Origin of the sequence: Streptomyces griseicoloratus, from assembly GCF_014534645.1 — a bacterium.
Classification (GTDB): Bacteria; Actinomycetota; Actinomycetes; order Streptomycetales; family Streptomycetaceae; genus Streptomyces; species Streptomyces griseicoloratus.
In genome coordinates this window covers 57,055-111,936 of sequence record NZ_JACVQF010000182.1, presented here as the reverse complement: position 1 = coordinate 111,936, position 54,882 = coordinate 57,055, and the positions used below count along the sequence as shown (strand labels likewise).

At 73.5% G+C, this 54,882-nt stretch carries 54 protein-coding genes and 1 pseudogene (2 of these 55 cut by a window edge); 33 read left to right on the top strand and 22 right to left on the bottom strand.

The features are described from left to right. The 6 genes and pseudogenes from H0H10_RS11075 to H0H10_RS11050 all read left to right on the top strand — a co-directional run. Positions 1 to 664, top strand: the 3' portion of a protein-coding gene (locus tag H0H10_RS11075; protein ID WP_306420941.1) for an amino acid ABC transporter ATP-binding protein. Its footprint begins 98 nt before the window's first position; only the last 664 of its 762 coding nucleotides appear in the window; its start codon lies beyond the left edge, outside the window; the stop codon is at positions 662 to 664. Positions 665 to 704: 40 nt separating this feature from the next. Next, positions 705 to 1,631 (top strand): LLM class flavin-dependent oxidoreductase, encoded by a 927-nt coding sequence (locus H0H10_RS11070; protein WP_188180710.1) that lies wholly within the window; start codon positions 705 to 707, stop codon positions 1,629 to 1,631. Positions 1,632 to 1,710: 79 nt separating this feature from the next. Continuing rightward, positions 1,711 to 2,496 carry a DUF1684 domain-containing protein gene (locus tag H0H10_RS11065; RefSeq protein WP_188180709.1) on the top strand — a complete coding sequence of 262 codons (786 nt, stop codon included), beginning with the start codon at positions 1,711 to 1,713 and terminating at the stop codon, positions 2,494 to 2,496. Positions 2,497 to 2,710: 214 nt separating this feature from the next. Further along, on the top strand, positions 2,711 to 3,619 hold the full coding sequence (locus H0H10_RS11060; RefSeq protein ID WP_188180708.1) for a S1 family peptidase: 909 nt from the start codon (positions 2,711 to 2,713) through the stop codon (positions 3,617 to 3,619). Between the two features lie 286 nt (positions 3,620 to 3,905). Further along, positions 3,906 to 4,120 (top strand): annotated as a pseudogene (locus H0H10_RS41210) (SPFH domain-containing protein); the annotation flags it as partial. Between the two features lie 278 nt (positions 4,121 to 4,398). Next, positions 4,399 to 5,481: a S1 family peptidase gene (locus H0H10_RS11050; protein ID WP_188180707.1), complete on the top strand. Its 1,083-nt coding sequence runs from the start codon at positions 4,399 to 4,401 to the stop codon at positions 5,479 to 5,481. Between the two features lie 92 nt (positions 5,482 to 5,573). Here H0H10_RS11050 and H0H10_RS11045 read toward each other — a convergent pair whose 3' ends face one another. Further along, complete coding sequence (locus tag H0H10_RS11045) at positions 5,574 to 6,632, bottom strand: ABC-2 transporter permease (RefSeq protein WP_188180706.1); 1,059 nt, start codon at positions 6,630 to 6,632, stop codon at positions 5,574 to 5,576. Positions 6,633 to 6,786: 154 nt separating this feature from the next. On the opposite strand from H0H10_RS11045, the gene H0H10_RS11040 reads away from it, so the two are divergent. Both H0H10_RS11040 and H0H10_RS11035 read left to right on the top strand, forming a co-directional pair. Then, a complete protein-coding gene (locus tag H0H10_RS11040) occupies positions 6,787 to 10,341 on the top strand; it encodes a DNA polymerase III subunit alpha (protein WP_188180705.1) in 3,555 nt (1,184 codons plus the stop codon). Beyond that, on the top strand, positions 10,338 to 11,306 hold the full coding sequence (locus H0H10_RS11035) for a DNA polymerase Y family protein (protein ID WP_188180704.1): 969 nt from the start codon (positions 10,338 to 10,340) through the stop codon (positions 11,304 to 11,306). Before H0H10_RS11040 ends, H0H10_RS11035 begins: the two co-directional genes overlap by 4 nt. Positions 11,307 to 11,318: 12 nt before the next feature. On the opposite strand, the gene H0H10_RS11030 is transcribed toward H0H10_RS11035, so the two are convergent. Next, a complete protein-coding gene (locus tag H0H10_RS11030; protein WP_188180703.1) occupies positions 11,319 to 11,693 on the bottom strand; it encodes a cupin domain-containing protein in 375 nt (124 codons plus the stop codon). An 89-nt stretch (positions 11,694 to 11,782) separates the two neighbouring features. Between H0H10_RS11030 and H0H10_RS11025 the strand changes: the two genes are divergently transcribed. Next, positions 11,783 to 12,226 carry a MarR family winged helix-turn-helix transcriptional regulator gene (locus H0H10_RS11025; protein WP_188180702.1) on the top strand — a complete coding sequence of 148 codons (444 nt, stop codon included), beginning with the start codon at positions 11,783 to 11,785 and terminating at the stop codon, positions 12,224 to 12,226. A gap of 50 nt (positions 12,227 to 12,276) precedes the next feature. On the opposite strand, the gene H0H10_RS11020 is transcribed toward H0H10_RS11025, so the two are convergent. Further along, the gene (locus tag H0H10_RS11020; RefSeq protein WP_188180701.1) at positions 12,277 to 13,329 is read right to left on the bottom strand and encodes a lytic polysaccharide monooxygenase auxiliary activity family 9 protein; all 1,053 of its coding nucleotides are present in this window, start codon (positions 13,327 to 13,329) and stop codon (positions 12,277 to 12,279) included. 170 nt (positions 13,330 to 13,499) lie between these two features. Here H0H10_RS11020 and H0H10_RS11015 point away from each other — a divergent pair, with 170 nt between their 5' ends. After that, the gene (locus H0H10_RS11015; protein WP_188180700.1) at positions 13,500 to 13,961 is read left to right on the top strand and encodes a GNAT family N-acetyltransferase; all 462 of its coding nucleotides are present in this window, start codon (positions 13,500 to 13,502) and stop codon (positions 13,959 to 13,961) included. 12 nt (positions 13,962 to 13,973) lie between these two features. On the opposite strand, the gene H0H10_RS40515 is transcribed toward H0H10_RS11015, so the two are convergent. Beyond that, the gene (locus H0H10_RS40515; protein WP_262506248.1) at positions 13,974 to 14,108 is read right to left on the bottom strand and encodes a hypothetical protein; all 135 of its coding nucleotides are present in this window, start codon (positions 14,106 to 14,108) and stop codon (positions 13,974 to 13,976) included. A 138-nt stretch (positions 14,109 to 14,246) separates the two neighbouring features. On the opposite strand from H0H10_RS40515, the gene H0H10_RS11010 reads away from it, so the two are divergent. After that, entirely contained in the window at positions 14,247 to 14,894 is a 648-nt protein-coding gene (locus H0H10_RS11010) for a class I SAM-dependent methyltransferase (protein ID WP_188180699.1), read from the top strand. Here the strand turns inward: H0H10_RS11010 and H0H10_RS11005 are convergent. After that, positions 14,875 to 15,375, bottom strand: a complete 501-nt coding sequence (locus tag H0H10_RS11005; RefSeq protein ID WP_188180698.1) for a ribonuclease FAU-1 family protein — start codon at positions 15,373 to 15,375, stop codon at positions 14,875 to 14,877. The two genes, H0H10_RS11010 and H0H10_RS11005, sit on opposite strands and share 20 nt — an antisense overlap. Further along, a complete protein-coding gene (locus tag H0H10_RS11000) occupies positions 15,356 to 16,285 on the bottom strand; it encodes a GNAT family N-acetyltransferase (RefSeq protein ID WP_188180697.1) in 930 nt (309 codons plus the stop codon). Before H0H10_RS11000 ends, H0H10_RS11005 begins: the two co-directional genes overlap by 20 nt. A gap of 71 nt (positions 16,286 to 16,356) precedes the next feature. Between H0H10_RS11000 and H0H10_RS10995 the strand changes: the two genes are divergently transcribed. After that, a complete protein-coding gene (locus H0H10_RS10995; RefSeq protein WP_188180696.1) occupies positions 16,357 to 16,725 on the top strand; it encodes a GntR family transcriptional regulator in 369 nt (122 codons plus the stop codon). A gap of 79 nt (positions 16,726 to 16,804) precedes the next feature. Here the strand turns inward: H0H10_RS10995 and H0H10_RS10990 are convergent, their stop codons facing one another. From H0H10_RS10990 to H0H10_RS10970, 5 genes are all read right to left on the bottom strand, one after another. Beyond that, the gene (locus H0H10_RS10990; protein WP_188180695.1) at positions 16,805 to 17,572 is read right to left on the bottom strand and encodes a DUF72 domain-containing protein; all 768 of its coding nucleotides are present in this window, start codon (positions 17,570 to 17,572) and stop codon (positions 16,805 to 16,807) included. Positions 17,573 to 17,588: 16 nt separating this feature from the next. Further along, positions 17,589 to 18,683, bottom strand: a complete 1,095-nt coding sequence (locus H0H10_RS10985; RefSeq protein WP_188180694.1) for a DUF5925 domain-containing protein — start codon at positions 18,681 to 18,683, stop codon at positions 17,589 to 17,591. 773 nt (positions 18,684 to 19,456) lie between these two features. Further along, a complete protein-coding gene (locus H0H10_RS10980; protein WP_188180693.1) occupies positions 19,457 to 20,272 on the bottom strand; it encodes a polysaccharide deacetylase family protein in 816 nt (271 codons plus the stop codon). Then, positions 20,265 to 21,263: a glycosyltransferase family 2 protein gene (locus tag H0H10_RS10975; RefSeq protein ID WP_188180692.1), complete on the bottom strand. Its 999-nt coding sequence runs from the start codon at positions 21,261 to 21,263 to the stop codon at positions 20,265 to 20,267. The genes H0H10_RS10980 and H0H10_RS10975 overlap by 8 nt, the downstream gene beginning before the upstream one ends. After that, on the bottom strand, positions 21,260 to 22,087 hold the full coding sequence (locus tag H0H10_RS10970) for a glycosyltransferase family 2 protein (protein ID WP_188180691.1): 828 nt from the start codon (positions 22,085 to 22,087) through the stop codon (positions 21,260 to 21,262). The genes H0H10_RS10975 and H0H10_RS10970 overlap by 4 nt, the downstream gene beginning before the upstream one ends. 646 nt (positions 22,088 to 22,733) lie before the next feature. Between H0H10_RS10970 and H0H10_RS10965 the strand changes: the two genes are divergently transcribed. Continuing rightward, positions 22,734 to 23,540 (top strand): SGNH/GDSL hydrolase family protein, encoded by an 807-nt coding sequence (locus tag H0H10_RS10965; protein WP_188180690.1) that lies wholly within the window; start codon positions 22,734 to 22,736, stop codon positions 23,538 to 23,540. 10 nt (positions 23,541 to 23,550) lie between these two features. On the opposite strand, the gene H0H10_RS10960 is transcribed toward H0H10_RS10965, so the two are convergent. Beyond that, positions 23,551 to 25,209, bottom strand: coding sequence for a serine/threonine-protein kinase (locus H0H10_RS10960; RefSeq protein ID WP_188180689.1), 1,659 nt, complete (start codon positions 25,207 to 25,209; stop codon positions 23,551 to 23,553). Positions 25,210 to 25,384: 175 nt separating this feature from the next. On the opposite strand from H0H10_RS10960, the gene sigK reads away from it, so the two are divergent. The 3 genes from sigK to H0H10_RS10945 all read left to right on the top strand — a co-directional run bounded on the left by sigK (position 25,385) and on the right by H0H10_RS10945 (position 27,115). Then, a complete protein-coding gene (gene sigK, locus H0H10_RS10955; RefSeq protein ID WP_188180688.1) occupies positions 25,385 to 25,927 on the top strand; it encodes an ECF RNA polymerase sigma factor SigK in 543 nt (180 codons plus the stop codon). Then, positions 25,924 to 26,733, top strand: a complete 810-nt coding sequence (locus H0H10_RS10950) for an anti-sigma factor (protein WP_188180687.1) — start codon at positions 25,924 to 25,926, stop codon at positions 26,731 to 26,733. Before sigK ends, H0H10_RS10950 begins: the two co-directional genes overlap by 4 nt. 115 nt (positions 26,734 to 26,848) lie before the next feature. Continuing rightward, positions 26,849 to 27,115 carry a hypothetical protein gene (locus H0H10_RS10945; protein WP_188180686.1) on the top strand — a complete coding sequence of 89 codons (267 nt, stop codon included), beginning with the start codon at positions 26,849 to 26,851 and terminating at the stop codon, positions 27,113 to 27,115. Positions 27,116 to 27,368: 253 nt separating this feature from the next. Here the strand turns inward: H0H10_RS10945 and H0H10_RS10940 are convergent, their stop codons facing one another. From H0H10_RS10940 to hmgA, 3 genes are read right to left on the bottom strand one after another with little or no spacing between them, the layout of a single operon-like run. Further along, positions 27,369 to 28,526 carry a type ISP restriction/modification enzyme gene (locus tag H0H10_RS10940; RefSeq protein WP_188180685.1) on the bottom strand — a complete coding sequence of 386 codons (1,158 nt, stop codon included), beginning with the start codon at positions 28,524 to 28,526 and terminating at the stop codon, positions 27,369 to 27,371. Between the two features lie 22 nt (positions 28,527 to 28,548). After that, the gene (locus H0H10_RS10935) at positions 28,549 to 29,298 is read right to left on the bottom strand and encodes a GntR family transcriptional regulator (RefSeq protein WP_188180684.1); all 750 of its coding nucleotides are present in this window, start codon (positions 29,296 to 29,298) and stop codon (positions 28,549 to 28,551) included. A gap of 27 nt (positions 29,299 to 29,325) precedes the next feature. After that, positions 29,326 to 30,642: a homogentisate 1,2-dioxygenase gene (gene hmgA / locus H0H10_RS10930; RefSeq protein ID WP_188180683.1), complete on the bottom strand. Its 1,317-nt coding sequence runs from the start codon at positions 30,640 to 30,642 to the stop codon at positions 29,326 to 29,328. Between the two features lie 156 nt (positions 30,643 to 30,798). On the opposite strand from hmgA, the gene H0H10_RS10925 reads away from it, so the two are divergent. From H0H10_RS10925 to H0H10_RS10880, 10 genes are all read left to right on the top strand, one after another. Then, entirely contained in the window at positions 30,799 to 31,416 is a 618-nt protein-coding gene (locus tag H0H10_RS10925) for a hypothetical protein (RefSeq protein WP_223179694.1), read from the top strand. A 194-nt stretch (positions 31,417 to 31,610) separates the two neighbouring features. Next, complete coding sequence (locus tag H0H10_RS10920; protein ID WP_188180682.1) at positions 31,611 to 32,228, top strand: TetR/AcrR family transcriptional regulator; 618 nt, start codon at positions 31,611 to 31,613, stop codon at positions 32,226 to 32,228. A 111-nt stretch (positions 32,229 to 32,339) separates the two neighbouring features. Further along, a complete protein-coding gene (locus H0H10_RS10915; RefSeq protein ID WP_188180681.1) occupies positions 32,340 to 34,571 on the top strand; it encodes a molybdopterin oxidoreductase family protein in 2,232 nt (743 codons plus the stop codon). A gap of 134 nt (positions 34,572 to 34,705) precedes the next feature. Beyond that, complete coding sequence (locus H0H10_RS10910) at positions 34,706 to 36,127, top strand: CitMHS family transporter (protein WP_188180680.1); 1,422 nt, start codon at positions 34,706 to 34,708, stop codon at positions 36,125 to 36,127. Between the two features lie 21 nt (positions 36,128 to 36,148). After that, entirely contained in the window at positions 36,149 to 37,381 is a 1,233-nt protein-coding gene (locus H0H10_RS10905) for an MFS transporter (protein WP_188180679.1), read from the top strand. A gap of 65 nt (positions 37,382 to 37,446) precedes the next feature. After that, a complete protein-coding gene (locus tag H0H10_RS10900; RefSeq protein WP_188180678.1) occupies positions 37,447 to 37,638 on the top strand; it encodes a hypothetical protein in 192 nt (63 codons plus the stop codon). Between the two features lie 113 nt (positions 37,639 to 37,751). Then, entirely contained in the window at positions 37,752 to 38,438 is a 687-nt protein-coding gene (locus H0H10_RS10895; protein WP_188180677.1) for a hyaluronoglucosaminidase, read from the top strand. A 10-nt stretch (positions 38,439 to 38,448) separates the two neighbouring features. After that, entirely contained in the window at positions 38,449 to 38,616 is a 168-nt protein-coding gene (locus H0H10_RS10890; protein ID WP_188180676.1) for a hypothetical protein, read from the top strand. A gap of 137 nt (positions 38,617 to 38,753) precedes the next feature. After that, complete coding sequence (locus tag H0H10_RS10885) at positions 38,754 to 40,142, top strand: aldehyde dehydrogenase family protein (protein WP_188180675.1); 1,389 nt, start codon at positions 38,754 to 38,756, stop codon at positions 40,140 to 40,142. A 16-nt stretch (positions 40,143 to 40,158) separates the two neighbouring features. Then, a complete protein-coding gene (locus H0H10_RS10880) occupies positions 40,159 to 41,244 on the top strand; it encodes a Zn-dependent alcohol dehydrogenase (RefSeq protein ID WP_188180674.1) in 1,086 nt (361 codons plus the stop codon). A 15-nt stretch (positions 41,245 to 41,259) separates the two neighbouring features. Here H0H10_RS10880 and H0H10_RS10875 read toward each other — a convergent pair whose 3' ends face one another. The 3 genes from H0H10_RS10875 to H0H10_RS10865 form a co-directional block, all read right to left on the bottom strand. Continuing rightward, positions 41,260 to 42,198: a DMT family transporter gene (locus H0H10_RS10875; RefSeq protein WP_188180758.1), complete on the bottom strand. Its 939-nt coding sequence runs from the start codon at positions 42,196 to 42,198 to the stop codon at positions 41,260 to 41,262. Positions 42,199 to 42,263: 65 nt separating this feature from the next. Then, the gene (locus tag H0H10_RS10870; RefSeq protein WP_188180673.1) at positions 42,264 to 42,980 is read right to left on the bottom strand and encodes an ArsR/SmtB family transcription factor; all 717 of its coding nucleotides are present in this window, start codon (positions 42,978 to 42,980) and stop codon (positions 42,264 to 42,266) included. Positions 42,981 to 43,074: 94 nt separating this feature from the next. Continuing rightward, complete coding sequence (locus H0H10_RS10865) at positions 43,075 to 43,722, bottom strand: TetR/AcrR family transcriptional regulator (RefSeq protein WP_188180672.1); 648 nt, start codon at positions 43,720 to 43,722, stop codon at positions 43,075 to 43,077. An 89-nt stretch (positions 43,723 to 43,811) separates the two neighbouring features. On the opposite strand from H0H10_RS10865, the gene H0H10_RS10860 reads away from it, so the two are divergent. The 3 genes from H0H10_RS10860 to H0H10_RS10850 all read left to right on the top strand — a co-directional run bounded on the left by H0H10_RS10860 (position 43,812) and on the right by H0H10_RS10850 (position 46,094). Beyond that, entirely contained in the window at positions 43,812 to 44,963 is a 1,152-nt protein-coding gene (locus tag H0H10_RS10860) for an acyl-CoA dehydrogenase family protein (protein WP_188180671.1), read from the top strand. 109 nt (positions 44,964 to 45,072) lie between these two features. Beyond that, on the top strand, positions 45,073 to 45,363 hold the full coding sequence (locus H0H10_RS10855) for a YiaA/YiaB family inner membrane protein (protein WP_188180670.1): 291 nt from the start codon (positions 45,073 to 45,075) through the stop codon (positions 45,361 to 45,363). Positions 45,364 to 45,449: 86 nt separating this feature from the next. Then, complete coding sequence (locus H0H10_RS10850) at positions 45,450 to 46,094, top strand: TetR/AcrR family transcriptional regulator (RefSeq protein WP_188180669.1); 645 nt, start codon at positions 45,450 to 45,452, stop codon at positions 46,092 to 46,094. 33 nt (positions 46,095 to 46,127) lie between these two features. Here the strand turns inward: H0H10_RS10850 and H0H10_RS10845 are convergent, their stop codons facing one another. Further along, positions 46,128 to 46,589, bottom strand: coding sequence for a MaoC family dehydratase (locus H0H10_RS10845; protein ID WP_188180668.1), 462 nt, complete (start codon positions 46,587 to 46,589; stop codon positions 46,128 to 46,130). A gap of 117 nt (positions 46,590 to 46,706) precedes the next feature. Between H0H10_RS10845 and soxR the strand changes: the two genes are divergently transcribed. Beyond that, complete coding sequence (soxR, locus tag H0H10_RS10840) at positions 46,707 to 47,222, top strand: redox-sensitive transcriptional activator SoxR (RefSeq protein WP_188180667.1); 516 nt, start codon at positions 46,707 to 46,709, stop codon at positions 47,220 to 47,222. A 238-nt stretch (positions 47,223 to 47,460) separates the two neighbouring features. On the opposite strand, the gene H0H10_RS10835 is transcribed toward soxR, so the two are convergent. Beyond that, a complete protein-coding gene (locus tag H0H10_RS10835; protein WP_188180666.1) occupies positions 47,461 to 48,222 on the bottom strand; it encodes a 3-keto-5-aminohexanoate cleavage protein in 762 nt (253 codons plus the stop codon). 103 nt (positions 48,223 to 48,325) lie between these two features. After that, a complete protein-coding gene (locus H0H10_RS10830) occupies positions 48,326 to 48,928 on the bottom strand; it encodes a hypothetical protein (RefSeq protein WP_188180665.1) in 603 nt (200 codons plus the stop codon). A 218-nt stretch (positions 48,929 to 49,146) separates the two neighbouring features. On the opposite strand from H0H10_RS10830, the gene H0H10_RS10825 reads away from it, so the two are divergent. Beyond that, on the top strand, positions 49,147 to 51,957 hold the full coding sequence (locus tag H0H10_RS10825) for a penicillin acylase family protein (RefSeq protein WP_188180664.1): 2,811 nt from the start codon (positions 49,147 to 49,149) through the stop codon (positions 51,955 to 51,957). 16 nt (positions 51,958 to 51,973) lie between these two features. Here H0H10_RS10825 and H0H10_RS10820 read toward each other — a convergent pair whose 3' ends face one another. Further along, on the bottom strand, positions 51,974 to 53,215 hold the full coding sequence (locus H0H10_RS10820; protein WP_188180663.1) for an exo-beta-N-acetylmuramidase NamZ family protein: 1,242 nt from the start codon (positions 53,213 to 53,215) through the stop codon (positions 51,974 to 51,976). A 202-nt stretch (positions 53,216 to 53,417) separates the two neighbouring features. On the opposite strand from H0H10_RS10820, the gene H0H10_RS10815 reads away from it, so the two are divergent. Both H0H10_RS10815 and H0H10_RS10810 read left to right on the top strand, forming a co-directional pair. After that, positions 53,418 to 54,185: an SDR family oxidoreductase gene (locus H0H10_RS10815; RefSeq protein ID WP_188180662.1), complete on the top strand. Its 768-nt coding sequence runs from the start codon at positions 53,418 to 53,420 to the stop codon at positions 54,183 to 54,185. Beyond that, positions 54,182 to 54,882 carry the start of a class I adenylate-forming enzyme family protein gene (locus tag H0H10_RS10810; RefSeq protein ID WP_188180661.1) on the top strand. The gene runs 964 nt beyond the window's last position, so 701 of the gene's 1,665 nt are visible here — the first part of the coding sequence; its start codon is at positions 54,182 to 54,184; the stop codon falls past the right edge of the window. Before H0H10_RS10815 ends, H0H10_RS10810 begins: the two co-directional genes overlap by 4 nt.

The following is a 54,882-nucleotide window of genomic DNA, read 5'->3' as shown; positions in this document are numbered from 1 at the left end:
CGTGATCCTCGGCCCCTCCGGCTCCGGCAAGTCGACGCTGCTGCGCACCGTCAACCACCTGGAGAAGGTCGACCGGGGCACGATCAGCGTGGACGGCGAGCTGATCGGCTACCGGCGGTCCGGCGACCGGCTGCGCGAACTGCCCGAGCGCGAGGTGCTCAGGCAGCGCACGCGGATCGGCTTCGTCTTCCAGAACTTCCATCTCTTCCCGCACCTGACCGTGCTGGAGAACATCACCGAGGCACCGGTCTCCGTGCTCGGACGTCCCCGCCGCGCGGCCGCCGAGGCGGCGCGCCGGCTGCTGGAGAGGGTGGGCCTCGCCGACAAGGCAGGCGCCTACCCCGGGCAGTTGTCCGGCGGGCAGCGGCAACGGGTCGCCATCGCGCGGGCACTCGCGCTGGAGCCGAGGGTGCTGCTCTTCGACGAGCCGACCTCCGCGCTCGACCCCGAACTGGTCGGCGAGGTCCTGGACGTCATCAGGGACCTGGCCCGGCAGGGCACCACCATGATCGTCGTCACGCACGAGATCGGCTTCGCCCGCGAGGTCGCCGACACGGTGGTGTTCATGGACGACGGGCGGATCGTCGAGCAGGGGCCGCCCGGTGACGTACTGGACCGCCCGCAGCACGAGCGCACCCGGGCGTTCCTCTCCAAGGTCCTGTGACCCGAGGACCTCCGAAGCTGTCGGAAAGGGCTTCTCCGCAATGACCTCACCGAACGGACGGCGGCTGCACCTGGCCGCCGCCCTCGACCACTCCCCGGACCACGGGGGCGTCCCCTGCCTGGAGCCGGCGCGGCTCGCCGAACGCGGCGCACTCGACTTCGTGACCCTCGGCGACGACGCCGCCCGTCCCGGCACCGAGGCGCTCGCCGTACTGTCCCGGGTGGCGCCCGCCACGCACCGCGTCGGTCTGGTGCCCACCGTCCCCACCGCCTGCACCGGGCCCTTGGGCGAGCCCTTCGACGTCCAGGCGGCCGTGGCGGATCTCGACCGGGTCAGCCGCGGCCGGGCCGGCTGGCGGATCGGGGCGTCCACCACCGAGGGCGCGGCCGCCGACGCGGCGGCGCGGCTGTGGGGCGGCCGGGAGGGCGCCTCGATCGTGCCAGGCCCTGCGCAGGGCCGTCCGGTACGCGTGCTCGACGCCACCGAACCGCCCGCCCGGCCGGCCGGCGCCCGGTACGCCGACGTCGTGCTGGTGCGGACCGCGAGTCCCGCCGAGGCCGCCGCGGTGCGGGCCGGACTGCGGGCGTCCGCGGCGGAGTACGGCCGCGACCCGGACGGGCTTCGGGTGCTGGTGAGCCTCGGCATCGACCTCGGGGACGGCGAGTACGCGGCCGACCCGGGCCACGGCGGGGGCGGCCCCCGGGCCACTCGGCGCGGCCCGCTGTACCGCGGCGGCCCGGTCGGCCTCGCGGACCTGATCGCCGCCTGGCACCGGGAGGGCGCCGTCGACGGCTTCCACCTGGTGCCGGCCGAGCCGCGACGCGACCTGGAGCGGCTCGTCAACGGGACCGTGTCCCTGCTCCAGCACCGGGGCCTGTTCCGCACCTTCTACCCGGGCAGCACGCTCCGGGACCACCTGGGCCTGCGCCGCCCCGCCGACCGGCACCCCGTGACGGGGCGAGCGTGATGAACGCGGCCCGGGAGACCCCTCCGGCACCTTCGGGCCCGCCCCGGTGCCGCCGAACCGATCCGGAAAGGCCGATCCCATGACGGCAGACGCATCCGAAGACTGGAAGCGCCGGCACGAACGGCGTGTCGCGACGGTGGCGGCGCCCTACGGGCCGCTCGCGCTGACGGGCACGCACTGGCTGGAGGACCATCCGGACGGCCGGCTCCCGGGCGTCCCGGGGCGCTGGGCGGCCGACGGTGACGCCGTGGTCCTGACGGGCGCCGCGGCGGACGGACTGACCGTGGACGGACGGCCCTTCGCCGGTCAGGCGCGGCTCACGGCCGATCAGGGGCCGGTGAGCGGAGCGCGGGTGGCGTACGGCGAGCGGCGCCTGGTCGTCCTGGTCCGCGAGGGCGTCTGGGGCGTGCGCGACTACGACCCGGCGGCCCCGGCCCGGCGGGCGTTCCGCGGCATCACGGCCACGCCGTACGACCCGCGCTGGTCGGTGCCGGGACGCTTCACGCCGTACGACACCGGGCAGCGCAATGTGCGCGTGCCGAACGCCGACGGCCGCGAGCGCGGTCTCGGCCTCGGCGGGGAGCTGGCGTTCACCCTGGCCGGGCGTGAGCTGACGCTCCAGGTGACCGTCGAGGAGAACGGTTCGCTGTGGGCCGTCTTCGCCGACTCCACCAGCGGCAGCACCAGTTACCGCTTCCGGTTCCTGCGCCCGGCCGCGCCGGACGCCGAGGGGCGTACGACGGTCGACTTCAACCGTGCGCTGTTGCCGCCGTGCGCGTTCGCCGACCACTTCCTCTGCCCGTTCCCCCCGCCGGGGAACACACTGGACACCGCGATCGAGGCGGGGGAGCGCCAACTGCTCTGAGCCGGGCCGGAAGGAGCCCGCACGGATCGTTCATGTGCCCGACGGCCGAAAGGCACTCTTGCGCCGACCGGCCGTTCGGCCGAATACTCCCCCACAGCGCTTGTCAGGGGCACGGCGGATTCCGGAATCCGGAGGTCCGTGGTCTCTGGCTGCGCCTCACGGGCCCGGCAACCCCACGACTGGGCCCCCGACTTCCCCTGTGGAGGAACGACAAGTGAGGATCAAGCGCACCACCCCCCGCAGCGGTATCACGAGACGGACCCGGCTGATCGCCGTGACCACCGGACTCATGGCCGCCGCCGCGATCGCGGTCCCCAGCGCGAACGCGTCCGACACCCCCAGCACCTTCAGCGCCGCCGAGCTCAGGAGCGCCAGCGGCTCGGTGCTGGAGGCCGATGTCCCGGGCACCGCCTGGGCCGTCGACAGCAAGACCGGCCGGGTGCTCGTCACCGTCGACAGCACGGTCTCCCAGGCCGAGATAGCGAAGATCAAGAAGCAGGCCGGCGACAACGCCGGCGCGCTCACGATCAAGCGCACCCCCGGCACGTTCAGCAAGCTGATCCAGGGCGGCGACGCCATCTACGCGAGCAGCTGGCGCTGCTCCCTCGGCTTCAACGTCCGTGCGAGCAACGGCACCGAATACTTCCTGACCGCCGGTCACTGCACCGACGGCGCGGGCACCTGGTACTCCAACTCCGGGCGTACCACCGTCCTCGGCTCCACCGCCGGCTCCAGCTTCCCGGGCAACGACTACGGCATCGTGCGGTACACCAACACGTCCGTGAGCAAGCCCGGCACCGCGAACGGCGTGGACATCACCCGCGCGGCCACCCCGAGCGTGGGCACCACCGTCATACGCGACGGCTCGACGACCGGCACCCACAGCGGCCGGGTCACCGCTCTCAACGCCACGGTCAACTACGGCGGCGGCGACATCGTCTCCGGGCTGATCCAGACCACGGTCTGCGCCGAGCCCGGCGACTCCGGCGGCCCGCTCTACGGCAGCAACGGCACCGCGTACGGTCTGACCTCCGGCGGCAGCGGCAACTGCTCCTCCGGCGGCACGACCTTCTTCCAGCCCGTCACGGAGGCCCTGAGCGCCTACGGCGTCAGCGTCTACTAGGCCGTCCTCCGAGCAAGACCCAGCGGACGCAGCCAGCGGCACGACGAGCCCCCGCACGCAACTGCCGTGCGGGGGCTCTCCCTTGCCCGCATGCCGGAGTTACCGTCTGAAGAGCGCACAAAGAGCACCCGATGCGCCCACTTCGGACCCTGGGGGCCGTGATGGCCGAGGAGCTGGTGGTGGCGGGAGCGACGCTCGCGTCCGTCGGAGCGGTGTACGTGATGGCGGCGGCGCGGGTCGTCAAACAGTACGAGCGGGGCGTGGTGGTCCGGCTCGGCAGGCTCCGATCGACCGGGTGGAGATCAAGGACGTGTCGCTGCCCGAGACCATGAAGCGGTCGATGGCCCGGCAGGCCGAGGCCGACCGGGACGGCGGGCCCGGGTCATCAACGCCGACGCCGAGCTGCAGGCGTCGAAGAAGCCGGCCGAGGCGGCCAAGGAGATGTCCGAGCGGCCGGCCGCGCTGCAACTGCGGCTGCTGCAGACGGTGGTGGCGGTCGCCGGAGCCGGATTCCGGGGCCCAAGAGGCGAATTCAAGACAGGAGTAGACCTCACCGTCCGGTGACGGGTTACTCGCTCGTAGTGTTTGCAGTGCGAACCGGCCTGGGCGGGCGGGGACGGTGAAGACCGTGTGGGTGCCCTGGAGTTGTCGTGCGCACGTCTTGAAGTCGACCTTGTGTGCACCCTGTGGGGTTCGGAAGAGTGAACGCTCGTCAACCAGCCTTCCGGCTCGTGAGGTCCCCACAACCTCCGGGCCGACCCCCCACAGGAGGACGTGAGTTGAAGCACCGACGCATACCCAAGCGGCGGGCAGCCGCGGCAGGTGCGGGAATCGCCGCACTGGTCGTCGCGGGAGTCACCTTCCAGAGTGCGAACGCCAGCGAGCCCCCGAAGGCCTCCGAGCCCGAGACCCTGTCGGTCGCGGCGGCCGGAAAGCTCGCTTCCACGCTGCTCGGCGACCTCGGCGCCGACGCGGCGGGCACGTACTACGACGCCAAGGCCAAGAGCCTCGTGGTCAACGTGCTCGACCGGGCCGCCGCGCGGACCGTCGAAGAGGCCGGCGCCGAGGCGAGAATCGTCGAGAACTCGCTCGCCGAGCTGAAGAGCGCCCGCACCACCCTCAAGCAGGACGCGACCATCCCGGGCACGTCCTGGGTGACCGACCCGACCACCAACAAGGTCGTCGTCACCGCCGACCGCACGGTCTCGAAGGCCGAGTGGGCCAAGCTGACGAAGGTGGTCGACGGGCTCGGCGCCAAGGCCGAACTCAAGCGCACCGAGGGGGAGTACAAGCCCTTCGTCGCGGGCGGCGACGCCATCACCGGAAACGGCGGGCGCTGCTCGCTCGGCTTCAACGTGACCAAGGGCGGCGAGCCGTACTTCCTGACCGCCGGGCACTGCACCGAGGGGATCACGACCTGGTCGGACTCCTCGGGCAACGTGATCGGCGAGAACGAGGCGTCCAGTTTCCCGGGCGACGACTACGGCCTGGTCAAGTACACCGCCGACGTGGACCACCCGAGCGAGGTGAACCTCTACGACGGCTCCGCGCAGGCCATCTCGGGCGCCGCGGAGGCCACCGTCGGCATGGAGGTCACCCGCAGCGGCTCCACGACCCAGGTGCACTCCGGCACGGTCACCGGCCTCGACGCCACGGTGAACTACGGCAACGGCGACATCGTCAACGGCCTGATCCAGACCGACGTCTGCGCCGAGCCCGGCGACAGCGGCGGTTCGCTCTTCTCGGGCGACAAGGCGGTCGGCCTCACCTCCGGCGGCAGCGGCGACTGCACCTCGGGCGGGGAGACCTTCTTCCAGCCGGTGACGGAGGCCCTGTCGGCGACCGGCACGCAGATCGGCTGAGGACACGCCTTCGGTGAAGTCCTGAGCAGATGCCTTCAGTGAAGTCCCGCCCCGCGCGCGAGGGGCGGGACTTCCGCGTGTGTGCGAAGGGGTCAGGTGACCTGGGTGGGCAGCTCCGCCTCGCGCCGCTTGCGGCGCAGTGCCGCCGCCAGCATCGTGATCACGACCCCGGCGAGCGCCCACGCCGACAGCACCAGCAGGGCGCCTGTGGCGGCGTTGCCCTCGAAGTACGCGATCGAGCGTGCCGCCCAGGTGCCCGCGCCCGGCGGCAGCGCCGGCCCGATCGCCTTCCAGAACGGCGGCAGCATCGGCAGCGGGAAGGCACCGCCCGCGCTCGGGTTGCCCGCGATCACCACCAGCAGGATCGCCAGCCCGATGCCGACGATCCCGAAGACGCCCTGGAGCGCGAGCGTGGCGGCGCCGACGGCGAAGGTGACCAGGGCGCCGAGCCCCCACAGGGCCGCCACGCTGCCGGGCAGGGCGCCCAGAACGGGGCCGGTGATCACCGCGCCGCCCAGGCCGCCGACGGCCGAGACCAGCGCCATCACGATCAGCCGGATCGCCGCGCGGCGCGGGTTCGCGGGCCGGGCGCCGGTGCTGATCGCCAGGATCGAGGCGCACAGATAGCCGCCGACGCACCACCCCACGACCAGGTAGAAGGACGACAGCCCGTCGAAGTCCTGCGGGGAGGCCGGGGCCACGTCGACGGTCCGCACCGTGCGCTCCTCGGCCTTCTCCAGCTCGGTGACGATGCGCTCCAGGGTGGTGGCGAGGACGGTGCCGCCGCCGGAGGCGACGAGCAGCGTGTCCCTGTTGCCGGCCGGGTCCGTGATCAGGGCGCCGTCGATCTTCCGGTCCATGATCTGCTTCCGGGCACGCTCCTCGCCGGCCACCGGGCGCGGGTCCAGGGGCGAACCGGGCAGCCGCTCCAGCCGGGCCACCGCCTGCCCGGCCGCAGCCGGGGGTGCGACGACGCCGAAGGGCACGTCCTTCGGTTCCGGGTCGTGCAGCGCCCCCACGTAGGAGGCGATGAACAGCAACTGGAGGGCGATCACACCGAGCACGAGCAGCGTGGCCCGAGGGGTGACGGCGTCCTTCACCTCGCCGGGGAAGGAGCCGTGCCGGGCGTCGGCACCGGTGGTCTGTGACATGTCCCCACAGTCCGGGTCTCCGGGCGTTTGCGCAGGTGGGGCGGGGCCGAACGGATGTCGCACACGCATTCGAAAATTGGTCTATGGTGGGGGTGAGGTAGTTGGGAACAGACGTTCGATAGGGCGTCGGAGCTCACCAGTGCGGGAGGTGCGTGTGCCGGGTTTCACGCATCTGCACACCGTCTCCGGGTTCTCCCTGCGGTACGGGGCCTCCCACCCGGAGCGGCTGGCCGAGCGTGCCGCCGAACGGGGCATGGACGCCCTCGCCCTCACCGACCGCGACACCCTCGCGGGTGCGGTCCGCTTCGCCAAGGCCTGCGCGCGGGCGGGCATCCGTCCGCTGTTCGGCGCGGAGCTGGCGGTGGCGGCACCCGCGCCCGAGACCGACCGCACGGAGACCTCCGTACGCCGGGACCGGCGCCGCGCCCCCGTGCGCGGAGGCGCCTTCGTCGACGAGTCGGCCCCCCGGGTGACCTTCCTCGCCCGGGACGGTGCCCGCGGCTGGGCCGACCTGTGCCGGCTCGTGTCCGCCGCCCACACCGCGCCGGACACCCCCCTGCTCTCCTGGGCCGACAACCACGCCGGCGGCCTGACCGTCCTGCTCGGCCCCGCCTCCGACGTCGGCCGCGCCCTCGCCGCCGGCCGCCCCGACCGCGCGGCGAAGCTCCTCGCCCCCTGGCGGGAGGTGTACGGCGACGCCCTGCGCCTGGAGGCCGTCTGGCACGGCCGCAAGGGCACCGGCCCCGGCTCCCTGCGCCTGGCCGCCCGTACCGTCGGCTTCGCCGCCGAGCAGGGCGTCCGCCCCGTGCTGAGCAACGCCGTCCGGTACGCCGACCCCGGTCTGGGCCCGGTCGCCGACGTGCTGGACGCGGCCCGCCGCCTGGTGCCGATCGACGCGACCAAGGAGCTGGACTCCGGCGAGGCCTGGCTCAAGGACGCCGGTGCCATGCGGCACGCCGCCGAGCGGGTGGTGGAGGCCGCGGGCCTGAGGCGCGAGGCCGCCCACCGTCTGCTGGAGCAGACCCGGGAGACGGCCGCCGCATGCCTGGTCGACCCCGAGGACGACCTCGGCATGGGCGCCGTCCACTTCCCCGAGCCGCACCTCGTCGGCGCCGGCCGCCGCACCGCCCAGCGCGCGCTCGCCTCCCGGGCGGCGGCGGGGATGGTGCTGCGCGGCTACGACCGGCGGCGCGACCGCCGGCAGTACTGGGAGCGGATGCACCACGAGCTGGACATCATCGCCCACCACGGCTTCGCCTCCTACTTCCTCACCGTCGCCCAGGTGGTGGACGACGTACGGGACATGGGCATCCGGGTCGCGGCGCGCGGCTCCGGCGCGGGCTCGCTGGTCAACCACCTCCTCGGCATCGCGCACGCCGACCCGGTCGAGCACGGGCTGCTGATGGAGCGCTTCCTGTCCAAGGAACGGGTCGTGCTGCCCGACATCGACATCGACGTGGAGTCCGCGCGCCGCCTGGAGGTCTACCGCGCGATCATCGACCGGTTCGGCACCGAACGGGTCGCCACGGTCGCGATGCCGGAGACGTACCGGGTGCGCCACGCCATCCGCGACGTCGGCGCCGCGCTGTCCATGGACCCGGCCGAGATCGACCGCGTCGCCAAGTCCTTCCCGCACATCCGCGCCCGCGACGCCCGCGCGGCGCTGGAGGAGCTGCCCGAGCTGAGGGGGCTGGCGGGGGAGAAGGAGAAGTACGGGAAGCTCTGGGAACTGGTCGAGGCCCTGGACGCCCTCCCGCGCGGCGTCGCCATGCACCCCTGCGGTGTCCTCCTGTCCGACGCCTCCCTGCTCTCCCGTACGCCGGTCATGCCGACCAGCGGCGAGGGCCTGCCCATGGCCCAGTTCGACAAGGACGACGTCGAGGACCTCGGGCTGCTCAAGCTGGACGTGCTGGGCGTGCGGATGCAGTCGGCGATGGCGCACGCGGTCGCCGAGGTGGAGCGGGCGACGGGGGAACGGGTCGACGTGGACGCGGTGCCGGACGGCGATCCGGCGACGTACCGGCTCATCCGCTCCACCGAGACGCTGGGCTGCTTCCAGATCGAGTCGCCGGGACAGCGGGACCTGGTCGGGCGGCTCCAGCCGGCCACGTTCCACGATCTCGTCGTCGACATCTCGCTCTTCCGGCCCGGTCCGGTCGCCGCCGACATGGTGCGGCCCTTCATCGAGGCGCGGCACGGGCGGGCGCCGGTGAGCTACCCGCACCCGGACCTGGAGGAGCCGCTGAAGGGCACGTACGGGGTCGTGGTCTTCCACGAGCAGATCATCGACATCGTGGACATCATGACCGGCTGCGGACGCGGTGAGGCCGACCGGGTGCGGCGCGGGCTGTCCGACCCGGAGTCGCAGGGCCGGATCAGGGTCTGGTTCGCGCAGCACGCGGCGGCGAGGGGATACGACGCAGAAACGATTCAGCGCACCTGGGAGATCGTCGAGGCGTTCGGCTCCTACGGCTTCTGCAAGGCCCACGCCGTCGCCTTCGCCGTCCCCACCTACCAGTCGGCCTGGCTGAAGGCCCATCACCCGGCCGCCTTCTACGCCGGGTTGCTCACGCACGACCCCGGCATGTACCCGAAGCGGCTGCTGCTGGCGGACGCGCGGCGGCGCGGGGTGCCGATCCTGCCGCTGGACGTGAACAAGTCGGGGGTCGCACACAGGATCGAACTGGTGTCTGAAAAGCGGAGGGCTTCCGTGTGGGGCCTCCGCCTGGCCCTCTCCGACGTGCACGGCATCAGCGAGGCCGAGGCCGCACGGATCGCCGAGGGGCAGCCGTACGCCTCCCTGCTCGACTTCTGGGAACGGGCCAGGCCCAGCCGTCCGCTGGCCGGACGGCTCGCCCAGGTCGGCGCGCTGGACGCGTTCGGCGCCAACCGCCGCGACCTGCAACTCCATCTGACCGAACTGCACCGCGGCGCCCGGGGCGGACGCGGGGACCAGCTCCCCCTCGCCGGCGGACGGAAGACGGCGTCCGCCGGGCTGCCCGACCTCACCTCGGCGGAGAAGCTCAGCGCCGAACTGGGCGTGCTGTCCATGGACGCCTCGCGCAACCTGATGGACGACCACCGCACCTTCCTGAACGAGCTGGGCGTGATGCCGGCCAGGCGGCTGCGCGACGCGCGGCACGGGGAGACGGTGCTGGTCGCCGGCGCCAAGGCGGCCACCCAGACCCCGCCCATCCGGTCCGGCAGGCGCGTCATCTTCTCCACGCTGGACGACGGCACCGGCCTGGTCGACCTCGCCTTCTTCGACGACTCCCACGACGCCTGCGCCCACACCGTCTTCCACTCCTGGCTGCTGCTGGTGCGCGGTGTGGTGCAGCGCCGCGGCCCGCGCAGCCTCAGCGTGGTGGGCTCCGCCGCCTGGAACCTCGCCGACCTGCTGGAGGTGCGCCGGGAGGAGGGGCTGGAGGGAGTCGCGGCCCGGCTGGCCGGCGCCCCCGGCGCCGCTGCGGCGGCTGCGACCACGGCCGGTGACGGCGACGGCGGCGGCCCGGCGTCGCGCGGACGGTCCGCCGGTACGGACGGGCGGCCCGCGCCGGACGGCGCCACGGACCGGGAGCCGGGGGAGCGGCGGAAGATCCGCATGCCCACGGGGTACGAGATGCACCCCTGGGCCGATCTGCGTCCCGCGGGCGAAGGGTCCGCGGTGGGACGGAAGTTGTGGCACCAGAGTCCGGGGAGTGCGGGATGACCATCCTCTGCGTACGTTTCCAGCTGCCGCCGATGTACGAGGCGGCCCTGCCCCAGCTGCTCGGGTTGCTGGAGGAGTTCACCCCGGTCGTCGAGGCGCTGCCGCCGGACGGCGCGCTGGCCGATCTGCGGGGCGCCGAGCGGTACTTCGGGCGCAGTGCCGTGGAACTGGCGTCGGTGATCCGCGTCCGGGCCCTCGCCCTGCACGGCGTCGACTGCGTGATCGGCGCCGGACCCGGCCCGATGCTGGCCCGCATGGCGCTGCGGGACGCCCGGCCCGGGGTGACCTGCGCGGTGCCCGAGGACGCGCCCGGGGAGTTCCTCGCCGGCAAGCCCGTCGCCGCGCTCCCCGGCGTGGGTCCCGCGACCGCCCGCACCCTGTGCGAGTACGGACTGGACACCCTCGGCCGGGTCGCCGCCGCACCGCTGTCCACGCTCCAGCGGCTGGTCGGCGCGAAGACCGGCCGCGACCTGCACGAGAAGGCGCAGGGCATCGACCGCGGCCGGGTCGTCCCGAACGGCGTCTCCCGCTCGCTCGCGACCGAACGCCCCTTCACCCGCGACGAACTGGACCCCGACCGGCACCGCCGCGCCCTGCTCTCGGCCGCCGGGGAACTGGGCGCCCGGCTGCGCGCCGTGGACAAGGTCTGCCGCACCCTCACCCTCACCGTGCGCTACGCCGACCGCTCCGCCACCACCCGCAGCCGCACCCTGGAGGAGCCGACGGCGCACTCCGCGTCGCTGACGAGGACCGCGTACGCCATGTACGAGGCGCTCGGCCTGCAGCGCGCCCGGGTCCGCTCGCTGACCCTGCGCGCCGAGGGCCTAGCCCCCGCCGAGCAGGCCTCCCACCAGCTCACCTTCGATCCGGTGGACGAGAAGGTCCGCCGGATCGAGGAGGTCGCCGACCGCGCGCGGGCGAAGTTCGGACCGAGGGCGGTGATGCCGGGGTCGCTGGCGGCGTGACGCCCCCGCGGGTCAGTTGGCCCACGGGGGCGCGAACCGGGCGCCGTCGGCGAACTCGGCCTCCAGGCCGACGGAGGTGGTGACCCAGGAGGTCGCGGTCCGGTCGGTGGGGTTCTCGACGGCGAGGGTCGATCCGGAGTTGATGATCACGGTGTCGCCCGCGGTGACGCGCTCGGTGCGGCCGTCCAGGGTGATCAGCAGTTCGCCGGTGAGCAGGTGGAAGATCTCCTCCCGGTTCACGGTGTGCGCGGGCGCCCTGGTCCCCGCCGGGATCTCGCCCCGCCAGGCGCAGAGCTCCTTGCTGCCGGTGCGGGGTGTGGCGTACGAGACGAAGCGGGCGCCGTGGATCTCGTGGGTGACGGCCTCGGACGAGCGGACGACGGGCATGACGGACTCCTTATTGGTCAAGTTGTTTGACTATATGAGCTCATGGTCAAGCAGCTTGACCAGTCCGTCAAGGGTGTTTCAATGCAGGCGTGCAGAACTCCGAGGCCCTGACCCTGACCGCCGCCCTGCTCGCCGCCGCGGGCGAGCTGACCCAGCGCATCAACGAGGGCGTCGAAGCCCGCGGTTTCGAGGGACGGCCCGCCTACGGGTTCGCCTTCACCCGGCTCGCCCCGGACGGCGCGACGGTCACCGACCTCGCCGTGCACCTGGGGGTGACCAAACAGGCGGCGAGCCAGCTCGTCGACGAGCTGGCCCGCAAGGGATACGTCGAGCGGCGGCCCCATCCGGACGACGCGCGTGCGCGGCTCGTCGTGCTGACCGAGCGGGGGTGGGCCTGCACGCGGGCGGCGGAGGAGGCCGCGGCGGAGGCCGTGCGGGCCTGGGCCGACCTGATCGGCGAGGGCGAAGTGCGCATGCTGGGCGACCGCTTGCTGCGGATCGCGCCCAACGGCCCTGTCAGGCCCGCCTGGTGAGCCGGGGTCTGTCCGGCCCGAGCCGCCGGACAGACCCCGGAGCGGGTGGTTCAGCGACCGTGCCGGCCGCCGCTCACCGCCCGTCGGCGGACCGACGCGAACAGCACCGCCGCGCCGAGCGCCAGGGCGGTGGCGCCCCCGACCGCGAGGTACGTCGTGCTGCTGTCGCCGCCGGTCTCGGCGAGGTTCCCGGTGCCGGCGCCGGCGGCCTTGACCTGGTTCGGCTCACCGGCCGCGGCGGCGGCCTCCGTCGCCTCGCCCCGGCCTGCCCCGTCCGCAGGGGCGGTGGCATCCGCCGGGTCGGTCGGGTCCGTCGTCGTGGCGGCGTCCTGGTCGCCGTGCCCGTGGTGCTCGATCGTCGACTTGTCGGCCGCCGCCGCGATCTGCTCCTCGGACGGGGCCGAGGCCGTGGGCGCCGGGGCGGCGCCGCCCGCCGGCTCCTCGCCGCCGCCGGAACCGCCGCTGCCGCCGCCGAAGGAGACGTCCGAGCAGGAGTAGAACGCCTCCGGGCTGTCCGAGCGCTGCCAGACCGCGTACAGCAGGTGCTTGCCGGACCGCTCGGGCAGGGTGCCGGAGAAGGTGTAGAACCCGCCCGACGCGACCGGGTCGGTGACCGTCGCCACCGGGGCGGACAGGTCCAGGTCGCCCCAGCCCAGAGGCTTCGCCGGGTCGTAGCCGGGCTTGGTGATGTACACCTTGAACGTGCCCTTGTGCGGGGCGGTCACGCGGTACTTGAAGGTGTACGAGCCGCTGCTCACGCTCGTCGCCGGCCAGTCGGCGCGGGCCAGGTCCATCCCCTTGAACTGCGGGTCGTTGGCGCTGCACAGCTTGCCGTCCGGGATCAGCTCCTGATGCTTGCCGGCGGCGTTGCCGATGCGGATGCCGTTCCAGTCGTACAGCGCCTGCGTGCCGCCGGCCGCGACCGCCGCCCTGCACGCGGCCGACTTCGGGCTCTCGGGGCCCTCGGCGTAACACTGCGAGACACGGCTGACCGGGTCGCCCATGGAGCCGTGGGCGGACGCGGGCGCGGCCGTCAGCGCGCTGAGGGCGAGGGGGACGGCACCGACGACGGCGACGGCGGCGACCCTGCGGGATGCGGGCATGGGGAAACTCCTCGAAACGGTCACTGGGAAGGTGGGCCGGAACCCGTGGGGTGATCAGCAAGCTAGCCCCAAGAAACCGCGGAATCGCCTGCTGGAGGCGGGTGGAGGAGATCCTTATGGTCGCGTTAAGGGAGTGCTCAGGCTGCGCTCAGGTAGCTACCGTTCCCGGTATGAGGAACGAGGAGATCAGGCCGGCCACCGCCGCCGACGTACCCGCGGTGAGGGCCGTCACCGACGCGGCGTACCACCACTACATCGAGCGCATAGGTGTGGTGCCGGCGCCCATGGAGGCGGACCACGCGGCGGACGTGGCCGGGGGAAGGGTGTTCGTCACGGGCGACCCCGTGGTGGGCCTCGTCGTGGTCGAGGCGTTCGCGGACCACCTGTTCCTCGACAGCATCGCCGTCCACCCCGACGCGCACGGCACGGGCGTGGGGCGGCGGCTGCTCGGCTTCGTCGACGCCCACGCGCGTGCGCTGGGTCTGCCCGAGGTCAGGCTCTACACCAACGCCATGATGTGGGAGAACCAGCAGATCTATCCGAAGTACGGGTACGAGGTCGTCGAGCGGCGCGTGGACGGGCCCTACGACCGCATCCACTACCGCAAGGTGCTGCTCCGGCGCGTCTCCTGAGCGCCGGCCGTCTCAGCCGTCCGGCCACCAGGTGCGTGCGATGTCCTTGCGGACCTCCGGCCGCCCCGAGGGGCGCTCGTCGGCCTCCTCCCGGACCTGGCGGGCGTCCGTCTTCTTCAGGGGCTTCTGCACGGTCACACGGCGCATGGCTGCCTCCTCACGGATCCACCGGGTTCCGTGTTCTCACGGAGGTAGACCCTTTTCGCGAGAGTTCCTCATCGGCACAGCCCTGTCAGTGGCGGCGGTCACGATTCGACTGTCAGTGGCGGCTGTCACCCTGGGGGCATGACGAACGACGGTGACGGGACGACTCCGCCCGGTGTCGACTGGGACGCGCAGGCCGCCGTCTTCGACGACGAACCGGACCACGGCCTGCGCGACGCGGACGTCCGCCGTGCCTGGGCCGCCCGGCTGCGCTCCTGGCTGCCCGCGCGGCCGGGCGACGTCCTCGACCTCGGCTGCGGCACCGGCAGCCTGTCGCTGCTCGCCGCCGAACAGGGACACCGCGTCACCGGCGTCGACCGGTCCCCGGCCATGGTCGAGCGGGCCAGGGCCAAACTCGCCGGGCGTGACGCCGTGTTCCTGACCGGTGACGCGTCGGCACCTCCGGTGGGGGAGCGATGCTTCGACGCCGTCCTCGTCCGGCACGTGCTGTGGACGCTGCCCGACCCCGGCCGGGCCCTGCGGCAGTGGCGGGAGGTGCTGCGCCCGGGCGGGCGGTTCGTCCTGGTCGAGGGCGTGTGGGGGACCGTCGCCCCGGTCGGCATACCCGCCGGCCGGCTCACCGCCCTCCTCGCACCGCTGGCCGGACGGGTGCGCGTGGAGCGGCTGTCGGACGACCCGTCGCTGTGGGGGAGAGAGGTCGACGACGAGCGGTACGCGGTGGTCGCGGAGACGGCCCGGCCCGGCACTCCTACGCCAGCAGCGCCGTGAAGCCGTCCCCGCGGGCCAGCCCCTCCAGCTCGTCCAGCGCGGCCACGGCGGCCGCGGCGGCCCGCGGGTCCCGCTCCGCCAGGCCGCTCTCGGCGAACTCGTCCTCGTCCAGCCGCCGTACGTCCGTGCCGTCCGCGGAGCGCCACAGGTCCAGGTCGAGGTCCTCCACGACCAGTTCCGTGCCGGTGCGCACGGCCGGGCGGGTGATGTCGCAGTACCAGCCCTTGAGCGCGCCCGAGCCGGCGCGGACCTCCTTGACGGAGTACCAGCGGTCGCGCCAGTAGTACTCGGTGAAGACGTCACCGGCCTCGAAGCGCACGAAGCCGAAGTCGCGGACGACGTCACCGGCCCAGGGGGCGCGGACGGCGATCCGGGTGCCGTCGTCGTGCAGGAGCACGCTGTCGTACCGGATCTTCGTGCGGCCCGCCTTGACCAGGACGACCTCCACCCGCTCCCGCCCCTCAGCCGAGTTCGCGGACATAGCGCACCTCCGTTCCGCAGATCTCGTACCCGAGCCGCTTGTTGACGGCGAGCATCGGTGCGTTGTCGGTGTCGTTGCCCGTGAACGCCTCCGTGTACCCGGCGGCGCGGGCCCGGTGCAGGGAGGCCGTCTTGACGAGCCGGGCAAGGCCCCGGCCGCGGTACGCGCGGGCGGTGCCGGTCATGGCGGTGGAGTAGCGTCCGCGGCCGTCGGTGAACGCGGAACTGAAGGCGACGGGGCGGCCGTCGACGACCGCGACCGTGGTCAGGCCGTGGTCGAGCAGCGGATGCCGCCAGGTCTCGGCGAGCCACGCCTCGTAGTCCGTGAACTCCACGTCGACGTCGCCGGGTTCGTCCGCCATCGTCTCGGCGTCCAGCGCGAACAACGGGCGCGGATCGTCCGCGTAGTCGGCCGCGGTGCGCAGCTCCACGCCGGCGGGCGGGGACGGCGGGGGCGGGAGCGTGCCGTTCGCCAGGTCCAGCCGGAGGAAGTACGCGGAGCGCCGCCGCTCGTAGCCGTGCCGTTCGGCGAAGGCCCGGTTGCCGGGCTCGTCCAGCACCCAGGCGAACAGCCTCGTCGCCCCCTCGGCCGCCAGGTACTCCTCGGCCGTCCGCACCAGGAGTCCGCCGGCGCCGCGCCGCAGCCGCTCCGGGTGCACGTAGACGTTGAGGTACGCCTGGCCCGGCTCCGGGCTGTCGTGGACCAGCCCGACCTGGGCCGTGCCGATCGTCTCCCCGTCCTCCTCGGCGACGAGGGACCGGCTCCGGGCGTCCGGGTGGGTGTGGAGCAGATGGTGGAGGACGCCGGCCGGGGTCCACAGGATGAACGGCAGGGCGAGATGACGGACACGGGCGAATGCCTCGACGTCGGCGGGGACGTCGGGACGCAGGTCGCGTACAAGGACGGTCATGGAGGCGCACGCTACGGCGAGCGCACGCCCCGATGCCTCCCATTTTCCGCCGGGTGCGCGACAATCGCCGCGTGACCTTGCAGATCCACATCGACGACGGCGCGCCGCCCTACGAGCAGGTGCGCGCCCAGATCTCCGAGCAGGCGCGGTCGGGGGCGCTGCCGGTCGGGTACCGGCTGCCGACCGTGCGGGGCCTCGCCGAGTCCCTGGGGCTCGCCGCGAACACGGTCGCCAAGGCGTACCGCGCCCTGGAGGCGGACGGGGTGATCGAGACGCGCGGGCGCAACGGCACGTTCGTCGCGGCCGCGGGCTCGGCGGCCGAGCGCGAGCTGGCGTCCGCCGCGCAGGTCTACGCCGAGCGGGCCCGGCGGCTCGGGCTCACGGAGAAGGACGCGACGGCCGCCGTTCGGGACGCCCTGCGGGCGGCCTACGGCGACTGAGCGCGGTCCCGGCCAGGGCAGCACCCGTCTGCGGGTGCGTCACGGCTGGTCAGCGCCCGCCCGGTGGAGCCGCACGCCGTCACGCCCGCACCCCTTCGGGCGTCCGGGTGACCGTCAGGCCCGCTGTCCGCGCCAGCCGGGCGAAGGTCCGAGCGTCCCCCACCGCCGCCGCGTTCGGGTCGTTGTTGAAGTACGCGTACACGTCGTGGTCGTCCGCCCAGGTCGTCGCGACACGGTCCACCCAGGTCCGCAGGGACCGGCTGCCGTAGTGCGGCCAGGCGGCGGCGCGTCCCTGGTGGAAGCGGACATAGCCCCAGTCGGCGGTGCGCCACAGGGGGGTGACCGGGCGGGCCAGGACGTCGGCCCAGCACAGGGCGGCGCCCCGGGACGTGAGGACGTCCCGCACCTCGGGCGTCCACCAGGAGTCGTGCCGGGGTTCCACCGCGATCCGCGTGCCCGGCGGGAAACACGCGAGGCAGGCGTCCAGCAGCCGTGCGTCGGCCCGCAGGGTCGGTGGCAGCTGCAGCAGGACGGGGCCCAGGCGGTCGCCCAGGCCCGCCGCGTGGCTCATCAGGCGGTGCACCGGCTCCTCGGGGTCCCGCAGGCGTTTGATGTGGGTGAGGTAGCGGCTCGCCTTGACCGCGACCACGAAGTCCGCCGGTACCCGTTCCCGCCACGCCTCGAAGGTCTCCCGTGTCGGCAACCGGTAGAACGCGTTGTTGATCTCGACCGTCGCGAAGCCGGCCGCGTACCGTTCCAGCCACAGCCGCACGGGCAGGCCCGGCGGGTACAGGGCGTCCCGCCAGTCCCGGTACTGCCAGCCCGACGTGCCGACGAACAGGGTCATACCCCCATCAAAGCAGCTACAGGTAGAGCCCCGCCCGCGCCCCGTCCCGCGGTTCCGGCAGCGCGGTCGGCGAGGTGCCGCGGCGCAGCGCGTACAGCTCCGCCAGCGTCGCGCCCTCGCGCCCGACGCCGTCCTCGGTGCCGAGCCAGCTCACCGCCTCCGGCCGGGTCAGCGGGCCGACCTCGATGCGGGCCAGGCAGCGGCCGGGGCGGACGACGGCGGGGTGGAGGCGTTCCAGGTCCTCGTTGGTGGTCACGCCCACCAGGACGTTGCGGCCCTGGCCGAGCAGGCCGTCCGTCAGGTTCAGCAGCCGCGACAGTGCCTGGCCGGCCGTGTGCTTGGCCTCCCCGCGGATCAGCTCGTCGCAGTCCTCCAGGAGCAGCAGCCGCCAGCGTCCCTTGCCCGCCGCGTCCTCCTCGCCGATGGCGATGTCCATCAGATAGCCGACGTCGGAGAAGAGCCGTTCCGGGTCCAGTACGCAGTCCACCTGGCACCAGTCCCGCCAGGACCGGGCGAGGGTGCGCAGCGCGGAGGTCTTGCCGGTGCCGGGCGGCCCGTGCAGGAGCAGCAGGCGGCCCGCGATGTCCTCGGGGGTCGTCTTCATCAGGCGGTCCATCGCCTCGGCCACCGGGGCGGTGTAGTTGGCGCGGATCTCGTCCCAGGTGCCCGCGGAGATCTGCCGGGTGGTGCGGTGCGGGCCGCGCCGCGGGGAGACGTACCAGAAGCCCATGGTCACGTTCTCCGGCTGCGGCTCGGGCTCGTCCGCCGCGCCGTCCGTCGCGTCGCCGAGCACCTTCTCGGCCAGTTCGGCGCTGGTCGCCGTCACCGTGACGTCGGCGCCGCGGTTCCAGCGCGAGACCAGCAGGGTCCAGCCGTCGCCCTCCGCGAGCGTGGCGCTGCGGTCGTCGTCGCGGGCGGCCCGCAGCACGCGCGCTCCGGGCGGCAGCAGCGTCGCCCCGGACCGTACGCGGTCGATGTTCGCCGCGTGCGCGTACGGCTGCTCGCCCGTCGCGAAACGGCCGAGGAACAGCGCGTCGACGACATCGGAGGGGGAGTCGCTGTCGTCGACGTTGAGCCGGATCGGCAGGGCGTCGTGTGGGTTCGCGGACATGCCGCCATGATCGGGCACGCGGACGCCGTGTGCACCCGGTTTCCCGGCCACCGCCCCCCGACGTGGGCGGGCGGGCTTCCGACGCGGCTCGGGTCGCCGCCGTACCGGACGGCGACACGGTTCCCGCGCCGGGCGGCCCGGCGACCACTGCCGTCACCGCAGGACTTGCCCGACCGCACCGTCACCCGACACGGCACGGCCGTGCGCGACACGCGGCCGGCGCCGCCCAGTCGCCCTGGTCCGTACGACGCGGCCCGCTCACCTTCCTCACGCCCCCGGCCACGGCACCGCACCCGGCCCGGACCGTCACGGTGCCGACGTGTCCGGGCCGTCGGCAGTGGTGCCGCGCCCGGTGCGCGCGGATCGTGCGGTGGTGCCGGGACGTGCCCGGGTGCCGGTGCGGGTGGGTCGGTCGGTGGTGCCGGGACGTGCCCGGGCGTCGGTGTGGCCGCCGGGGGCGGTGCTCTGCTGCCTCCGGGCGGGTCAGGTGCCTGTGCCGGTCCCGCCTGCGTGCCGGTGGTGAGGCCGTCGGGGCCGCCCGGTCGCGCCGGCACCGGCCCGCCCGCCCGGTCCGACACGGCGTCGGCGTGCGCGGCGCGCAGTCGGCGCTGGGCAGTCGGCCTGGGGTGACGCGGCCCGGTCGCCTCCCGCACACCGCCGCGCACGGCACCGCACCCGGCCCGGCCCGTCCCGTCAGGGTGCCGACGTGTGTGGCCGTCAGGCGTCGGTGCCGGTGCCGGTGCCGGTGCCGGTGCCGTGTTCCCGTGGGTGGGTCAGGGCGACTTGAGGAACGCGCGGGCGCGTAGGCGGCGGGTTCGGCGGACGAGGGCGTAGCCCTTGGTGAGGGTGCGGTCGCGGGCGAAGGTGCGGGCGATCGCGCGCCCCTCGACCAGGCGCTCGAACTCGTCGAGACCCGTGCTGCGGCGCACGGTGACGCGGCGCAGCGCGTACGGCCCCTGGCGGCGGCGTGCCAGGCCGTTGCCCACGGCGAGTGCCTGCGCGTACCCCGTCTCGCGCACCGCCTCCCGCACCCGGCGGTCGGAGTAGCCGTAGGGGTAGGCGAAGGAGGCCGGTGCGGTGCCGAGCTGGTCCGCGATGATCTCCTTGCAGTGGATCAGCTCGTACCGCAGCCGTTCGTCCCCGAGTTGGTCGAGCTGCGGATGCGTGTGACTGTGCCCGCCGATCTCCACGCCCTCCCCGGCCAGGTCCCGGACCTGGTCCCAGTCGAGCATGGTGTCCAGCCCGCCCCCGGTGTCGTACGGTCCGCGCAGCCAGCCGGTCGAGACGAACACCGTGGCCGTGAAGCCGTGTTTGGCCAGGACCGGCAGGGCGTGCCGGTGCACGCCCTCGTAGCCGTCGTCGAAGGTGACGAGGACGGGCCGCTTCGGCAGCGGGCGGCCGGAGCGCCAGGCGGCGGCCAGGTCGGTCGTGCCGATCGGGGTCAGGCCCCGGCCGGCGATCAGCGCCATCTGCTCGGCGAACGCCTCCGGCGACACCGACAGCACCCGGGTGGCGTCGTTGGGTTCGGCCGCCACCGCGTGGTACATGAGGACCGGCACGCGCGCGTCGGCCTGGTGAGCCTCAGTCATGTGCCGCCCCCTCGACCGGCGCCACCGAGAACGTCGCCCCGCCCCGCCGCGCCCGTACGCTCCCCACCACGTACCCGCCCGCCGCCGTGAGCACCCCGGCGACGATCGCGCCCGCCCTGCCCGCGCCGCCCGGCCGGGCCAGCACGGCGTCCCGCAGCCCGCGGGCCACTCCGGCCGGCAGGACGCGGGTGGTGTACCGGCGTTCGGACTCCAGGCCCTTGTCCGCGCCGACGCTCCGTGCCACCAGGGCCTTGGACAGCCCCTCGGCGTAGGTGCGGGTCCGGAAGTAGCCGAAGTGCTCCCGGGCCTCGGGCACCCGGTGGTGGATCACCGCCCGGTCGTCGATCAGCAGCACCGCGTCGGGCCGGGCGCGGGAGAGCCGGATGCACAGCTCGGTCTCCTCGCAGCCGAGCGGACGCTTGTCGCCGTCGCGTCCGATGCCGGTCGCGAAACCGCCCGCCGCGTCGAACGCCTCGCGCCGGAACGAGGCGTTCCCGCCGAGCACGTTGCGCACCCGGACCCGGCCGGGCGGCAGACCCCGGTACGTGCAGCCCACCACCCAGTCGAACTCCTCGGGGAACCAGGCCGGCCGGCGCCCCGACGCCCAGACGGGCACCGTGCGCCCGCCGACGGCCATGACCTTCGGGTCGGCGTACCCCGCGGCGAAGTGCCGGAGCCAGTCGCGCTCGGCCACGGCGTCGTCGTCGAGGAAGGCGATCACCTCACCCCGCGAGGCGGCGATCCCGGTGTTGCGGCCGGCGGACAGCCCGCGGGGGCCCGCGTTGGCGAGCACCCGCACCTCCCCGGCCGCCTCGTGCTCCTTGTACTCCTTGGCCAGCCGCTCCCGGAGCGCGTCGTTGTGGTCGACGACCAGCAGCGTCTCCAGGGCCGGGTGGGACTGCGCCCGCACCGAGGAGACCGCCGCGAGGATGTCCTCCCAGCGGTCCTCGGTGTAGACGCAGATCACGACGGAGATGCCCGGACCGCTCAAGACACCTTCCCCCGGGCCGATCCGACCGACACGAGCGTCGGCGAGTGCGTACGGCTGCGCAGCGCACGACGGTTGGAACGCTCCTGGAGGATGACTCTGAGCACCCGCAGCCCGTCCCGCACGGCGCGCAGGTTGCTGACGCCGTGGATGCGCAGGTACTCGTGGCTGGGTATCTCCTGCACCTTGAGCCCGGCCTTGACGACCCGGATGTTCATCAGGGTCTCGACCTCGAAGCCCGTGCAGTCGAGGTCGATCTTTTCCAGGCAGTGCCGCCAGAACGCGTTGTAGCCGTAGCACAGGTCGGTGTAGCGGGCGCCGAACTTGCGGTTGACGACCGCGCACAGGGCGCGGTTGCCGAGCTTGCGGATGAAGGTCATGTCGTCGGTGCCGCCGCCGTTGGCGAAGCGGGAGCCCTTGGCGAAGTCCGCGCCCGAGACGAGGGCGGAGACGTACGACACGATCTCCTGGCCGTCGGCGGAGCCGTCCGCGTCGACCATCACGATGATGTCGCCGGTGCACGCCTTGAAGCCGGTGATCAGCGCGTCCCCCTTGCCCTTGCCGCGCTGCTCGACGACCTTGACGTCCGGCCACAGCTCCCGCGCGACCTCGACCGTGTTGTCGGTGGAGTTGCCGTCCACGAGGACGACCTCGTGGATCCAGTCGGGCAGCGTCTTGAAGACGTACGGCAGGTTCTCCGCCTCGTTCATGGCGGGTATCACCACGCTCACCGGCGGCGCTATGGCCAGGTGCGAGGAGACGGGCCGGTACTTCCCGGCGGGCGACGGATCCTTGCCGGTGCTCGCCGGCTGCAGAACTGAGCTCATGAGTCTGGTCCCTCTCGTCCGGCGGACCGCCCGCCCCAGGGGCGGTCCGGCTCTGTGTCCGGTTCGAAAGGGGGGTTGGTTCTCACCCGGGGCACGACGGCATGGATCCCCGTACATGCCGGGCGAGCCGGCAAAGCCCGCCGGCGCCTGGAAAACGGCAGCCGGCCGCGCGGCACGACTCGGTCACGAACGCGGTCACCGAGCACGGCACCCCCCTACCGCGCCCCGCCCGGGCCGTCGCGGTCCCTGAGCCCTCCCCTGGAGCCGCTTGATGACAGACCGGTGCGGGTGAGATGTATGACGGTATTGACGATTGAACCCGTATGGCAAGACCTGGAACGTGGCCTCACGTTTTTGTTGGTTTGCCTGTCATCCGCGCTTTGCGGGAAGCGGGTTGGGGCTGCACGTCCGTTGTGGCTGTCTTGATGCCTATGGCGTGCATGGCCGAATTGCCCCCCGAAGCCCCGGATGCCGGGCCTCAATGTCGCCCAGCCCCGTGGGGGCCGTCAAGGCGGCATGGGCACCCTGACCGAATTTCGTCCGAGTTTGAACGACTCTGTATGGGCATTGTTGGCATGGACACTACCCGTCAACACGCGTAGCTGGTACGACGGTTGACGCAGAGATCCTGCTAAAGGGAGGTTCCATGAGACGTTCCCGACTTGTCGGCTATCTGGCCTCGCTCCTCCTCGCCGTCGGCGCCGCCCTCACCGGGGCGGCGTCGGCGCAGGCGGCCCAATCCGCCCTGGCCGGCGGCTACGTGGCCCTCGGCGACTCCTACTCCTCCGGAGTCGGAGCGGGCAGCTACATCAGCTCCAGCGGCGACTGCAAGCGCAGCACCAAGGCCCACCCGTACCTGTGGGCGGCGGCCCACTCACCCTCGACGTTCGACTTCACCGCCTGCTCCGGCGCCCGTACGGGTGATGTTCTCGCCGGTCAGCTGGGCCCCCTCGGCTCCACCACCTCGCTGGTCTCCCTCAGCGTCGGCGGCAACGACGCCGGTTTCGCCGACGTCATGACGACCTGTGTGCTCCAGTCCGACAGTTCCTGCCTGTCCCGCATCGCCACCGCCCGGGCGTACGTCGACTCGACGCTGCCCGGCAAACTCGACGGCGTCTACTCGGCCATCCGCAACAGGGCTCCCAACGCCCACGTCGTCGTCATCGGCTACCCCCGCTTCTACCAGCTCGGCACGTCCTGCATCGGCCTCTCCGAGACCAAGCGGAAGGCGATCAACGACGCCTCCGACCACCTCAACACGGCGATCGCCAAACGCGCCGCCGCCCACGGCTTCACCTTCGGTGACGTACGCGGCACCTTCACCGGCCACGAGATCTGCTCCGGCAGTTCCTGGCTGCACAGCGTGAACTGGCTCAACATCGGCGAGTCCTACCACCCGACCGCGGCCGGCCAGTCGGGCGGCTACCTGCCGGTCCTCACCGCCGCCGCCTGACCGCCTCCCGTCAGGGAGACGCCGAAGCGGAAGCGGAAGGAGAAGAGGAAGGAGAGGGAGAAGGGGAGGCCCCGCCCGTCGGGGTCTCCGTCCCGCACGTCACCGAGAACGGCACCGAGTTCGACGTGGCCTCCACCGGATCCCGGACCTCGACGCGGACCGCGCTCTCGACCGCCCCGCTGTCGAGGTCCGTCGTCACGACCACCGTGTCCTGCCGCGAGTGACCACCGCCCGCCGGGAACTCCAGCGTCCGCCACCCTGGATCGGACACCGTCCCGTCCAGGGTCACCCAGCGGTAGCCGACCCGCGCCGGCAACCGTCCGACCGTGAACGTCGCCGTGAACGCCGGCGCGTGCGCGTGCGGCGGGGGACAGGCCCCCTCGTACTCCGTGCGCGAGCCCGCCACGGACACCCGCAACGACTGCGGCGCGGGAGGACTCGCCGAACCGCTTCCGTCACCGTCGTCGTCGCTGCCGCCGGTCGACGGGCCCGGCTCTCCGCTGCTCTCCGGCCGGCCCGGCGCCGACGAAGTCGCCTCCGTACTGCGCGGGCCGCCCGCGCCCTCCTCACCGCCGCCCCCGTCGCCGCGGTTCAGCAGGGCGTACGTCAGTCCGGCCAGCGCCAGCACCAGGGCGGCCAGCCCCAGCACCAGCACGACGGCCGCCCGCCGGTCCCGACCCGGCCGTGCGGCCGCCGCCCCGGCGGTCTGCGGCCCGGCCCCCGTCGCCGGAACCGGCTGCGGCGGGGTCGGCGCCCCGTGCCCGGGGCGGGCCGTGACCGTCGGGGCGTACGCGCCGGCCGACGCCGTGCCGGCGTGCGGGGTGTCTCCCCCGGAGGCGGCACCCCCGGCGCCGATCAGCCGCAGCTCCTGCTCGGCCCGTTCGGCCGGCAGCCGCTCGGCCGGGTCCTTGCGCAGCAGGCCCTCGACGACCGGGGCGAGCGCTCCGGCCCGGCGCGGCGGCGGCAACTCCTCGTCGACGACGGCCCGCAGGGTGCTCAGCGGGGTGTCCTGACGGAAGGGCGAGGCCCCCTCGACCGCCGCGTACAGCAGCACCCCCAGCGACCACAGGTCGGACTCGGGGCCGGGCGTGCGGCCCAGCGCCCGCTCCGGGGCCAGGAACTCGGGCGAGCCGACGACCTCGCCGGTCATGGTCAGCGCGGAGCTTCCCTCGACCATGGCGATCCCGAAGTCGGTGAGCACCACCCGGCCGTCGTTCGCCAGCAGCACGTTGCCCGGTTTCACGTCCCGGTGCAGCACGCCCACCGCGTGCGCGGCCCGCAGCGCCGCCAGCACCTCCGCGCCGATCTGCGCGGCCCGGCGCGGCGGCAGCGGGCCCTCGGCGTCCAGCAGATCGGCCAGGGAGAGCCCGCGGACCAGCTCCATCACGATCCAGGGCCGGCCGCCGTCGGTGGCCACGTCGTACACCGTGACGACGCCCCGGTGCGCGACCCGGGCGGCGGCCCACGCCTCCCGCTCCAGCCGGGTGTACATCCGCCGCACCTCGGCGTCCGGCAGCCCGGCGGGCGCGCGCACCTCCTTGACGGCCACCTCGCGGTGCAGCACCTCGTCGCGGGCGCGCCACACCGTGCCCATGCCGCCCTCGCCCAGAGGGGACAGGAGACGGTAGCGGCCGGCGATCACACGCTCACTGCCGGGTTCCTCGAACACCGGCGCCCCCTAGACGTCGACGTCTCGCACGGTTTCTCCCCGCAATTCTCCCCAAAAGTAGCTCAACCGAGCCCGGATGCCGCCCCCCTGGACACCAATCGGGCCCCCGGCCCGCGTTTTCGGACGGCCGATCCGTAACACCGTCCGGAGGGCGTGACGGACGGAAGGGGACCGGGTGGAGGCGGACGAGCTCCTGACGCTCGTGGCGGACGGTGACCAGAAGGCATTCGAAGAGCTGTACGCAGTGGTGTCCGGACCCGTGTACGGACTCGTGCGGCGCGTGCTGCGCGACCCCGCGCAGTCGGAGGAGGTGGCGCAGGAGGTGCTGCTCGAACTCTGGCGGTCCGCCGCGCGGTTCGACCCCCGCCGGGGCAGCGCCCTGTCCTGGGTCCTCACCCTCGCCCACCGCCGCGCCGTCGACCGGGTCCGCAGCGCCCGCGCCGCCGGCGAACGCGAGCGGCGCGAGGCCCGGCGCGCCCGGCCCCCGGCCTTCGACCAGGTCCTGGAGGAGGTGGAGGCGGGACTCGAACGCGAGCGGGTGCGCCGGTGCCTGGACCGCCTCACGGCCCTGCAGCGCCAGTCGCTCACGCTCGCCTACTACGACGGCTACACCTACCGGGAGGTCGCCGAACGGCTCTCCGTCCCCCTGGGCACGGTGAAGACCCGGATGAGAGACGGACTGAACCGCCTGCGCGACTGCCTGGGAGGTGAGGCATGAGCCCGCCCGGCCGGCTGCCGCGCCGCGGCCGCCTCCACTCGCTCGCGGCCCCCTACGCGCTCGACGCCCTGGAACCCGTCGAGCGGGTCCGCTTCGAACGGCACCTGGACGGCTGCGACCGCTGCTCCGCCGAGGTGCGGAACCTGGCCGAGGACACCGTCCGCCTGTCCCGTTCCACCGCCGAGCCGGCACCCGCCGCCCTGCGCGACCGGGTCCTGGCGGCCGTACGCACGACACCCCAGGATCCCGCGCCCGATCCCGGGCGCGCGCTCCGGCTCCCGCCCCACGTCTGGGGCGGTCAGCCGCCGGCGCGCCCCCGTGCGTGCCGGCCGCGCCCCCTGCTGGTGCCGTACGCCACGGCGACGGCAGCCGCCGCCCTCGTCGTCGCCGCGCTCTTCGCCGTGCAGGCCGACCGGACCCGGGACGAGCTGGACACCGCGCGGGACCGGGCGCGTGAGATCGCCCACGTTCTCGCCGCCCCGGACGTCCGCGCGGCCGGCGGCCGGGACGACCGCGGCCGCGGGATCGGAGTGATCGCCTCCGCCTCCACGGGGCGGGCGGTCGTCACCTTGAGCGGATACGGCGATCCTGCGGGCGGCCGTGTGCACCAGCTGTGGCTCATGCGCCCCGGCGCGCAGCCGCGCTCGCTCGGACTGCTGGACGGCGACACACCCCTGCCCGCCTCCGGCCTCGACCGGACCGCCACGTCACTCGCCGTGACCGTGGAGCCCGAAGGAGGGTCGCCCCGGCCCACGAGTCGGCCGGTCGTCCAACTCGCCCTGGAATCCGTTGGATTCGGAGAGTGACCGTCAACCCCCTTACGGCGAAGGTGAATCCTGCGCCCGCGATACACGCGTGCCCCGAGGGGGCGATAGGGTTACCCTGCCCGGGCCGGGTGGACTCGTACGGGTGGGGAGTGACATGGAACAGATAACAGTGCGCAGCAGGGCCAGGGTCCCTGCGATCACCTGCGGGAGCAGTGCGACCAGCTCGCGGCTCGACCGGCATCTCTCGGTGCTCGGAGGGCCCGCCCTCCCGCAGCGCGAGACGGTCGAGGCCACCTCGCTGATGCGTGAGCTGACGGCGCGTGACACCGGACACGAGCGCAGCAGCCGGGGCGCCCGGGTGCGCCGGGTCTCGCTCTTCGCGCCTCTGCGCCGGCTGCGCCGCTCGCTGTTCGGCAACTGAGGGCCCGCTCTCCGGCGGTCACACCGTCCCGGCGCGACGCCGCGCACCCGTCCTTCATCCCCACGGCACGCGGCGGCGCCCGGTGTGATCCCGAGCGCGGGCACGTCCCCGCCCGCGCCGTCTCCCCGCCCGGCGGTGACGGAGACGAGCCCCCGCCCGTGGGGCTGTTCCCGGACCCCGATCCCTCATCGCTCGCCGTGCGCGCACCGGTGCACGGCGAGCGGCGCGGACGGGTTCGCCCAGCGGTCGGGGCCTACAGCAGTGCCAACTGGCCCTCCGGGCCCTCTTCCCGGCCGTCCAGGACGGAGGCCGGCCGGCGTGCGCCGCCCGGTACCGGCAGGACACCCGCCTCGCGCAGCTCGGCCGCCGTGATCGGCGTCGTCACCGTCAACGCCTCCAGCTCCGGGTGAAGTTCGGCGAGCAGGGCGAGCACCGTGATCAGTTCCAGCAGCTCGGAGGTCCACACCTGCGGCCACACCGGCGGGCGGATCGCCGCGAGCGTGCCCGCCTCGGCCTCGGCGGTGCGGGCCGCGAACCAGTGCTCCAGCACGCGCACCCCGCCCACCTCGAAGTCCCAGGCGCCGGGCGGCACCGGGGAGATGCGGCCGTCGTCGAGGTGGAGGGCCTCCTCCTCCCGGTCGTAGCGCAGGGCCGATGGCCGCGCGGGCAGCGGGGCGCGGACGTAGGGGCGACGGCCGCCGGGCAGCTTGGGGCGCTCCCCGTCGCGCCGCATCAGCCACAGCGCACGGCGGCCGAGCTCGACACCGCGCTCCCACAGCGCCGGGTCCGCGGTGAGCGGCACCACGGGGCCGCGGCGGACGGCCGCCACGATCCAGGCCAGGACGTCCAGCGGGTCGGGACGCCGGCCGAGGCGGGTACCCAGGTGGTCCAGCAGCCCGGGAGCGAGGTTCGGTTCCGCCGCGCCGGGGCGCCGGTAGAGCGGGCGCAGGCGGGCGGGGCCGAGCAGCGGGAGCCGTGAGGTCGCGAGGAGCCGGGGGCCCGGGGCGTCGGGGGTCTCCACGACGAACACCTGACGCTCGTCGGCCACCCGCCACAGCTCCGGCCGGGCCGCGTCGATCAGCCGCTGGTCGGGGATCAGCCACTGCTCGTCGAAGGGCGCGCGCAGCACACGTACCGGCTCCGGGCACGGGCCCGAGGCGCGCGCCAGCCGCTCCGTGCCACCCGAGCCGCCGGGCAGCCGCCCCACCGCCGAGTGGAGCGTCCGTGCGCGCGTGGGCTCGAACAGGGCTTCGCGGTCGGGTCCCTCCGCCTTCATCAGCGCGTCCCAGCGGGCCTTCAGGGACGCCGCGTCGGGGGCCGTCGGCCATCCCCGGCCGAGCCGCGGCGGTGCGACGGACCACGGCATGAGGTCCGCCAGCGGCGGAGCGTCGTCGTGCGTCACGCCGGGCATCGTACGACGGGCCGCCCCGGCCTCAGGTGGCATCCAGCGTGACCGTGAAGGAGAAACGGTCCCCCCGGTAGTGGATGACCGCCACGTCCAGCACGCGGCCGGCCGTGTCGTAGGTGATGCCCGTGTAGTGCAGGATCGGGCTGAGCAGCGGGACCTGCAGCAGCCTGGCCGTCTCCGGGTCGGCCAGGCGGGCCTCCACGGTGTCGGTGATCCTGCTGATGTCCATGCCCACGACGTCCCGCAGCACCTTGGTCATCGGCCAGCGGGCGAGGTCGTCGGCGTCGATGCGGGCCGCCAGTTCGGGGCGGACGTAGTTGCGGGCGTGGTTGGTCGGCTCACCCGTCTTCTCGTCGCTGCGCAGCCGGTGGTACGTCGCCGCCTCGGCCAGGTCCGGGAAGTACTCGGCGAGTTCGGGCGGCACGGGGCCGGTGCCGTGGTCCAGCAGCTCGGCGCGCATGCCGGACTGCTGGGCCACGATCGCGTCCACCGAGCCCAGCAGCCGCACCGGGGAGCCCCGCCTGGCGTGCGGCTCGATGAACGTGCCGCGCCGGCGGTGGCGGGTGATCAGCCCCTCGTCCTCCAGCTCCTTCAGGGCCTGCCGCATGGTCAGCACGCTCACCCCGTAGTGCCCCGCCAACTGCTCCTCCGTGGGCAGGCGCAGCGGGTCCTGGGGCGAGCGGCCCAGTATCGAGGCGCGCAGCGACTGCGACACCTGGTACCACAGCGGCAGTTTGCGGTTCAGGACGATGGAGTCCGGGGCGAAGGAGGTCACGGGCCATCCGTACCGGTAGGGGATTCCTCAGTGCAAGGGGCGGAAGTGACGCTCCAGGCCCTGCCAGACGTCGTCGTAACCCTGTTGCAGGTGCTCGGCGCGGGCCGCCTGGGGCGTGAGGGTCACGGGCCACCGCGTCTCGAACATGAACGCCAGCCCGTCGTCGATCTTCTGCGGCTTCAGCTCGGCAGCGCTCGCGCGGTCGAACGTCTCCCGGTCCGGGCCGTGCGCCGACATCATGTTGTGCAGCGAGCCCCCGCCCGGCACGAAGCCCTCCGCCTTCGCGTCGTAGGCCCCCTCGATCAGGCCCATGTACTCGCTCATCACGTTCCGGTGGAAGTACGGCGGCCGGAAGGTGTCCTCGCCCACCAGCCAGCGCGGCGCGAAGACGACGAAGTCGACGCCCGCGAGGCCGGGGGTGTCGGACGGGGAGGTGAGCACCGTGAAGATCGACGGGTCCGGGTGGTCGTAGGAGATCGTGCCGATCACGTTGAACCGGCGCAGGTCGTAGACGTACGGCACATGGTTGCCGTGCCAGGCGACGACGTCGAGCGGGGAGTGGTCGTAGACGGCCGTCCAGAGGTTGCCGCAGAACTTGTTGACCACCTCCACCGGGCCCTCGGTGTCCTCGTACGCGGCGACCGGCGCCCGGAAGTCGCGGGCGTTCGCCAGGCCGTTGGCGCCGATCGGGCCGAGGTCGGGGAGGCGGAAGGGGGCGCCGTAGTTCTCGCAGATGTAGCCGCGGGCGTCCTCGTCCAGCAGCTCCACGCGGAAGCGGACCCCGCGCGGGATCAGCGCCACGTGGCCCGGCTCGGCGTGCAGCAGTCCGAACTCGGTGCGCAGCAGCAGCCCGCCGCGCTCCGGGACGATCAGCAGCTCGCCGTCGGCGTCGGAGAAGACGCGGTCCATGGAGGCCGTGGCGTGGTACAGGTGCACGGCCATGCCGGTGCGCTGGGTCGCGTCGCCGTTGCCGCCGAGGGTCCACAGGCCCGCGACGAAGTCCGTCCCGGCCCCGGGCGTCGGCAGCGGGTTCCAGCGCAGCCGGTTCGGGTCCGGCACGCACTGTGTGAAGGGCGCGGTGCGGATCGCGCCGTTGCCCGTACGGGTGAACGCCGGGTGCGCGGCCGAGGGACGGATCCGGTAGAGCCACGAGCGCCGGTTGTGCGCCCTGGGCTCGGTGAACGCCGTGCCGCTGAGCTGCTCCGCGTACAGCCCCAGGGGGGCCCGCTGCGGCGAGTTGCGCCCCTCGGGCAGTGCGCCCGGCACGGCCTGCGAGCTGTGCTCGTTGCCGAAGCCGGACAGGTAGGCAAGCCCCTCCGCGGTCTTCCGCGCGTCCCCGCTCATGATCGCTCCCTCGCCGTCTGATTCCTATGGGACACCGTAGGATTGAGGTTTCGCGGGCGCAAGAGGTCGTACGGGACGTGGTCCTCCCGGGGAGGGTTCCCGGAACCCGACCCCAGGGGGATTCGGCCGTCGGACCCGTGTTCTACCCTCCCGGGCATGTCGTGGACGCGGAGAGCACTTGCCGCGCTCGCGGTCTGTGTCCTGCTGCTGACCGGATCCGTGGGCTGTGGCTCCAGTGATGGGGGCGAACCGGAGACCCGGGAGTCGCTGACGCCGGTGGGCCGGCTCCTCGACGACACCGACGAGGAGGGCCGGCGCTACCGGGAGGTGGACGGCGAGCACGCGCCCGAGGTCGGCATCGAGGTGCATCCCGACGCCGCCGACGGCTGGGACGTACGGCTGACCGTGCGCAACTTCAGGTTCTCGCCGGCCGGCGCGGAGGCGAGGGCGGTGGCCGGACGCGGTGTGGCGCACCTCTTCCTCAATGGCGCCCCCGTCACCCGCCTGCGCGGTCCGCAGTACCGCCTCGCCGCCGGCCTCGTACCGCGCGGCACGCACCACGTCACGGTCCGCCTGTACGCCGACGACGGCACCGTATGGGCCGTCGAGGGCAAGCCCGTCGAGAGCACGGCGGACATCACGACGTCGGACGCGGAGCCGACGGATGCGGCGGTGCCGGCGGAGACCGCGGTGCCGACGGAGACCGCCGGGCCGGGGGAGACCGCGGTGCCGGCGGAGGCCGCCGGGTCGGCGGAGTCCGCGGAACCGCGGTGATCCCGAGGCCGGGAGGGGGCTCGGGGCCGGTGGTGGTCACGGTGACCGTGGGATCGCCGTGACGGTGGTGAGCGGGGAACGGGGGCTGCCCGAAGGCGTGGAGGGTCGATGCGCCGGACGAGTCCGGTGAGCGGAGGCGGTGTCCGTTGTCGTACCGGAGGTCACAGTTCACCGGACCGCGCCGGGAAGGCATCATGAACACCGTGCCCCACGCGACCTCGCTCCGCCGTGCCCCCGTGCAGCGGCGCAGTGCCGAACGGCTGACCAGGATCCTCGACGCCTGCGCCGACCTCCTCGACGAGGTCGGCTACGACGCCCTGAGCACCCGGGCCGTGGCCCTGCGCGCGGGCGTCCCCATCGGTTCGGTGTACCGCTTCTTCGGCAACAAGCGGCAGATGGCCGACGCACTCGCCCAGCGCAACCTGGACCGCTACGCCGAACGCGTGACCGAGCGGCTGGAGGAGACCGGCGACGCCGGCTGGCGCCGGGCGCTGGACGTGGTCCTCGACGAGTACCTGGCGATGAAGCGGACCGTGCCCGGTTTCTCCCTCGTCGACTTCGGCAACCAGATCCCGATCGGCGACCGGCACGCCGAGCCCAACCACCGCATGGCCGACCGGCTCACCGAACTGCTCTCCGGCTACCTCGGCCGCCGCCCCGACGACGATCTGCGCCGCGTCTTCCTCGTCGCGGTCGAGACCGCCGACACCCTCGTCCAACTCGCCTTCCGGGTCGACCCGGAGGGGGACGAGAAGGTCATCGAGGAGGCCCGGGAGCTGCTGCGGGCGTACCTGGGGCGCGTGCTCGACTGACGGACGGGGAATTCACCGGCCCGCCTTCCCACGGGACCTCCCCGGCATGCCTACCGGTCGGTATGCTCGCCGGTGTCCGTGCGCCATCGCCGCCGCCCTCCGGGAGGACCCGTGTCCCGCACCGCCCTGCGTATCTGCCCCCTGTGCGAGGCCACCTGCGGCCTGACCCTCACCGTCGACGGAACCCGGGTCACCGCCGCCCGCGGTGACCGCGAGGACGTCTTCAGCCGCGGCTTCATCTGCCCCAAGGGCGCCTCCTTCGGTGCCGTCGACTCCGACCCCGACCGGCTGCGCACGCCCCTGGTTCGCCGGGACGGCGAGCTGCGCGAGGCGACCTGGGAGGAGGCGTTCGACGCGGTCGCGGCGGGCATCCGGCCCGTCGTCGAGCGGTACGGGCCGCACGCCGTCGGCGTCGTGCTCGGCAACCCCAACGTGCACACGGTGGCCGGCGCCCTGTACCCGCCGGTCCTGCTCGGCGCCCTCGGCACCCGCAGCCTCTTCACCGCCTCCACGGTCGACCAGATGCCCAAGCACGTCTCCAGCGGACTGCTCTACGGCGACGCGAACGCGATCCCCGTACCCGACCTGGACCGCACCGACCACCTGCTGCTCATCGGCGCCAACCCCCTGGAGTCCAACGGCAGCCTGTGCACCGCCCCCGACTTCCCGGGCCGGCTCAAGGCGCTCAAGGCCCGCGGCGGCACCCTCACCGTCATCGACCCGCGCCGCACCCGCACCGCCCGGCTCGCCGACCGGCACGTGGCGATCCGCCCCGGCGCCGACGCGCTGCTCCTCGCGGCGATGGCGCACGTCCTGTTCGAGGAGGACCTGGCCGCCCTCGGAGCACTGGCCCCGCACGTCGAGGGCGTCGGGGAACTCGCCGCCGCCCTCGGCGACTTCACCCCCGAGGCCGTCGCCGGCGCCTGCGACGTGGACGCCGCCACGATCCGCGCCCTCGCCCGGGAGCTCGCCGCCGCCCCCACCGCCGCCGTCTACGGCCGGATCGGCAGCTGCACCGTCCCGCACGGCACCCTCGCCAGCTGGCTCGTCGACGTCCTCAACATCCTCACCGGCAACCTCGACCGGCCCGGTGGCGCCCTCTTCCCGCAGGCCGCCACCGACAAGACCCCGCGCCCCGCCGGGCCCGGCCGGGGCTTCGCGCTCGGCCGCTGGCGCTCCCGGGTGAGCGGACACCCGGAGGCGAAGGGCGAACTGCCCCTGTCGGCCCTCGCCGAGGAGATCGACACCGCCACCGACGAGGGCGAGCCGGTCCGCGCGCTCGTCGCCGTCGCCGCCAACCCCGTGCTGTCCGCACCCGACGGCGACCGCCTCGACAAGGCGCTGGACTCGCTCGACTTCATGGTGAGCGTCGACCCCTACCTGAACGAGACCTCCCGCCACGCCCACGTCGTCCTGCCGCCGCCCCCGCCCGCCCAGAGCCCGCACCACGACTTCGCCTTCAACACCCTCGCCGTGCGCAACCAGGTCCGCTACACCCGCCCCGCCGTGCCGCTGGAGCCCGGCCGCATGGCCGAGACCGAGATCATGGCCCGGCTGATCCTCGCCGCGACCGGCATGCACGGCGCCGACCCCGCCGCCGTCGACGCCATGGTCGTCGAGCAGACCCTCGGCAAGGCGGTCCAGGACCCGCACTCGCCCGTGCACGGACGCGACCCGCGCGAGCTCGCCGCACAGCTCACCGGCGACAACGGCCCCGAGCGGCGGCTCGACATGATGCTGCGCCTCGGCCCCTACGGCGACGGCTTCGGCGCACGCCCCGACGGCCTGTCCCTCCGGCTCCTGCTCGCCCACCCGCACGGCATCGACCTCGGCCCGCTGCGCCCGCGCCTGCCGCAGCCGCTGAAGACCCGCAGCGGCAAGGTGGAACTGCTGCCGGAGCCGATCGCCGGCGACCTGCCCAGGCTCCGCGCCGCCCTGGACCGGCGCCCGGACGGACTCGTCCTCGTCGGCCGCCGCCACCTGCGGTCCAACAACAGCTGGATGCACAACATCCCGGCCCTCACCGGCGGTTCCAACCGCTGCACCCTGCACATCCACCCCGCGGACGCCGAACGGCTCGGCGTACGGGACGGGGCGGCCGTACGCGTCAAGGGCGCCGGGGGAGAGGTGACCGCGCCCGCCGAGGTCACGGACACCGTCCGGCCGGGCGTGGTGAGCCTCCCGCACGGCTGGGGCCACGACCGGCCCGGAACCCGCCTGACCCACGCCGCCACCGTCCCCGGAGCCAACGTCAACCAGCTCCTCGACGGCAGCCTGCTCGACCCGCTGTCGGGCAACGCGGTCCTCAACGGCGTACCCGTCGTCCTCACCCCTGTGACCTGAGCAAAGCTGTGACCTGGAGTTTTGCGCTTATTGCTCGCGTGTCAACATCTTGTTAACGCCGCTTCGCGGCACCTAACGTCGTCGCACCGCCTGCCCCGGTGGGATGTTCAAGGGCGAACGTTAGGTATCCACACATGCTGACCATCCTCGGCTTCGCCATGATCGCGACCTTCCTGGTCCTGATCATGATGAAGAAGATGTCGCCGATCGCGGCGCTCGTGCTGATCCCCGCGCTGTTCTGCGTGTTCGTCGGCAAGGGCGCCGAACTCGGCGACTACGTCATCGACGGCGTGTCCAGCCTCGCCCCCACCGCGGCGATGCTCATGTTCGCGATCGTCTACTTCGGCGTGATGATCGACGTCGGACTGTTCGACCCGATCGTCCGGGCGATCCTGAAGTTCTGCAAGGCCGACCCGATGCGCATCGTCGTCGGCACGGCGCTGCTCGCCGCGATCGTGTCGCTGGACGGCGACGGCTCGACCACCTTCATGATCACGGTCTCGGCGATGTACCCGCTGTACAAGCGCCTGAAGATGAGCCTGGTCGTGATGACCGGTGTCGCCGCCATGGCCAACGGCGTGATGAACACCCTGCCCTGGGGCGGCCCCACCGCCCGCGCCGCCACCGCGCTGAAGGTCGACGCCACCGACATCTTCGTCCCGATGATCCCGGCCCTGGCCGCCGGGCTGCTCGCGGTCCTGGTCCTGTCGTACGTCCTCGGTCTGCGCGAGCGCAGGCGGCTGGGCACGCTGACGCTGGACGAGGTGCTGGCGGAGGAGAAGGAGACCGAGACCGTCCTGGTCGGCGCGGGCGCCGCCGCCGGCACGGGCACCGGGTCCGGCGCCGCCGGCAAGGCGTCCGCGCCCGCCGCCGGCACCGGCGGATCGGCCGGGGACGACGCGGCCGCGGACGACTTCCAGGGCCTGGACCCGAACCGGCCCACCCTGCGCCCCAAGCTGTACTGGTTCAACGCGCTGCTCACGGTCGCCCTGCTCACCGCCATGATCATGGAGCTGCTGCCGATCCCGGTGCTGTTCCTGCTCGGCGCCGCCCTCGCGCTCACCGTCAACTTCCCGCACATCCCCGACCAGAAGGCCCGGATCGCCGCCCACGCCGACAACGTCCTCAACGTCTCCGGCATGGTCTTCGCCGCCGCCGTCTTCACCGGCGTCCTGACCGGCACCGGCATGGTCGACCACATGGCCAACTGGCTGGTGGACATCATCCCCGCCGGCATGGGCCCGCACATGGGCCTCGTCACCGGCCTGCTGAGCCTGCCGCTCACCTACTTCATGTCGAACGACGGCTTCTACTTCGGCGTCCTGCCGGTGCTCGCCGAGGCCGGCCAGGCGCACGGCGTGTCCACCCTGGAGATCGCCCGCGCCTCGATCGTCGGCCAGCCGCTGCACATGTCGAGCCCGCTCGTCCCGGCCGTGTACGTCCTGGTCGGCATGGCCAAGGTGGAGTTCGGCGACCACACCCGGTTCGTGGTGAAGTGGGCCGCCCTCACCTGCCTGGTCGTCCTCGGGGCGGGCATCCTGTTCGGCATCATCTGACCCACCTGGGAGGACACGACCATGGCGCCCGGCGGGAACCGCGGCTGGCTGCTCCGCCTCGTCATCGCCTTCGGCTTCGCGCAGGGGGCGGTGTCGATGGCCCGGCCCGCCGTCTCCTACCGGGCGCTCGCGCTCGGCGCGGACGAGCGGGCGGTCGGCGTGATCGCCGGCGTCTACGCGCTGCTGCCGCTGTTCGCCGCCGTGCCCCTCGGCCGGCGCACCGACCACGGCCGCTGTGCGCCGCTGCTGCCCGTCGGCGTGGTCCTGATCGCCGGCGGCTGCGTGCTGAGCGGCGTCGCCGGCTCGCTGTGGGCGATGGCGCTGTGGAGCGGGGTGATGGGCCTCGGCCACCTCTGCTTCGTCATCGGCGCCCAGTCACTGGTCGCCCGCCAGTCCGCGCCGCACGAACAGGACCGCAACTTCGGCCACTTCACCATCGGCGCCTCGCTCGGCCAGCTCGTCGGGCCCATCGCGGCGGGGGCGCTGATCGGCGGCCACGACATGGCCGGCAGCAGCGCGCTCGCCCTGGTCGTCGCGGGAGCGGGCGCTGCGGTCGCGTTCACCTCGCTGTGGCGCATAGAGCACCCCACGGCGGCCGGGCCCCGTACCGCGCGGCGCGAGCGCGTGCCCGTGGGAGGCATCCTGCGCGCCCGGGGCGTGCCCGCCGGCATCCTGATCAGCCTGTCCGTGCTCTCCGCGACCGACATCCTCACCGCCTACCTGCCGGTGGTCGGCGAGCACCGGGGCATCGCCCCGTCGGTGATCGGGGTGCTGCTCAGCCTGCGCGCGGCGGCCACGATCGCCTGCCGGCTGGTGCTGACGCCCCTGCTGCGGCTGCTCGGCCGCACGCTCCTGCTCACCGTGACCTGTCTGCTGGCCGCCCTTCTCTGCGCCGGCATCGCGCTGCCGGTGCCGGTGTGGGCGCTGGCGCTGATGCTCGTCGTCCTCGGCTTCTGCCTGGGGGTCGGCCAGCCGCTGTCCATGACGACCGTCGTCCAGGCTGCGCCCGATGAGGCCCGCTCCACGGCGCTCGCCCTGCGCCTGACCGGCAACCGCCTCGGACAGGTGGCGGCGCCCGCCGCCGCCGGCCTGATCGCCGGACTCGCCGGCGTGGCCGCCCCGTTCGTGATGCTCGGCGCCCTGCTGCTGTTGTCCTCCGGTGTCGCCCTGCGCTCCCCGTCCGGACCGGCCGAGGACCGCCCGCCCGCGGAGGGCGGCAGCCGGTCCCGGCCGCTCGGCCGCTCGGCCCGCTAGCCGGGGGCACTTGGCGACCTGGAATGATGGCGCGGACCGTACGCACGTGCACCAGGGGGATGCGCATGATCCTGATCGTCCTGTCCGGCCTGCTCGTCCTCGCCGTCTTCGGATGCGTCTGCGTCGTCTGGGCGGCCCGGGGCGGCCCCCGCTGGGCCCGCGGGGTGGCGAAGGCGACCCTGGTGGCGGGCGAGCTGGTGAGCCGGTCGGGGCGGTCGGGCCGGGGGTCGGGGCAGCACGGCGGCACGGACGACTAGGCCCTGTCCTCGCCACCGGAGCACCATTGTGCGCGACCTGTGAGGGGTGATCACATGATCTCCGCACCGCACGCACGCGATGCGATTCCCCCATACGGAAAGCGAGTACACGGATGGCAGTGGGACGCAGAGTGTTCCTGGGCGCCTTCACCGCGGGCGCCGTCACCGTCGCGACCGGCACGGAGGCGGCCGCGGAGGGCGAGTACACCGACTACGCCGCACCCGCCAACTTCTGGAGCACGTCGACGACCGCTTACACGGTGACCATCAACTGCGCGGCCACGTCCGGGACGGCCTCGGCGCTGAACGTGACCTCCCAGAACCCGGCCACGTCGGCCATGAACCTGTCGGGCACGGAGACCGCGCGCGGCACCCTGAAGATCTCCCACGTGGGCTACGCCGACGGCTCGGACGCCGGCGCCTCCGGCCTCTCCATCGACCTCAAGACGCAGGGGACCGCCGCCCAGGGCATCTTCGTGACGGCGACCCAGGGACCGACCACGGGCTCCCTGATCGTGCTGCGCAACAACCCGGGCGTGGACGACTTCGTCGTCAAGGGATCGGGCCGCACCGGCATAGGCGTCGGCCGCGGGGACAAGCCCCTGGCCCAGCTGCACGTGGTGCAGCGCTCCGACGCCCCGGCCGCGCTGCTGCTGGAGGGCGCGGCACGGCTCGCCGACGTGGACACCGAGCCGACCAACGCGCCCGCCGACCGCGGCGGCGGTTCCCTCTACGCCCAGAACGGCGCCCTGTACTGGAAGGGCAGCAGCGGCGTGCCCACCCGGCTGGCCCCGGCGTGAGGGCGGAATCGTGGAACTGACCCCCGAGCAGCTCGTCGCCGAGTTCCAGGACGCCGTGATGGAGCTGTACTTCGCACGCAAGCGCATGGTCGCCCTGGAGGCGGAGAACGCCGAGCTGAGGGCGCGGCTCGCGGCACTCGGGCAGCAGGACACGGCCGAGCAGCAGGGCAACCGATGAGGCGACCGGCGTAGGGCCTGTCGCCGTGACCGCCGTCCGGGCGGGGTGAGGCGTGCCATGGCGACCGCCCCTGGTGCCAGAAAACTAACGGCGCTAGTTTGGGGGCCGGACGACGAGGCCCGCCCGGAAGGAACGCGATGAAGGCACACGACGGCATGTACATCGACGGAGCCTGGCGGCCCGCCGACGGCCGGGACACGATCGACGTCGTGAACCCGGCCGACGAGCAGGTGATCGGACAGGTCCCCGCCGGCACCGCCCTGGACGTCGACACCGCCGTACGGGCCGCCCGCGCGGCCCTGCCGGCCTGGGCCGCCACCCCGCCCGCCGAACGCGCCGCGCGGCTGTCCGCCCTGCGGGACGTCCTGGTGGCCCGCGGGGACGAGATCGCCGCGACCGTCACCGCCGAGCTGGGCTCCCCGCTGAAGTTCTCGCAGACCGTCCACGTCGGCGCACCGGTCGCGGTCGCGGGCTCGTACGCCGAACTGGCCGCGACGTACGCCTTCGAGGAGAGGGTCGGCAACTCCGTCGTCCACCACGAGCCGATCGGCGTCGTGGGTGCCATCACCCCCTGGAACTACCCGCTCCACCAGATCGTCGCCAAGGTCGCCCCCGCTCTCGCGGCCGGCTGCACGATCGTGCTGAAGCCCGCCGAGGACACCCCGCTCACCGCCCAGCTCTTCGCGGAGGCGGTGCACGAGGCCGGGGTCCCGGCCGGCGTCTTCAACCTGGTCACCGGCCTCGGCCCGGTCGCCGGCCAGGCGCTCGCCGAGCACCCCGGCGTCGACCTGGTCTCCTTCACCGGCTCCACCGCCGTGGGCCGCCGGATCGGCGCGACCGCCGGTGCCGCCGTCAAGAAGGTCGCCCTCGAACTGGGCGGCAAGTCCGCCAACGTGATCCTCCCGAGCGCCGACCTGGCCAAGGCCGTCAACGTCGGCGTCGCCAACGTCATGTCCAACTCCGGCCAGACGTGCAGTGCCTGGACCCGCATGCTGGTCCACCGCGACCAGTACGACGAGGCCGTGGAGCTGGCCGCGCAGGCCGCCGCGAAGTACGGCGACCGGATCGGCCCGGTCGTCAACGCCAGGCAGCGGCAGCGGGTGTGCGGCTACATCGAGAAGGGCCTCGCCGAGGGCGCGCGCCTGGTCGCGGGCGGCCCCGACTCCCCGCGCGAGCAGGGGTACTTCGTCCGCCCGACGGTCTTCGCCGACGTCACACCGGAGATGACCATCGCCCAGGAGGAGATCTTCGGCCCCGTCCTGTCCATCCTGCGCTACGAGGACGAGGAGGACGCCCTGCGGATCGCCAACGGCACGGTCTACGGCCTCGCCGGCGCCGTCTGGGCCGGGGACGAGGCGGAGGCGGTCGCCTTCGCCCGCCGCATGGACACCGGCCAGGTCGACATCAACGGCGGCCGTTTCAACCCGCTGGCCCCCTTCGGGGGGTACAAGCAGTCCGGCGTGGGCCGCGAACTCGGCGTGCACGGACTGTCCGAGTACCTCCAGACCAAGTCCCTCCAGTTCTAGGAGCGTCGCTTCCGTCATGGCTGTCCGCGCCGCCGTCGTACCCGCCGTGGGATCCCCGCTGGAGATCACCGACATCGACTTGCCGGAGCCCGGCCCCGGCCGGGTCCGAGTCAAGCTCGCCGCCGCCGGGGTCTGCCACTCCGACCTGTCCCTGTCCAACGGCACCATGCGCGTGCCCGTACCCGCCGTCCTCGGCCACGAGGGCGCGGGCACGGTCCTCGCCGTCGGCGAGGGCGTCACGCACGTCACGCCCGGTGACGCCGTCGTCCTCAACTGGGCCCCGTCCTGCGGCGCCTGCCACGCCTGCTCGCTCGGCGAGGTCTGGCTGTGCGCGAACGCCCTGGCCGGCGCCGCCGACGTGCACGCCCGCCGCGCCGACGACGGCACCGACCTGCACCCCGGCCTGAACGTCGCCGCGTTCGCCGAGGAGACGGTGGTGTCCGCGTCCTGCGTCCTGCCCGCCCCGGACGGCGTCCCGCTCGTCGACGCCGCCCTGCTCGGCTGCGCCGTCCTCACCGGCTACGGCGCCGTCCACCACTCGGCCCGGGTCCGCGAGGGGGAGACGGTGGCGGTGTTCGGCGTCGGGGGAGTGGGCCTGGCCACCCTCCAGTCGGCCCGGATCGCGGGCGCCTCCAGGATCGTCGCGGTCGACGTCTCCCCGGCGAAGGAGGAGCTGGCCCGCGCGGCCGGGGCCACCGACTACGTCGTCGCCTCCGACACCACCGCCCGCGAGATCCGCGCCCTCACCGGCAGGCAGGGCGTCGACGTGGCCGTCGAGTGCGTCGGCCGCGCCGCCACCATCCGCACCGCCTGGGAATCCACCCGGCGCGGCGGACGCACCACGGTGGTCGGCATCGGCGGCAAGGACCAGCAGGTCACCTTCAACGCCCTGGAGATCTTCCACTGGGGCCGCACCCTGTCCGGCTGCGTGTACGGCAACGCCGACCCGGCACGCGACCTGCCGGTGATCGCCGAACACGTACGCGCCGGGCGCCTGGACCTGGGCGCCCTGGTGACGGAACGCATCGCCCTGGACGGCATCCCGGCGGCCTTCGAGAACATGCTCGCGGGCAAGGGAGGCCGGGCGCTGGTGGTGTTCTAGCCCCCGTCAGTACCTCTACGACCGGCCCGCACGGGTCGGACGCGGCTCCGGGGCCTTCTCCGGAGCCGCCGCCCGGCCCCTGGACCGGGACACCGCCACGCCCGCCAGGCACAGCGCACCGCCGCCCAGGGTGAGCAGCCCCGGCACCTCGTCCAGCACCAGCCACGACATCAGCACGACGAGGGCGGGCACCGCGTAGGTGGTGGCGCCCATGCGGCCGGCGGTTGTCCGGGCCAGCGCGTACGCCCACGTCGTGAACGCCAGCGCGGTCGGGAACACCCCCAGGTAGACCATGTTGAGCGTGGCCGGGAGCGGAGCGGCGGCCGCCTCGTGCACCAGCTGCCCGGCGAACGGCAGGCAGGCCACCGCCCCGACCAGGCACCCGAACGTCGTCACCTGCAACGCGCTCGCGTGGCTCAGGGCCGGCTTCTGGGCGACGACCCCGCCGGCGTACGCCACGGCGGCCAGCAGACACAGCACCACCCCGAGCAGCGAGGACCCGCCCCCGCCCGACATCGACAGGCCCACGGTGACCGCACCGGCGAAGGACACCGCCATCCCCGCCACCAGCCGCGGCGGCAGCGCGTCCCCGAACAGCCGGGCCCCCAGCACCGCGATGAGGACCGGCCCGACGTTCACCACCAGCGCGGCCGTCCCGGCGTCCACCTGCTGCTCGCCCCAGTTCAGCACCACCATGTAGAAGCCGAACCAGAGCAGGCCCGATATCAGGATCCCCCGCCAGGCCGGCCGGGGCGGCCACCCCTCCCGGCGCAGCAGACAGATCACCCCCAGCGTCAGGGCGCCCGACAGCAGCCGCCCGAGCGCCAGTGCGCCGGGCGAGTAGGCCTCCCCGGCACTGCGGATCGAGACGAAGGCGGAGGCCCACAGGACGACGGTGACGGCGGCCGCGCCGGCGGCGAGCAGTTCCGGGCGACGGGACGGGGCGGGGCTCATCATGCTCCAGAGGCTAGGGACGGACGGGGGTGTGGACCGGCGGGTTTCGGACGGGGTGCACGCGTTCAGCGCAGCGCCACCGGGTCGATGCCCAGCAGCCCGGACAGCGCCTCCTCACCGGCCGCCGTCACCTTCACCGCCCGCTCCGAGCCGATGCGTACGCACCAGCCGGTGTCCAGCGCGTGCCGGCACAGGGCGGCGCCCGCGACGCCGGCGAGGTGGGGGCGGCGTTCGGTCCAGTCCAGGCAGGCGCGGGCCAGCGGGCGGCGGCCGGTGCGCACGAGCCGGATGCCGGCCCGGTCGAACCAGTCGAGCCCCGCGTCGGTGAGGGCGAAACCGGTGTCCTGCCGCAGCAGCCCGCGCGCCGTGAACGCGTCGGTGACCGCGATCCCCAGCCGGCCGGCGAGATGGTCGTAGCAGGTGCGCCCGCGGGCCATCGCCGCCCCGGCGCCGGCCTCGCGCAGGGTGCGCGGACGCCGGGCCGCGTCCCCGGGCGCGACCTGCGCCGCCAGTTCCTCCACCAGCTGCGCGACCCGCGCGTCGGCCAGCCGGACGTACCGGTGACGCCCCTGCCGCTCCTCGGCGAGCAGGCCCCCCGCGACGAGCTTGCCCAGGTGCTCGCTCAGCGTCGACGCGGCGACACCGGCGTGCCGGGCCAGCTCACCGGCGGTCCAGGCCCGCCCGTCGAGCAGCGCCAGCAGACAGGCGGCCCGCGTCTCGTCGGCGATCAGCCCGGCCAGCCGGGCGAGCCCCGGGGCTGTGGCATCCCTGGTGGTGGTCATGCTCCCCAGGATGCGGCACGAACCGTTCGGTCCCCGCCGAACCGTCCTGCCGCCGGACCTCGCGCGCCCGCGACCGCCGGCCGGCCGCGTCCCGCTAGTCGGAGCCGGTCGCCCGCAGCTGCTCGAACTGCTGCGCGAGCCCGTCCAGCAGCGCCGTCAGCCCGGTCTCGAAGGCCCGCTGGTCGATCTTGTCCTGCTGCTCGGCCAGCAGGTGGGCCTGCCCGAGGTGGGGGTAGTCGGCGGGGTCGTAGGCGCTCGCGTCGTCCACGAAGCCCCGGGCGAAGGAGCCGAGCGCGGAGCCCATGACGAAGTACCGCATCAGCGCGCCGATGGACGTGGCCTGCGCCGGGGGCCAGCCCGCGTCGACCATCGCGCCGTAGACGGCGTCCGCGAGGCGCAGCGCGGCCGGGCGGCGGCCGGGGCCGTGGGCGAGGACCGGGACGATGTTGGGGTGCTCGCGCAGGGCGTCCCGGTAGGAGACGGCCCAGTCGTGCAGCGCGGTCCGCCACTCGCGGCCGTCCTCGAACATCGACAGGTCGACCTGCGCGCTCACCGAGTCGGCGACCGCCTCCAGGATCTCGTCCTTGGTGCGGAAATGGTTGTAGAGCGAGGGGCCGCTGACGCCCAGTTCCGCCGCGAGCCGGCGGGTGGAGACGGCCGCGAGGCCCTCCGCGTCCACCAGCGCGCGGGCCGTCTCGACGATCCGGTCGGTGCTGAGCAGGGGCTTGCGCGGTCGGGCCATGGCGCACATAGTAGGGCTGCGAGCAGAAACTAGCACTGCTAATTTAAATGTACGGCTTTCAAGATTCCTTTTCTGTGGGGTGACTCGGCATGAACCTGGAGCTCAGCGAGGAGCAGACCGCCGTACGGCAGCTCGCCCGGGACTTCGTGGAGCGCGAGATCGCCCCGAACGTCGTCGCCTGGGACCGTGCCGAGGAGGTCGACCGCGCCATCGTGAAGAAGCTGGGCGAGGTCGGCTTCCTCGGGCTGACGATCGACGAGGAGTACGGCGGCTCCGGCGGCGACCACCTCGCGTACTGCCTGGTCACGGAGGAGCTGGGCCGGGGTGACAGCTCCGTGCGCGGGATCGTCTCGGTCTCCCTCGGCCTGGTCGCCAAGACGATCGCCGCGTGGGGTGACGAGGAGCAGAAGCGGCGCTGGCTGCCGGGGCTCACCTCCGGTGAGTACGTCGGCTGCTTCGGCCTGACCGAGCCCGGCACCGGGTCGGACGCCGGGAACCTGTCCACCCGCGCGGTCCGTGACGGCGACGACTACGTGATCAACGGCACCAAGATGTTCATCACCAACGGCACCTGGGCCGACGTCGTGCTGCTGTTCGCCCGCTCCACGGACGCCCCCGGTCACAAGGGCGTCTCCGCCTTCCTCGTGCCCACCGACACGCCCGGCCTGACCCGCCGCACCGTCCACGGCAAGCTCGGGCTGCGCGGCCAGGCCACCGCCGAGCTGGTGCTGGAGGACGTGCGCGTGCCCGCCTCGGCGATGCTGGCACCCGAGGGCAAGGGCTTCTCGGTCGCCATGTCCGCCCTCGCCAAGGGGCGGATGTCGGTCGCCGCGGGCTGCGTCGGCATAGCCCAGGCCGCGCTGGACGCCGCCGTGAAGTACGCCGGCGAGCGCGAGCAGTTCGGGAAGACCATCGCCCACCACCAGCTGGTGCAGGAGCTGATCAGCGACATCGCCCTCGACGTGGACGCGGCCCGGCTGCTGACCTGGCGGGTCGCCGACCTGATCGACCGCGGGCTGCCCTTCACCGTGGAGTCCTCCAAGGCCAAGCTGTTCGCCTCCGAGGCCGCCGTGCGCGCCGCGAACAACGCCCTTCAGGTCTTCGGGGGCTACGGCTACATCGACGAGTACCCGGCGGGCAAGCTGCTGCGCGACGCCCGCGTGATGACCCTCTACGAGGGCACCAGCCAGATCCAGAAGCTGGTCATCGGGCGGGCGCTCACGGGCGTTTCCGCGTTCTGACCGTTCGAGGGCCTTCGAGAGCCTTCGCGGGTCTACGAAAGCTTCTGAGTATCCGAACTGAGTATCCCGGCGGATGTGGCCCCGGCCACATCCGCCGACCCTTGTCCTCATGAGTGACACACCGGTCAAGCAGCAGAGCACCGCCGCCTTCTACGGGCAGGCCGTCGCGTCGTTCACGGTGGCCCTCGCCGCCACCGCCATCGGCATCGTCAGGCTGGAGGCCGACGCCTGGGTGCGCGCCTTCCTCGGCATCGCCGTCCTCTACCTCGTCACCTCCGCCTTCACCCTGGCCAAGATCATCCGCGACCGCCAGGAGGCCGGGCAGATCGTGAGCCGGGTCGACCAGGCGCGGCTGGAGAAGCTGCTCGCCGAGCACGACCCCTTCCAGAAGCTGGGCTGACGCACGCCGCCGGCGGAGCGCCCTAAGCGCCCGCTCACCCTCGGCGGTATGGTGGAGCTCCTGTCACCGAGAGGGGCGAAGCAGCGATGAGTACGGCGGCGGAGACGACGGGCGGCGACATCGAGCCGTGGGAAGAGGTCACGCCTGACGCGGCCCGGCGGCTGCTGGTCGCCGCCGTGGAGGCCTTCGCCGAGCGCGGGTACCACGCGACGACGACCCGTGACATCGCCGGGCGCGCGGGCATGAGCCCCGCCGCGCTCTACATCCACTACAAGACCAAGGAAGAGCTGCTCCACCGCATCAGCCGGATCGGCCACGAAAGGGCCCTCGGGATCCTGCGGACGGCGGCCGAGGGCGAGGGCAGCGCCACCGAGCGGCTCGCCGACGCCGTCAGCTCCTTCGTCCGCTGGCACGCCGGCCGGCGCACCACCGCCCGGGTGGTGCAGTACGAGCTGGACGCGCTCGGGCCGGACGCCCGTGCCGAGATCGTCGCGCTGCGCCGCCGGGTCGACGCCGAGGTGCGCGGGATCATCGAGGACGGTGTGGCCTCGGGCGAGTTCGACGTGCTGGACGTGCAGGGCACGACGCTCGCCGTGCTCTCGCTCTGCATCGACGTGGCCCGCTGGTTCAACATCGAGGGCCCCCGGACGCCCGACGAGGTCGGCGCGCTCTACGCCGACCTCGTGCTGCGGATGGTGGGGGCCAAGGACGCGGGCGCCGCCCGGAAGTAGCGGCGCCCGGCTCCTCGGAGGTGGTGGCGGGAGTCAGAGGTAGTAGCGGGAGACGGACTCGGCGACGCAGACCGGCTTGTCGCCGCCCTCGCGCTCAACCGTGAAGGCGACGGTCACCTGGACCCCGCCCGTGACGTCCTCGACGCCGGTGATCGTCGCCGTGGCGCGCAGGCGGGAGCCGACCGGGACGGGGGAGGGGAAGCGGACCTTGTTGGTGCCGTAGTTGACGCCCATCTTCACGCCCTCGACCTTGATCAGCTGCGGTCCGAACAGCGGGAGCAGCGACAGGGTCAGATAGCCGTGCGCGATGGTGGTGCCGAACGGGCCCGCGGCGGCCTTCTCCGGGTCCACGTGGATCCACTGGTGGTCGCCGGTGGCCTCCGCGAACAGGTCGATCCGCTTCTGGTCGACGTCCAGCCAGTCGGTGTACCCCAGCTGCTCGCCCACCGCCGCCTTCAGGTCGTCGGCGGACGTGAAGATCCTCGGCTCTGCCATGTCCCGGCCTCTCTGCTCGCCCAACTCTAAGCAACTGCTTAGCATGGTCGCCCGCGAAGTCCCTGTCAACGGACGCCGACGGGCCGAAGGAGTGACGGGGTGGGTAGGCTTCGGGGAGTGCCCCAGATTCCCGAGAAGATCCACGAGCTCACGGTCGGCCAGCTCGCCGCGCGCAGCGGCGCCGCCGTCTCCGCCCTGCACTTCTACGAGTCCAAGGGCCTGATCAGCAGTCGCCGCACCTCGGGCAACCAGCGCCGGTTCAGCCGTGACGCGCTGCGCCGGGTCGCCTTTGTGCGGGCGGCCCAGCGCGTCGGCATCCCGTTGGCCACGATCCGCGAGGCGCTCGCCGAACTGCCCGAGGGCCGCACGCCCACGCGGGACGACTGGGCGCGGCTGTCCGAGGCCTGGCGCTCCGAACTGGACGAACGCATCAAGCAGCTGAACCGCCTGCGCGACCACCTGACCGACTGCATCGGCTGTGGCTGCCTGTCCCTGGACAGCTGCGTCCTGTCCAACCCCGACGACGTCTTCGGCCAACGGCTCACCGGCTCCCGCCTGATGACGGAGAAGGGCGGTGCGTCCCCCCGCAGCAGCCGCACCAAACACACCCCGGACCCGGACTGCTGCGACTGAGCCGCCCCTCGGCAGGAACCAGCGCACCCTCGGACCAACACCGCCCGCCCTCGCCGCGCGGCGACCGCGCCGACCGCCGCGCGTCGGGTGTCCCGCGGCGGACGCCACGTGGCCGTCTTCGGCCGTGACTCGTGGCGTGGTGCCGTGCGTTGCGGGTGGCGCCGGGCGCTCGGCCGAAGGTCTGTCGGCCCGGTGGTCCGCCCGCCCGGCCCGGGGGAGGTCCGGACGCCGCCGGACGTCAGGACCCGTCGCGCGGTGGGTGGTCGCGGGACTCGTGCCGCGCCGAGTTCCACTGGCGAAGGCCCGCGGCGACGAGTTCGGCGTTCGATCCGGCGGGGCGGCCGTCCGGCAGGAGGAGGGTGTCCTCCAGGCCGATGCGGGTCGCGAGACCCAGCCGGCCGGCCAGGCGCAGCACCGGCCAGGTGCCGTCGTCCTCGCCGTGCAGCAGCACCGGGCGGCCGTGGGCCCTGCCCAGGCCGGCGAGCAGGGCCAGGGCGGAGTCCTCGGCGGTCGTCGCATCCCGGTCCGTGACCTCCGCCAGCACCCGCAGTACCCGCGGTCCGAGCGGTGAGCGCGCGAACCGGGCCGCCCCGTCCGTGCCGGACCAGATGCCGGCCTCCACACCCACTCCCCGGTCGATCAGCGCGGCGGCGGTCTCCTCGGCGCCCGGCTCGTGCCAGTTGACCGAGGCGTGGTCGGGCAGGACGGTCCAGCTCCGTATGCGGTCCGGGCGGGCCGACGGATCCTGCTCGGCCCAGGCCCCCGTGGTCACGCCGACCCGTACCGGCGCCGGCACGCGCGCCCGGATCGCCTCCACCGTGGCCGCGACCACGCGGGGCGACAACGTGTCCCTCCCGCACGGGGTCTTGGGATGGACATGGACGTCCGTGGCCCCGGCCGCCACGGCCTCGGCCGCGGACTCGGCCAGCGCCTCGGGCGAGAGGGGCACCACCGCACCGTCGAGGGCCCCGCGGGCCCCGTTGAGACACACCTGCACCATCCCCCCATGGTGCAGGCCGCCACCGACATCGCCGGGCCTCACCGGCCGGGGCACGGCATCCCCGGCGCACCCGTCGTGCTTCCACGGCCCCCTCGCCGGGGCCTCAGGCCGACACCAGCAACCGTCCGCGCCTGGCGTTCGCCAGGGCCTCGGGCGTGAGGACCGGACGCGGTACGAGGATCCCGCAGTCCGTGCAGACCGGACCCGCCGACGGCTCGTGGTCCAGCTCGTACTTCCAGACCAGGCGCTCCCCGCCGCACACCGGGCACTCCGCCCCCGGTTCCCGCTCCAGCGCGGAGATCAGCCCGCGCAGCACCTCGGCCAGCGGGGCGTGCGGGTGGACCCGGGGGTCGTCGCACCAGGCGACCCCGAAGCCGCCCCAGGTCAGCCGGTGCCAGTCGTCCACACTGCCCGGCCTGCGCAACCCGTCGTGCTTCTCCTTCCTGCGGCGCTCCGCGAACGCGGCCTCGTAGGCCAGCCACACCGAACGCGCCTCCTCCAGCTCCTCCAGTGCGGCCACGAGCCGCACCGGGTCGGGGGAGCGGTCCTCCGGGCCGAACCCGGCCCGCGAGCAGAGATGGTCCCAGGTAGCCCTGTGCCCGTAAGGGGCGAACCGCTCAAGGCACTTGCGCAGCGAGTAGCGCCGTAGCGCCAGGTCGCACCGCGGATCGCGGACCTGTCTCGCCAGACTCCGGAAACCGGCCATCGCCCTGCACCTCCGTCACACCTGCACCTGTACTTCGGTCACTTCGGCGTCGTCGTAAGGACGTCGCCGAATAGACGTATCGACACGCGATTCGGCTCCATCGGATTCCCGGTGACCCCCGAACCGAGCGCGTGCCGACGAAAAGTGACGCATGTTCATCTTCAATCGCGGGGATACCGGCGGTAACGTCCGGCACACCCCAGTCGGGAGGAGCCGCCATGCCACGGCGCACCCCACGCAACGCCCTCGACAGACTGAGAACTCCCCGCGGATTCCACGGGTTCCTGAAGACCGCATCGGTATGCGCCCTCATTGCCGGTCTTTTGTCACCGCTTTCCCCGGCGATGGCAGCCGGCCCGACCACCGCCGACGACAAGGCCGCAGAGCGAGCGGCCGCCGACGACCACTGCGGCGGCCGGTGTTCCGACATCCTGCCGCCCGGCCAGAACGGCAACGCCACCCTCGCCCAGATCCTCCTCAACCAGGCCTTCGGCACCCAGCCCGCCCACGCCGAGGACCAGCTCGGCCCCTATGCGAACCTCGCCACCGGCTACACCGCCCTCACCGACGACAGGATCAGCACCTTCTTCAACGACGCCTCCTTCGGCGTCCCCGCCGACCAGGTCGCCTCCACCGTCCGCCCGGCCGGCCGCACCGACGTCACGATCGTCCGGGACAAGAAGACCGGCGTCCCCCACATCACCGGCACCACCCGCTACGGCACCGAGTTCGGCGCCGGCTACGCGGCCGCCCAGGACCGGCTCTGGCTGATGGACCTCTTCCGCCACGTCGGACGCGGCCAGTTGACGCCCTTCGCCGGCGGCGCCCCCGCCAACCAGGGCCTGGAGCAGCAGTTCTGGCGCAGCGCCCCCTACACCGAGGCCGAACTCCAGGCCCAGATCGACAGCGCCGCCGCCGCGGCCGGCGAGCGCGGCAAGCAGGCCCTCGCCGACGTGGACGCCTACGTCGCCGGCATCAACGCCTACATCGACGCCTCCGACAAGGGCCGCTACTTCCCCGGCGAGTACGTCCTGACCGGACACAAGGACTCCATCACCAACGCCGGCACCATCGAGCACTTCAAGCCCACCGACCTCGTCGCGCTGGCCTCCGTCATCGGCTCCCTCTTCGGCTCCGGTGGCGGCGGCGAGGTGAACAACGCGCTCTCCCTGCTCGCCGCCCAGGAGAAGTACGGCGTGGCCGAGGGCACGAAGGTGTGGGAGTCCTTCCGCCAGCGCAACGACCCCGAGGCGGTCCTCACCGTCCACGACGGCAGCTTCCCGTACCTGCCCCGGCCCGACGACCCGCAGGGCCGGGCCCTGCCCGACGCCGGCTCGGTGGAACGGGAACCGCTGGTGTACGACCGCACGGGCGCCGCGGCCACGGCGAACGCCGCCGGCACCTCGGCCACCGCGGCCGACGCGGCCGTGACCTCGGCCCGGCGCGGCATGTCCAACGCCCTGGTGGTCAGCGGCGAGCACACCGCGAGCGGCCACCCGATCGCCGTCTTCGGCCCGCAGACCGGCTACTTCGCGCCCCAGCTCCTCATGCTCCAGGAGATCCAGGGGCCGGGCCTGAGCGCCCGCGGCGCCTCCTTCGCGGGCCTGAGCATGTACGTCGAACTGGGCCGTGGCCAGGACTACGCGTGGAGCGCGACCACCTCCGGCCAGGACATCATCGACACCTACGCCGTCGAACTGTGCCAGGACGACTACCACTACCTCTACCGCGGCACCTGCACGCCGATGGAGAAGGTCGAGCGGAAGAACGCCTGGAAGCCGACCGTCGCCGACGGCACCGCGGCCGGCTCGTACACGATGCGGGTCTGGCGCACCAAGTACGGCCCGGTGGAGTACCGGGCCACGGTCGGCGGCAAGAAGGTCGCCTACACCACCCTGCGCTCCTCCTTCCTGCACGAGGCCGACTCGATCATCGGCTTCCAGATGCTGAACGACCCCGACTACCTCGACAGCCCGCAGCGCTTCCAGAGCGCCGTGCAGCACATCAACTTCACCTTCAACTGGTTCTACGCCGACTCCGAGCACACCGCGTACTACAACAGCGGCGACAACCCGGTACGGGTGAGCGGCACCGACGCCGAGTTCCCGGTCTGGGCGCGGCAGGCGTACGAGTGGCAGGACTGGGACCCGGCCGCCAACACGGCCCGCTACACACCGGCTTCCGCCCACCCCAGCTCCCTGGACCAGGACTACTACATCTCCTGGAACAACAAGCAGGCCAAGGACTACACGACCGCTCCCTGGGGCAACGGCCCGGTCCACCGGGGCAATCTGCTCGACGACCGGGTGAAGAGGCTCGTCGCCGACGGCGGGGTGACCCGGTCCGCGCTCGTCGCGGCGATGGCGGAGGCGGGCCTTGCCGACCTGCGGGCGGAGGACGTGCTGCCCGACCTGCTCAAGGTGATCGGCAGCGCCCCGGTGACCGACCCCGCCGCCGCGGCGGCCGTCGACAGGCTCAGGGCGTGGGTCGCGGCGGGCTCCCTGCGCACGGAGACCTCGCGCGGCTCGAAGACGTACGCCCACTCCGACGCCATCCGCATCCTGGACGCGTGGTGGCCGCTGCTGGTGAAGGCCGAGTTCGAACCCGGCCTCGGCAGCGACCTGTACACCGCCTTCACCCGCAACCTGCCCGTCGACGAGTCACCGTCCGCCGCGCACGGCCCCACCGGCGCGCACGCCGGGAGCGCCTTCCAGTACGGCTGGTGGAGCTATGTCGACAAGGACATCCGGGCGGTGCTCGGCGAGCCCGTGCGGGGACCGCTCGCACGCGAGTACTGCGGCGGCGGCGACCTCGCCGCCTGCCGGGACACCCTGCTCGCCACGCTGAAGGAGGCGGCGGGCCGCACGGCCGCCCAGGTCTACCCCGGCGACGACACCTGCCGCGCCGACGACCAGTGGTGCGCCGACTCGGTGATCCACCGCACCCTCGGCGGCATCAGGCACGGCGGGATCGGCTGGCAGAACCGGCCGACCTACCAGCAGGTGGTGGAGTTCACCTCCCACCGGTGACCGGCCGGCCCGGCGGTCACTTGTAGATCAGGTACTGGCGGCGGACCCTCCGGAACGCCGCCAGTTCCTGCTGCCAGGCGGCCACCACCTCGTCGGTGTCCGCGCCCGCGTCGATCATGGTGCGCACCTGCGTGGACCCGGTGAGCTTGTCGATCCAGTTGTCCGGCCGCCAGGCGAAGCCGCCCCAGACCCGCTTGGCGGTCACCAGCAGCGCGATCCCGGTGCGCACGGGGTCGAACGCCGCCCGGTCGTGCACATGGAGCTGCACGCCCCCGACCGTCTTCCCCTGGAACTTGGAGAAGGTGGGCGCGAAGTACGCCTCCCGGAAGCGCACGCCGGGCAGACCGAGCTCGTTCGCGGCGGCCGCCCACCGCCCGTCGACGCCCTCCGCGCCGAGCAGTTCGAACGGGCGGGTCGTGCCGCGCCCCTCCGACAGGTTCGTGCCCTCGAACAGACAGGTGCCCGAGTAGACCAGGGCGGTCTCCGGCGTCGGCATGTTCGGGCTCGGCGGCACCCAGGGCAGCCCGGAGGCGTCGTAGAACTCCGACCGCTTCCAGCCCGTCATGGCCACGGTCTCCAGCGGCACCGGCGCCGTCAGGAACTCGTCGTTGAACAGCCGGGCCAGCTCGGCGACCGTCATGCCGTGCGCCTGCGCGATCGGCTGCCGGCCGACGAAGGTGGCGAACTCCTTGTGCAGGACGGGGCCCAGCGCCGCCCGCCCGGTCACCGGGTTCGGCCGGTCCAGGACCACGAATCGCTTGCCCGCGAGCCGCGCCGCCTCCATGCAGTCGAACAGGGTCCAGATGTACGTGTAGAAGCGCGCGCCGACGTCCTGGATGTCGAAGACGACGGTGTCCACGCCGGACGCCGTGAAGACGTCCGCGAGCGGCTGCCCGCTCTTCAGGTACGTGTCGTACACCGGCAGCCCGGTCGCCGGATCGTCGTAGCGGCCCTCGGACCCGCCTGCCTGCGCGGTCCCCCGGAAACCGTGCTCCGGGCCGAAGACGGCGACCAGGTCCACGCGGTCGTCGGCGTGCATGACGTCGACGATGTGACGGGCGTCCCTGGTGATGCCGGTGGGATTGGTGACGATGCCGACCCTACGGCCGTCGAGCAGGGCGTAGCCGTCGGCGGCCAGGCGCTCGAAGCCGGTGCGCAGCGGGCGGCCGCCGCTCATGGGTGCCGCCTGTGCCGTGCCTGCGGTGGTGGCCGCGACCGCGGCCGTGGTGGCGAACAGGGTCCGTCTGGACAGCGTCATGCGGTGACCTCCGTGATCGCGGCGGGTGTCATGCGCACGCACGCTAGCGCGCACCGGGCCCGCACGGAACGAGGCGAACCGCGGGACAACCCTTCCGTCGGGCATACCGACTGGTTAGTCTGGCTTTTCAGCGGCGCCCGAGCCGGAGCCGGCGCCGCAGTCGTGTCGCACAGTCGTGTCGCAGTCGTGTCGAAGGAGACCGATGGTGGAAGCCGTGCAGGACGCCGGAGTCGTCGTCACCGGTGCGGGAGGCGGCATCGGGGCCGCGCTGGCCCGCCGCTTCGCCGCCGAGGGCGCCCGGGTCGTCGTCAACGACCTGGACGCCGGCCGGGCGAAGGCCGTCGCCGACGAGATCGGCGGCATCGCGGTACCGGGCGACGCCTCCGCGATCGTCGCCGAGGCCCGGGACGCCCTGGGCGGCACGGTCGACGTCTACTGCGCCAACGCGGGCGTCGGCTCCGGCGGCTCCGAAGCGGCCGGGGAGGACGTCTGGGCGCTGGCCTGGGACGTCAACGTCATGGCCCACGTCCGCGCGGCCCAGGCCCTCCTCCCGGACTGGCTGGAGCGCGGCGGCGGCCGGTTCGTCTCCACCGTCTCGGCCGCCGGGCTGCTCACCATGATCGGCGCCGCGCCCTACAGCGTCACCAAGCACGGCGCCCACGCGTTCGCCGAGTGGCTCTACCTCACCTACCGCCACCGCGGTGTCAAGGTGCACGCCATCTGCCCGCAGGGCGTGCGCACCGACATGCTGGCCGCCACCGGCAGCGCCGGCGACCTCGTGCTCCAGCCGACCGCGATCGAGCCGCAGGACGTGGCGGACGCCCTGTTCAAGGGCATCGAGGAGGACCGCTTCCTGATCCTGCCGCACCCCGAGGTCGCCGAGTACTACCAGGCCCGCGCCGCCGAGCCCGAGCGCTGGCTGCGCGGCATGAACCGGCTCCAGCGGCAGTGGGAGGCGACGACCCGGTGACCGGCTCCCGTTACGCGGCCAGGCCCTGGCTGGACCTGCTGACCGACGCCCAGAAAGCGCCGGTCACCCCGGACGCCTCACTGGTGCACGCCCTGCGCCGGGCCGCCGCCGAGGCCCCCGACCGCGCCTTCCTCGCCTACTTCGACGGCCGCCTGACCTACCGCGAGGCGGACGAGCTGAGCGACTCCGTCGCCGGGCACCTCGCCGCCCGCGGACTGCAGCGCGGCGACCGGGTGGCGGTCCTGCTCCAGAACTCCCCGCACTTCGTGCTCGCCGTCCTCGGCGCCTGGAAGGCGGGCGCGGTCGTCGTCCCCGTCAACCCGATGTACAAGGCGGGCGAGGTCGGCCACGTCCTGCGGGACGCCGAGGTCGCCGCGCTGATCTGCTCCGACCGGGCCTGGGAGTCGTACCTGCGCGACACGGCGGCCGGCTCGCCGGTGCGGATCGTGCTCACCGCCTGCGAGCTGGACTTCCAGACCCGCACCGACGCGCGCGTGCTGGCCTTCGAGCGGCTGCCGCGCGCCGCCGACGCCGACGACCTCACCGAGGCGGCCCGCGCCGGCCACCAGGCCCCGGCAGACCGCGACCCCGGGTCCGGCGACATCGCGCTGATCAGCTACACCTCCGGCACCAGCGGCACCCCCAAGGGCGCCACCAACACCCACCGCAACATCATGTACAACGCCGAGCGGCAGCG

What these genes read in the sequence shown, in the direction of transcription:
- H0H10_RS11070 (WP_188180710.1), top strand. Translation starts at nt 705, where the DNA reads ATGACCTCACCGAACGGACGGCGGCTGCACCTGGCCGCCGCCCTCGAC.
- H0H10_RS11065 (WP_188180709.1), top strand. Translation starts at nt 1,711, where the DNA reads ATGACGGCAGACGCATCCGAAGACTGGAAGCGCCGGCACGAACGGCGT.
- H0H10_RS11045 (WP_188180706.1), bottom strand. Translation starts at nt 6,632, where the DNA reads ATGTCACAGACCACCGGTGCCGACGCCCGGCACGGCTCCTTCCCCGGC.
- H0H10_RS11035 (WP_188180704.1), top strand. Translation starts at nt 10,338, where the DNA reads ATGACCATCCTCTGCGTACGTTTCCAGCTGCCGCCGATGTACGAGGCG.
- H0H10_RS11030 (WP_188180703.1), bottom strand. Translation starts at nt 11,693, where the DNA reads ATGCCCGTCGTCCGCTCGTCCGAGGCCGTCACCCACGAGATCCACGGC.
- H0H10_RS11020 (WP_188180701.1), bottom strand. Translation starts at nt 13,329, where the DNA reads ATGCCCGCATCCCGCAGGGTCGCCGCCGTCGCCGTCGTCGGTGCCGTC.
- H0H10_RS11015 (WP_188180700.1), top strand. Translation starts at nt 13,500, where the DNA reads ATGAGGAACGAGGAGATCAGGCCGGCCACCGCCGCCGACGTACCCGCG.
- H0H10_RS40515 (WP_262506248.1), bottom strand. Translation starts at nt 14,108, where the DNA reads ATGCGCCGTGTGACCGTGCAGAAGCCCCTGAAGAAGACGGACGCCCGC.
- H0H10_RS11010 (WP_188180699.1), top strand. Translation starts at nt 14,247, where the DNA reads ATGACGAACGACGGTGACGGGACGACTCCGCCCGGTGTCGACTGGGAC.
- H0H10_RS11005 (WP_188180698.1), bottom strand. Translation starts at nt 15,375, where the DNA reads ATGTCCGCGAACTCGGCTGAGGGGCGGGAGCGGGTGGAGGTCGTCCTG.
- H0H10_RS11000 (WP_188180697.1), bottom strand. Translation starts at nt 16,285, where the DNA reads ATGACCGTCCTTGTACGCGACCTGCGTCCCGACGTCCCCGCCGACGTC.
- H0H10_RS10990 (WP_188180695.1), bottom strand. Translation starts at nt 17,572, where the DNA reads ATGACCCTGTTCGTCGGCACGTCGGGCTGGCAGTACCGGGACTGGCGG.
- H0H10_RS10985 (WP_188180694.1), bottom strand. Translation starts at nt 18,683, where the DNA reads ATGTCCGCGAACCCACACGACGCCCTGCCGATCCGGCTCAACGTCGAC.
- H0H10_RS10980 (WP_188180693.1), bottom strand. Translation starts at nt 20,272, where the DNA reads ATGACTGAGGCTCACCAGGCCGACGCGCGCGTGCCGGTCCTCATGTAC.
- H0H10_RS10970 (WP_188180691.1), bottom strand. Translation starts at nt 22,087, where the DNA reads ATGAGCTCAGTTCTGCAGCCGGCGAGCACCGGCAAGGATCCGTCGCCC.
- H0H10_RS10965 (WP_188180690.1), top strand. Translation starts at nt 22,734, where the DNA reads ATGAGACGTTCCCGACTTGTCGGCTATCTGGCCTCGCTCCTCCTCGCC.
- H0H10_RS10950 (WP_188180687.1), top strand. Translation starts at nt 25,924, where the DNA reads ATGAGCCCGCCCGGCCGGCTGCCGCGCCGCGGCCGCCTCCACTCGCTC.
- H0H10_RS10945 (WP_188180686.1), top strand. Translation starts at nt 26,849, where the DNA reads ATGGAACAGATAACAGTGCGCAGCAGGGCCAGGGTCCCTGCGATCACC.
- H0H10_RS10940 (WP_188180685.1), bottom strand. Translation starts at nt 28,526, where the DNA reads ATGCCCGGCGTGACGCACGACGACGCTCCGCCGCTGGCGGACCTCATG.
- hmgA (WP_188180683.1), bottom strand. Translation starts at nt 30,642, where the DNA reads ATGAGCGGGGACGCGCGGAAGACCGCGGAGGGGCTTGCCTACCTGTCC.
- H0H10_RS10925 (WP_223179694.1), top strand. Translation starts at nt 30,799, where the DNA reads ATGTCGTGGACGCGGAGAGCACTTGCCGCGCTCGCGGTCTGTGTCCTG.
- H0H10_RS10920 (WP_188180682.1), top strand. Translation starts at nt 31,611, where the DNA reads ATGAACACCGTGCCCCACGCGACCTCGCTCCGCCGTGCCCCCGTGCAG.
- H0H10_RS10910 (WP_188180680.1), top strand. Translation starts at nt 34,706, where the DNA reads ATGCTGACCATCCTCGGCTTCGCCATGATCGCGACCTTCCTGGTCCTG.
- H0H10_RS10905 (WP_188180679.1), top strand. Translation starts at nt 36,149, where the DNA reads ATGGCGCCCGGCGGGAACCGCGGCTGGCTGCTCCGCCTCGTCATCGCC.
- H0H10_RS10900 (WP_188180678.1), top strand. Translation starts at nt 37,447, where the DNA reads ATGATCCTGATCGTCCTGTCCGGCCTGCTCGTCCTCGCCGTCTTCGGA.
- H0H10_RS10895 (WP_188180677.1), top strand. Translation starts at nt 37,752, where the DNA reads ATGGCAGTGGGACGCAGAGTGTTCCTGGGCGCCTTCACCGCGGGCGCC.
- H0H10_RS10885 (WP_188180675.1), top strand. Translation starts at nt 38,754, where the DNA reads ATGAAGGCACACGACGGCATGTACATCGACGGAGCCTGGCGGCCCGCC.
- H0H10_RS10880 (WP_188180674.1), top strand. Translation starts at nt 40,159, where the DNA reads ATGGCTGTCCGCGCCGCCGTCGTACCCGCCGTGGGATCCCCGCTGGAG.
- H0H10_RS10875 (WP_188180758.1), bottom strand. Translation starts at nt 42,198, where the DNA reads ATGAGCCCCGCCCCGTCCCGTCGCCCGGAACTGCTCGCCGCCGGCGCG.
- H0H10_RS10870 (WP_188180673.1), bottom strand. Translation starts at nt 42,980, where the DNA reads ATGACCACCACCAGGGATGCCACAGCCCCGGGGCTCGCCCGGCTGGCC.
- H0H10_RS10865 (WP_188180672.1), bottom strand. Translation starts at nt 43,722, where the DNA reads ATGGCCCGACCGCGCAAGCCCCTGCTCAGCACCGACCGGATCGTCGAG.
- H0H10_RS10860 (WP_188180671.1), top strand. Translation starts at nt 43,812, where the DNA reads ATGAACCTGGAGCTCAGCGAGGAGCAGACCGCCGTACGGCAGCTCGCC.
- H0H10_RS10855 (WP_188180670.1), top strand. Translation starts at nt 45,073, where the DNA reads ATGAGTGACACACCGGTCAAGCAGCAGAGCACCGCCGCCTTCTACGGG.
- H0H10_RS10850 (WP_188180669.1), top strand. Translation starts at nt 45,450, where the DNA reads ATGAGTACGGCGGCGGAGACGACGGGCGGCGACATCGAGCCGTGGGAA.
- H0H10_RS10845 (WP_188180668.1), bottom strand. Translation starts at nt 46,589, where the DNA reads ATGGCAGAGCCGAGGATCTTCACGTCCGCCGACGACCTGAAGGCGGCG.
- H0H10_RS10835 (WP_188180666.1), bottom strand. Translation starts at nt 48,222, where the DNA reads ATGGTGCAGGTGTGTCTCAACGGGGCCCGCGGGGCCCTCGACGGTGCG.
- H0H10_RS10830 (WP_188180665.1), bottom strand. Translation starts at nt 48,928, where the DNA reads ATGGCCGGTTTCCGGAGTCTGGCGAGACAGGTCCGCGATCCGCGGTGC.
- H0H10_RS10825 (WP_188180664.1), top strand. Translation starts at nt 49,147, where the DNA reads ATGCCACGGCGCACCCCACGCAACGCCCTCGACAGACTGAGAACTCCC.
- H0H10_RS10820 (WP_188180663.1), bottom strand. Translation starts at nt 53,215, where the DNA reads ATGACGCTGTCCAGACGGACCCTGTTCGCCACCACGGCCGCGGTCGCG.
- H0H10_RS10815 (WP_188180662.1), top strand. Translation starts at nt 53,418, where the DNA reads ATGGTGGAAGCCGTGCAGGACGCCGGAGTCGTCGTCACCGGTGCGGGA.